The sequence below is a fragment of the Nocardia sp. NBC_01377 genome (assembly GCF_045040005.1).
Classification (GTDB): Bacteria; Actinomycetota; Actinomycetes; order Mycobacteriales; family Mycobacteriaceae; genus Nocardia; species Nocardia noduli.
Genome location: NZ_CP109567.1, coordinates 458,601 through 516,271, shown reverse-complemented (window position 1 = coordinate 516,271; position 57,671 = coordinate 458,601). Strand labels below are relative to the sequence as shown.

Sequence of the window (57,671 nt, the reverse complement as noted above, 5' to 3'; positions counted from 1 at the left end):
GTCGCGCCAGCAGCCAGTGTCCTCGCCCGGCGGCCCAGGTGCCCTCGATTTGGCGGCGCGCCCAGTCGTATTCGCGCGGTCCGTGCGCGCCGGCGCCGACCGAGAGCCGCTGCCAGGTGCGGTCGCCGAACTCGGCGACCAGATCATCGGCGCGCGCGACACGGTCGGCGCGGGTGGTCATCTGGTGGTCGCAGCGGGTGGCCATCACGTAGAACACGTCGTGGTCTTCGCACCAGTCCCGTAGGTAACCGGCCTGCCCGTAGGCCTCATCGGCGGTGAACCACCCGAACGGCACCTTCGCGGCCAACGCGCGTTCGAGCATGGCGATCATCAGCCGGGGTTTGGTGGCGAACTCGACCTCGTCGGGAATCCCAGCGTCGCGGCAACGCTCGCGATCGCTGGTCCACGACTCGGGAATATAGAGTTCCCGATCGATCAGCGCGTGCCCCTGCTTCGACGCGTACGCCAGGAACACCCCGATCTGACAGTTCTCCGTACGCCCGGCTGTGCCCGAGTATTGGCGTTGCACCCCAGCAGATTTGGTGCCCTTCTTCAAGAACCCGGTCTCGTCACCGGCCAGCACAGCGTCAGGGTCGCCGAGGTGTTCGACCACGTATTCCCGCACATCGTCACGCACCCCCTCGACATCCCAATCGGCTTTGCGCAGCAGCCGCTGCATCCCGTCCGGGCACCCCTCACCAGCGCGTTCGGCCAGAGTCCACCCGTTCTTGCGTTCCAAACCGGCCAGCAGGCCCGACACGTACTCCCGCGCCCGCTGCCGCGGCTCGGACCGCGCGAACCGGGAACCTATCCGAGACATCAACGAATCCAACTCGGCCACAACACGATCCAACACCACATGCCAGATCTACCAGCACACACTCAACCGAGTGCCGTTGCAGTACTAAGTCGTATCGACGCGGCCGAGACCCAGTTCTTCGACGCGATCACGGCGATCACGGCAGCCGAGAACGACCTCCAGCAGGTCATTGCCGCTGCCGAACGTCGCATCGCCGATGCCCGCGCCCGCACCGCAGACGCGATCGACGAGCAACGGCGAAGACAAGCCCGGGCCGCGGCCGCGCTCCACGCCGAAGGCTGCAAGATCGACGAGGTCGCCGAAATCTTGCAGCTCACAGCGAAGCAGGTACGCGACCTGCTCACCGCCGCGCGTTCGGACACCGCCGCTGAGCAAACACCACCCCGGCCGCCACAGCCCGAATCGCCAGCAGAGTCGGCCAGAGACACGACGGCGGGCGCTGACGAGTCGGTGGCTGCACCGCCGTCGTCGACGGCTGCCGAGGACAGGCGGGCATGGTCGTCTTCGGTTGGGCGGCGACTCGATAGCGTCGGCGACGATCGGACGTCGACGCTATCGACCTGAAGAGCAGCCACCTGTTGGCCGGTCGCGGTCGCGAGGCGGCTTCACTCGGTTCGTGTAGGTCGATGCCGAGGCGGGGTGCGGTGGTCGGTCCTTCGTCGGCGAATGCGCTGACGCTCCGCCGTTGCAGTATGGCGGCGCACCTTCTGGCGGGCGAAGCCGTCAGTGCCGTTCGGAGTGTCAATGGCGCTCCGGCGATGGCGCTACGACTCGTGAGGTCCGCCGCGCAGCCCCAACGTTGGCTACGGGCTCGGTCAGTCGCCGGATCAAACGGCGGCCAACTCCTGGAGTGCGTCGATCGGGGCGAAGTCCGAGTCGAGGGTCAACGCGGCGAGGGTGTGGCCGTGACAACGCTGCGGTGCGCACCAGCAGCCGAGCACCTTGGCGGCGAGTTCGCCGTTGCGCAACCGTGCGAGCAGGTCGCCGCGGTCAGCGAGAGCTTCGGCGTGGGCGCGGATGACCGCGTCGCGGTTGCCGTCGCGTCCGATGACAAAAGGGTTGCCCCAGTCGCTTGCACGGTCGATGCGTACGAACCGGCCATTCGCCCGCGCCCAGTCGATCAGATGCGCCTGTCCGCTGGCTGGGCGCATCGAGACCACGACCGGAGTACCGGTCAGAAGGACGGCTTGGAGGTCGGCGATGCTCAGATCGGTCGGATCGGCAATCAGGATGTGGCAGGTCATCGGGAACGTCTCCCTTGTCAGGTCGGAGTTGCTCGGCCAGCCTGTCCGCATCGGCAACAGTTGGCGACTGGCTGCTCGAGCGGACGGAGGTCCAGCATCGACGCTGCACCGATACTCGTTGGCCAGCTACTCGCGGGTCACGGCGCCTACCTGGCACTCGCCGCGCAGGTCGATGCCGAGATCGGTCGCGGCAGCGAGCCCCTTCTCGGCGATTGTGCTGGCGTTGTGCGGTGTCAGCCCGGATTTGAGGGCGGCGTGCAGGAGGCTGGCGAGTTTGTTGGCGGGGTCAGCGGTCAGCGCGGCTTGGAGTGTGTGTCCGGCGTGGGTGCCGTCGCCGCGCTGGTAGGCCGCGTAGGCGGCCAGTACCGCGACCGGTGCACGTTCACGTCCGGTGAGTCCGGCCAGCAGCAGGACCCACGTCCGTTGTGCCGCTACAGGGTTGGCACCGTGGGTGGTCGCGAGCAGGCAAGACAGCACAACGGGATCGCTTATCGCGACGGCGGCTTCGGCTATGTGCGTGGGAGTCAGGGGTTCACCGGCGTCGGTGTGCGCGATCGTGCGCAGCACCATCTCGACGTGTTCGCGGTGGTAGTCGGCCAGTTGTCGGGGCGTGGTGGCGCGTCTACGGCGGTGTTCGGCACAGGCATGTGCGTCTGGAAGCAGCCCGTCGACGAGTGGAGTCAACTGTGGATCAGGAGCGAAGTGATCGGTGACCGCCTCGGCTGTGCGGTGCAGTGGCTGTCCGGTGACGGCGCGTTCGAGCGCGACCGGGGTGAGGGCGCAGTCGGTGAGTACACCGTGATCCTCGGGGCCGATCACGCTCCACCATCGGGCACCGTCGATGAATTCGGATACTGCCCAGCCGCGTATGAGCGGGACACCGATGTCGGTGAGGCGTTGGCCCCACTCGGTCAGCAACCGCAGGTCGACATCGTCGGGGGAGTCAGTAGTGGCGCGGTGTCGGTTGTCGACCACGACCGCGAAGGAAACGTTTGCCCCGATCTGTTGGGCGGCGGTCCGTAGGTCTGGCGCCTCGGTGTCGGGTTCGGCGTCGACGGGGTAGCCGCGCAAGGTCCACTCCACGACGGCAATTCGTGGTTCCTGCGCGGATTCGTCGATGTCCGCGTGGATCAGTGCCACCAGCAGACGCTGATCCGGGAAGTAGCCCAGCTGTGCCGGAAGGCTGGACAGCAACCCGCTCGGCTGCGGGAACTGGATGCGAGAGGTATCCATGTAGGTCGTTCTTTCGACGTGGGGATCGGGGACCTGCGACACCCTGCCCTCGCGGCGCTACGCGGTGACCGGCAACGATGCCCGTTGGAGGCGGGGCCGGTGACCTCCCGTCGAAGAGTCGCGTCGGTAACGGTGTCGGCGACCGGCGTTCCGAATCGGGCCGGTTGTCCGAATGTGCCTGTTGCGATCTCGCGGGCTTCGGATGCGGCAGGAGCGCGGAATCGCCGGGGATGCGACATTTGCGGGATTGCTGTCACCACATCCCTGGCGGCGTCCGGAGCGGTTGCGGGACGTACCTGACGGCGTGCTCGCCATCGTCGTGTGAGTCCGAGGCGGGGCCAGGACGGTGATGCCTGACGTGACTGCTCCTCGGCCGCTGCGCTGGCGAGGGAGGTATGCCGATGCTGTAGTGCGCAGGTGGGTACCATGTTCCGGGACGGTGAGCGCGGTAGGTCTGGCGGATTACTTCGGGGTCGACGTGGTGCCCGCCGAGCCTTACGCGGTGTGCCACAGCGGCGATGCACGTCTCGAGTGGAGCGTGGACGTCGACTATGACGCATTCGGATCCGCGGCTGTGGGCCAGGTGCTGCCAGCGCTGCACGTGTCGCGGTCGAAGGTTGGTAGCGTCGATGATCACACGATCGCCTCGGTCGAGATAGGCGATGCACTCAGCCATTTCTCGGTCGCTTACCGCAGCCTCGTCCTCTTCGCTGAGCAGGCCTTGGCAGTGAAAGTACTTCTCGCGGATCAGGTCTCGCGAGACGATAGAGGTTCTGAGGTCGAGCGCGGCAAGTTCGGCGGCGAGCTTGGACTTACCGGCTCCCATCAGGCCCCCGCAGGACGACGATCATCGGCGCTGTCGACGGCTCCGGCGCATTGTTCATCGCAGAGGCCCTTCTTCTCGAATGGTGATGCCCGGATGGCGAAGGACTCGGGAACAATCAGCGTGTTCGGCTTACGCCGCCGAGACCTACGTTTCAGTGCGACTTTTCATGAGTGAATATGGCTCGGTGGCAGCCGATCTCCGCTCTTGCAGGGATCTGGCCGCGTTAGACACGCGATACAGAGTTGCCGCCCGGCTCGTCGAGTATTCCCGGAGCCGGACGGTTCGACCGTTTGCGGGAGGGGCCACTCTGTCGTCACCTGTGCAGTGGCGGCCGTCGTGGACGAACGATCAGGGTTTCGTATCGGGGCCCGACGCGTCGGTGGGCAGGGCGGATTGCAAGGTGGCCAGATCCTGCACGGTGAGTTCGTCGGGCTGGCTGACCTGTCGGCCCAGTTGTTCTGTGGCCCAGAGGAGCACACCTTCCGCGTCGCGGTGAAGGGCGGTGGCTGCGTCGGCGACGAATGCTTGTGCCGTGTCGGGATCGACGGCTGCGGAGGGACGCCTGCGCATGGCGGCGGGGCGTGGGGCCCGCTTCGTTGAGGTGGTGGCCGCCGGGGCGGCACCGGCTTTCTGTTCCGGGGCGGGGTCTCCCGACGCACCGTGCTCAGAGGTGGCCTGCGGTTCGGTGCGTGCGGTGTCGGCTGGCACCGCCCTGTCGGTGGGCGCGTTCGGCTTTCCGAGCATGTGGGTGACGGTTCGGGACGGGGCTTGATGGGCGGCAGGGGCGGAGTCGCTGGTGGTGGTGGTGTGCTCGTTGGTGATGTCGGCGCTGTCGGCGAGGCTCAGCCATCCGAGTTCGTCGGGGAACAACCGTCGCCAAGCGTCAGCTTCGGCGCATTTGGCCAGCATGTGGCGCGGCATCCTGGCCCAGCCCCGGGTGGGAGCACCGTGCAGGGTCAATTTGGCGAACTCGGCGAAGTGGACGATCGCCTCGACAGTTTCGCGGCGACCGTCCAGGTGGATGGCCGTGATCGTGTACTGCGCGGCGACCGGATCGGTGTCGTAAGGCCAGGCGTCGTCCCATTCTCGGGACCGGTCGTCGTAGAACAGTGGTGTGGACTTCTCCAGGATCACACCGCGCTTCTGGGCGGCGCGGGCACCGAGGGTCCGGAATCCGTGGATAGAGGTCTCCACAGACCATCGCTCTTCGAATTTAGTGCCCCCCGTGAGGGTTTCGACCGGTTCGCGGCGTAGCAGCAACCGGATCTGTTCACGGAACGGATCGAGGTTGCAGGTGACCGCGCTGTGGAAGAGCAGGTTCAGCGCGGCCGTGGGCGGGGTAGTGGTCCAGCGCGAGATCAGCGCGAGCGCGGAGATCTGCGTATCGGTGAACCGGCCCTGCTCGGGGACGATAGCCAGCGGCGAGAGCGGCGGGGGGCTCTGGGGTGCGGACATGCGTTGTCGGCTCCTTCCTTGGAGACAGGTTCGAGTCCTGCTCAGCGACTCCGGCGTTCAGTGCCGCCGCGATCCGCTGGCGGTGTCAGCGGCGGAATCGCCGATTCGAAGTGCGGGGCAGGTGAATGCGGTGGATGCCGTCGCCGTGGGCGGGCCAGTCATCGGATCTCAGGCAGCGGTCGTAGAGATCGATCGCGCGCCGGTTCTCCTGGGCGGCGTCGATGAAGTCGTCCCGGTCGCCGGGGTGCAGTTCGGAGACACTGACCACGTGCGGAGGGTGTTTGTCGACGGCGGCGAACAGGAATCGGCGTACCCGTAGCCCCAACGCGGTGATGACGCGGGTGTACCAGTCCCTTTGCAGGTGGTAGCCGTAACGCAGGACCGACCACGCGAATTCGCCGGGGTCGGCGTTGTCGGTGGTTTTCAGGTCCACGACATCGACTTCTTCGTCGTCGTCGGTGGGGTGCAGCCAGTCCGGGCGGGTCCGCAGCATCAGACCGGTGGCCGGATCGGGCGAGTAGAACGACGCCTCAGCCCAGCCGCGGGCCAGCAGCGGCATCAGAGCCGGATGCGCGCGGACCGCTGCGGCCATGGCCTTGGCTTTGGCGAAACTGCCGGGCAACAAAGGGATCTGCCCGGCGAGGCGGTGTTCGAGCCGTTTCTGCTTCGCCAGATTTGTCTTCCAGTCCCGGAAGTCCAGTTCCACCACCAACGGTCCCGACCCCAGGCCGATGCTGTGTACAGCACGTCCGAATTCGAGGGCGTCGGTGTCAGGTGACCCGTACAGCTGCTCGTAGCGGAACTGGCGCGGGGTGATCCCTGACCACCACAGTCGCCGCGCCAACGAGCTCGACAGACCGAAATCGTCGTGGCGGTGATAGACGTGATCGGGAAGGTATAAGTGGATTCCTTTGGTCGGGGTAGCGGTATGCAGGACAGGAATCACGACCTCCGTGGTGTAGCTGGGGGCAAGCACGGTCGGTGGACACCGGGTTTGAGTCCGACGGAGCGAGCGGTAGCCGCGAATTCTGGTTGGCAGCAAAAAGTTTCGGAAACACTCGTGGTGTCACCGGCCTGACTCATCTCGCGATACAGGTCAGGGCGACGTCGCCGCGTCGGTTCCAGCGAGGCAGGTGGTGGCGGTGTCGAGGTGCCATTGACGGTGGAACTCGGGGGCGAAGGCTTCCAACACGGTGGATTCGTGGGTCGGTAGCGCATCGAAGCGGGTATGGAACGCTGCGATCGCGGCCTCGGAAAATGGCTGGCAGCGCGCCAGTTCGCGTTGGGTGCGGTCGTACAGTTCGGCGCGATGCCCAGGTAGCCAGTCTTCGCGTCGTCCGACGCAGTATTCGCACTGCGCGGCAGCCCCGCGCAGTGGAGTCGGCCCGGTTGTCGGTGGTGCGCCGAGATTGCCGCTGTCCACGGGCCGCTCGCTGTGACCGCGCACAGCGATGGCGAGGTTTCTCAGCCGGTCGCCGAACCGTTGTCGTACCCGACGGGGCAGGGTCCGGATCACCAACCGCAAGACCGGTCCCGGGTGGGCGGCGGGTGCGCCTATCTGGTGGGCGACGAGGTCCCTTGCGCCGAAGTCGATCATGTAGGTCTGGCCGTCGGGAGCGGTGACGTGGAAGATTTTGGCCTTCGAGTCGTGCGCCTCGAACATGTCGAGGGCTTTCAACGCCGCGTCGACGGGGTCTGCGCCACCGGCCTGAATGACCCAGTGGATGTCGTACTCTTCCACGACTGACGCCTCCTCAGCGCGATAGTGGGTTGTCGACCCGAGCGGTCGAGTAGTGGATGGGGTCCAGAGGCCGTGACCTGTGGTGATCACTGCGGGTCTGCGTGGGTGGACGGCGCAGTGGCCAGATGGCACGCGTCGGCGGAGGAACCGCTGGTCGAGGGCGGTTCGCTGCGAAATCTGGTGGAACGCCCTGCGCGCTGAACCGTTCGAGACGGTGATGGTCGTGATCGCGCGACCGGCGTGTTCGCTGCGTTGGTGGAGACTGTTGATCGCCCGAGCATCACAGTCTCGGAGAGAGTCCTAGCAGGTCGAGAGGACGTGGCGGCCCGCGAGCAGCGGGGGAAACCGGCATGATCGCGAGGATGTCGCGCGGTTCAGAACCTCATCATGGGCAGAAGTCGGCGAGGGCCATACCGGCCCAGGTCGGGTTGGCGTCCGAGCGCCGGTGTCGTCCTGTCCTGGGTGCGGCGGCACGATCTGCGGTGGTTCGGCCCCGACGGATCCCGGTCACCCACCACGCAGTCTGATCTGGTGGTTCTGTTTGCTGCCGTAATCGAGTCCGCGGGTGATGGTGCGGACGGCCTCGGCCTCGGTGAAGTCTCCGATGCCGATGTGGGTGCTGGCGGCTTCGTAGAGCACGTCATAGGCGGTTCGGTAGCCGAGGATCGGGTGACCGAGTGGGAGTCCGTGCTGGTCGAGGATGTCGGCGCCGACGAGAATTCCGAGGGAGGCGGCGGCTGACACCAGGGTGTCGTTGCGTTGGCCGCGTGGTGCGTGACGGACGCGATCGCCCTGAATCCGCAGTGCGACTTTGACGTATTTGTGGGCCCGGTCGATATCCACGTGCGCAGGCGGCCGGGGCGTAGGTGGTGGCGGTGTGAGGGCGGTGACGAGCCAGGCAGGCAAGGGTTGAGGTGCGCGGGGATTCTGGATGGTGTAGCCGCCGTTGTGAAGTATCGATCCGGCGGCGACGATGTAGCCGCCGGTCCCGCGGGTGTCGATTCGCCATCCGAGCGTGCCGGAGGTATTGGGCAACTGAATTGCCGGTGGGGCCTGGAAATACAGATGCAATCCAGTCGACGGGGTGGCCACGGCGTAGGTGTCGCCCGGGTAGGGGTGCCCGGCCTGTTCGGCGACCGCGGCGAGGACCTCGCGGCCGTGAGACAGGCCGGTCCAGGGCTCGGGGGCGGGTTCGTCGTGGTCGGGATCGAGGTCGATGACATAGAGCCCGCTGGGCTCGCAGGCGATCCCGATGTTGAACGGATGTTGACGCCACATCCAACGGATCCGACGCGGGTCGTCGGTGGCATGGTGAAGCCAATTACCTTTGTATGCAGGGGTTTTCGCGCGTGGCCGCAGCGGGAATACGTGGTGTCCGCGTTCGGCGGCTGTCAGAGCGGCCTGCATCAGTGCGGTGCTGGGGCGGCCGCGTCGCGAGGCGCCCATCTCGCCAGGGTAGCGCGAGGCAGGATGTGTCCGCCCTCGGCCGGACACGGGCCCGGAGCTCGCACGAGTCATGACAGGTAGACCTCCAAGTAGGGCATCAGCGAAGTGAGACGCAGGTGCGTGCAGACGTCGGCGACGGTGCGTCGCCGACGCTCTGGACGGTGGCCGCGGCGAAGTGTGGTCTGCCGTCGGGTGGGACCTGGGTCAGGCGTTGGCGGCGGCCAAGTGCAGGGCGTTGAGGCCCAGACTGGTGAATTCGTTGCCGCGGTCGATGCGGCCGTTGTCGGCCAGGACCTGGGCGTAGCTGGTGACCGCGTGCATGATTCCGCCGGCGGAGCGGTCTCCGCCGATCAGGAAGTGTTCCCAGATGCCTTTGCGTTCGGCTTCGCTGATCCGCAGCTGTTTGGCGACCACGGTGAGGGTCTGCTCCGGTTCGGGGAGGGCGATCTGCGCGGCATCGCTGATCTCGTCGATTCGCTGCTGGACGAATTCGGGGGTGAGGAAGGCCTGTACGGCGTCGCGGATCTTGAGCGAGAACGCACGGTCGTCGGCGGCGTAGGTGTCGGCTTTCCAGCTGATCGTGCCCTGGGGCAGGCGGGTGCCTTTGTGAATCGCGGCGACCGCTTGTTTGGTGAATGTCAGGCCGTTGCCGCAGATCTCGATCGTGATCAGCGGGGAGACCTGGGTCTTGCCGCGGCCGGTTTCGCTGTTGCGGAACTCGACACCGGCAAACACGATCGGGCTGTCGGCTCCTGATCGGCCGTTGAACGGGGATCGGTAGTTGCCCAGCAGTTGGGGTGCTGCGACGGCGATCTGGGGGGCGGCTACCCGCATGTAGAGGTGGTCATCGCTCATGTCCGCGGCGACAACCTGGGTGTTGTCGACTCCGGCTGCGCGTAGCCCATCCAGGAACACGGTGGCCATGTCGAGGTTGTCGCGGAATCCGTAGCTGTCCGACAGCACCGCGCGCACGATGCCTTGGGAGTGGTTGTCGCGGCGGTCGCTGCCCCACAACAGCCGAACCAGGACTTTGCGGTCGGTCTCGTAGCGGGCCCAGTCGTTGATCGAGTTGCAGAACGCGCGCTGGTTGGTCTCGCGGCAGCGGCGCAGGTAGGCGATCGGGATCCCGAAGTCGGTGGCCAGATCACCGACCGCGCCGTCGGTGAGGGAGTAGAGGCCGTTGACGTCGAAGAAGCCTTCCTCGCTCAGCTGGGATTCGACGCCGTCGATGCGCAGGTATCCGCGGTCGATGCGCAGGCTCTGAGCGGGCACGACGACGTCGAGTTTGCGGGCCTGCTGGGTGGTGAGCAGATTCAGAAGCATCCCGGCGTCGGCCTTGCGCAGGCTGCGTGTGGGAAGAGCGGGCAGGGTCGCAGATCCGGAAGAGTTCAAGACGGGGCCTTTCTTCGAGTGGATTGTGCTGATGTGCAGCGGAGTCAGGGCAGTCTGGCGAGCAGCCGAGCGCGCCAGGCGAGGGCGTAGCGCAGGCAGTTGTTGCAGTGGTGGTGGGTGCAGTGCGGCAGCGGCGGCGTGTAGCGGGCCGCGAACGACCACGCCATCGAGTCCGCCGAGGCCAACAGATCACCGAAGCGCTGGAGGCCGGAGGCCTTGACTCCGAACCCGTGCAGGCGAATTCCGGGAACGGTCTGGCAGATCTCGGCGAAGATGTCGGCGGCTTCGGCACTGGCTTGGCGGCGACATACCGACCCGACACCCACGATCGGCTCGGCAGCGAGGTCGATTCCGGCGTCGTGGAACATGGCGATCGCGTCGCGGTATTCGGTGACAGTCCAGCCTTGCAACACCGGCACGATGGGTAGATCCGGTGCCTGACGGCGCATTTCGAGCAGATTAGCCACAAAGTCTGGCGTAGCATCGGATGATGTATTGGAGGGCTTGCACATTAGCGTCGGTGCTGGTGGAACGATGTCGGCAGGCTAGTTGAATCGATTCTCCTACTTGACCTTCTGTGGTGCTGTAACGTGCGCCTTCGCGTGGTGGATTGCATCCAATGATCGAATCAATCACCTGCTTGACGGGCGAGTAGGAGCGTTTGGAGTGGTTTCGGAACGCCAAGGCGAGTTGCGGGCCGTGGCCGGTGCGGCCGAGACGGTGCTCGCATCCGGCGTGGCACTGTTGCAGCCGGAGGAAACGGTGTCGCAGGCCATGTTGTTCCCTGTCAAGTCAGCGTGTTGAGTTCTTGAAGCAAGGTTCCCCTGCGATCGTTTGGTACCCGTTGTGGGGCAGTGACGGTGGTCAGTCGCGGGACCACCGACAGCAGATGAACTACTGAGAGAACATGTTCTAGATCCGCCGCGCGAACTGATCATTGAGATGATGGCGGCTGTCCGATATTGCCGATTACAGTGCGCGTGTCGAGGTGTTGTCGATCCAGTTCAACGACTGCCCGTGCGCGCCCGCGTAGGCAAGTGGTCATCCGTCGAGGCTGACGACGAAACTGCCCCGGTTCGCGGTGGGCGGAGCGGGAAGCGCCGCGACCGATTCGACCACGGCTGCTCCCTCGTTGGCTATCCAATGGCACCGCAGATCACGCACCGTCACCTCGAACGCGTTGCGAGTCTCGGTGGCGAGGTAGGCGAGAACCGCGCTGCCGAACACCACCGCGGTGGAACCCGAGGGCACCGCGTCGACCAGATCAGCGCCGGTATCGAGGAGATCACCGGTGATCAAGCGGGGCGGGTTCCTGCGGGCGAGGTCCACCGCGGGGCGGGGCGGACGACATGTGCGAAGAGCCGCGAGGTCCGTTGCGCACGTCGATGGGCAAATCGATCGAACGAACCGAGTCTGATCCGAATGCAACGGGGACTTGAAGTAGGATCGCCTGCCAGGGGCTGAAGCCCAGAGTTACGCATATCCTCGAAGTTGTTCTGTCCTGTCGGCGGCGCGCCGGGAGAGCACAGGTTCCACGGTTCGGACAGATATCAATCCATGCTTCGACCAGTAGGGAGCGAACTAGTGAGCTATGAGGAACCAGCTGGCGAAACGCCAGCGGCACGATCGTTGTATATCCAGACTCCCAGCGGATACTACGAAATCGATATCGACCGCTTGGAGGACTTCCGTATGGATGACGAGCGAGTCGAGGAATTTATGAAGAACTACGCTCGACTCGCCGCGCAATGGCCGCAATTCGGCTACGCCGCGCCGCCTGGTTCGTTTACCGATGCCATTCCTGGCGCTTTTGTGCGCGCGACACCAGGAGCGTCCGTGCGGGCCGTGCCTGGTTCATTCGTGCGGGCCGTGCCTGGTTCATTCGTGCGGGCCGTGCCTGGTTCATTCGTGCGGGCCGTGCCTGGTTCTTTTGTGCGCGCCGTACCCCCGTCCGCCGTATTGTATGGCTGGAACCGCTGATGACTACAGCCGACGTCTTTCTCGGAATGCCTGAAACGTGCCAGTCGCAACGTCTCTACGCGTGCGAAAAGATGATATACAAGGATGTAGAAGTAGCTGGCCGCCCGGCGACCTTCATTATCGATCCTTGGACTCAGCATTGGATTATCGGCGACAGCTCGGCTGTCGAGATACTGAAGCTGTGCAATGGGCGACGGACCCTGTCATCGATCATTGAGATTCTCGATGATCGCAGCAGCGGTGCGTCTTGGGAGCCGGAACGTTGCATCGACGTCGTAGACGCTCTTCTGGGCGCAGAAATGCTATTTGCAAACAAGATGCAGCATGAGAGGTGCGGTCGACCCGTCTATAATAAGTCTGAGCTCACCGGAATTCACCTCGAAATCACCAACGCATGCAACATGACGTGCACACACTGCTATGTCTCCTCGGGAAGGAAGCTGCCCGGGGAGCTCACGCTGGATCAGATCCACGCGACGATCGACATGCTGCCACCGTTCTCGGGAAAGCGGATCGCCATCTCGGGTGGCGAGCCAGTCGTGCGCAAGGACCTTCTGTCGATCATCGAATACGCGGCACGCGACTGCGGCCACGCGATCGACCTATACACGAATGGCTGGAAGTTTCCATCCAAGGTCGCCGATCGAATCAACGAACTCAACAACGAAACCGGCGGCATGATTCGTCTACAGCTGAGCCTTGAAGGTTCGGATGCCGAGACGAACGACGCCGTGCGCGGAAAAGGATCTTTCGACCAAGCCCTGAAGTCGCTGGAGATGTTTCAACGCAGCGGCCTCAACAGGTCCGTCGTAATATTTGTATGCGTCACCAAGAACAACATCGGGCAGATAGATTCACTCATCGAGCTGGCCGAGAGGTTCGACGTCTCGATGCTCGTGTTCTCCCAGTGGCAGCGCCAGGGCAATGCGGCAGGCACTCCGTGGGCGACGATTGCGCCAAGTATGGACGAGTGGGTCCGGGCGGGCGAACACCTGCTGAAGTACAATAATCCTCGCCTCTCTGTCTTCGGGAATTTTTACGGCGATCTCAACAACAATGAGTTCGGGCGATTTTCCCTCGATCGTCGACTGTTTCCGAAGCATGTTTACATGTACAACAGTTTCCCGAGGATATCTCCAAATGGAGACGTGTGGGCCGACCAACTCTGGGTGGATCCAGACTGGACTCTCGGAAATGTCGCGGATGGCGATCTGAACGACTGCTTCGAGACGGCGAAATTCTACGAGCAGCTCGAGCGGATGCGGTCGCGAAAGGAAAAAATCTCAGAGTGTCGACAATGTGAATGGAGAGATCTGTGCGAGGGCGGATCACCGGGCCATACATTCGCAGAGTACGGTCACATGAATGAGAAGGATTTGTTCTGCGACAGTCGAATCTACTGGTTCAACAGATTTGTCGAGTATAACGTCCGGGTGGCCGAAGATGCGGTTCGAGGAGTAGGCGCACCGATATAGGGCAGTCTCGGGCCGGCGGGTTTCGGCAAAGTAGTGATGTGAGGGTGTGACCTGGGGTTTCGGTGTGTCGTTGGGGCGGGGGCACCGCGACGAGTCGGTGATGATCTCGGTTGCTGAAGCCAGATCGTCCGAAAGTTGTTGCGGTCCCACGTTGTCATCATCTCCTGTCGATGTGGCGGTGGCGGATCGGGGTGGTGATTCGCTCGTGCCGGATACCGGTCCCGTCGCCTGCCCGGTGATTCCTGCGGGTTTGCTCGAAGGGGGCCGGGCCGCCTGCCGGTTAGTCATTCCTCGATGTGGACCGGCCGCCGTGCCCGAATCGGGAGCACCGCCGCGTTGGGGTGGTTCGCCGCCGCTTCCCGCAGTGCCTGGTTCTCCAGCGTGAGTTGGTTCACCGCCCGGACGAGGGCGGGGACGTCGGCCCGGAGTTGGCGAGTTCGGCGTTCTTGTTCGCGATCGTCTTCTTCAGCGCGGCGATAGTGGCCCGGAGTCGCGACTCGACCTCCGAGGGCGCACCGCGCTCGGCCACCCTCGCGTAGAACACGTTCTTCAAGTCCGTATGCCGTTGTGTCAAAGCGTTTCTGGGGACATCAGCTTCCAAGGCGAGGGCGACGATCGTGAGTGCACCGTTGGATCGCTCGGCGATGCCGGACAGGATGCGTTCCATCGCAGCGCGGATTTGGTCACGCTCATCGGTTTTCAACGAGCGTCCTCGGTCAGGGTGATGCGGATGCGGTCATGAGTGTCGGCGTAGCCTCGAATCCTGACCTGGGCCAAACGTCGCCGCCACGTTCCGCGAACACTGTCGATGCCGCCGAAATATCGCGGAACACCCACGACACCAACAGATTCCGAATCGCGCTGGGCCACAGCTAGCCGACTCGTCGATGACAACTCCATCCACCCCGCCGACCGCATCGCCGCCGCGCTCGTCGTGCTCTACGCTCAGCCCTTGGCGCGGGTGACGGCGCTGACCCTCGACCACATCCGCACAGACGGCCAGGCGATCATGCTCAGGCTCGGCGAAGACGAGCTGGAACTCCCCGAACCGTTCGCCTCCCTCATCGTCCAGCTGCCGTGCCCCCTCCGCGACGGGCCATCCATGCAGTTCCCGGTCGATGGCTGTTCCCGGAACACGTCCGGGTCGCCCGATAGGGCCGATTCCGCTCGCGAATCGACTTCTCGCCCTCGACATTCAGCCCCGCCCGATGCGGGCATCAGCCCTGCGTCAACTGGCCACAGAGCTGCCGCCCGCCATCGTCGCCAGCGTGCTCGGACTTCGACCATCGACGGCCGTCAGATGGGCCGGGGAAGCGGGAGGCAACTGGACGAACTACGTCCGCGACCGCCAAACCTGATACCCCCTGGCTACACCGGTAAATCACGCCGTAGTTGATCTGTGAATCCTGACGGCACCCGGGAATATCGGGGAGCCGTTCCGGTGAAATCTGACGTCCTGGTTCGGCTTGACATCGGAGTTTGGCCGATTCGATCAGCGCGCTACGCGGCAGAATAGTGCGTTCGGCCGTCTGCGGCCGAACGGGTTCGCAGCTTCATCAGATTGCGCGCTTGGTCGCCCATTCGGGCAGCGGTTCGCAGCGGCCGAGCCACGCGGGCGGTATGCCATCAGCTATTTCGCGGACACCGAGGATCCCGCCGATGATCGCGCAGGTGGTGTCGATATCACCGCCAGCCGCAACGGCCGTCCAACATGCGTCGGCGAAATCATGCCCGCGGTGGGCGACGACCCAGAGGCTGAACGGGACGGTATCAAGCGCGGAGGTGTCATGGCCAACGCCCAATTCCGCAGCGGCCGTGCTAGAATCGTTGATGGACTCCGCATGCCTGATCATGTCCTGAATAGGCCCGCCCGGTACCTGCGTGGCGACCATATCGAGGAGTTCGGCACCACGCAGTTGCGGTTTCCCTACGGATAAGGCGGCGGCGCTGGCCACCGCGACCGCCCCTGCCACGGCATCGGGGTGGGCATGAGTGACCTCCGCCGAAGCCGCGGCCTCGGAGACAACTCGATCAAGGTCGTCGCCGAACCACGCGCCCAACGGCGCTACCCGCATCGCGGCACCATTGCCCCACGATCCGCGGCCGTCGCGCGCTTGTTGGGCGAGTTCGTGCCAGTGATAGCCCTTTTGGCGGATCAGCCGCAGGATTCGACTCGTTCCGGGGCCGTATCGACGATAGATGTCGTAGTGCTCGGCGAACGATTGGGCCAGCGCGTCCTGATCGATCCGGCCGTGTTCACACAGGACTGCGAAGATCGAACACGCCATCTGGGTGTCGTCGGTCCACAACCACGGACCGGGCAGAACTCTTCGCTCCTGAAGCGCACCGTGGTTGATCGCATCGTCGAAACACGACCCGAACGCGTCTCCTACCGCCACGCCCTGCAACGACATCAGCGCCCGTTCGCGGCCATCAAATCTCATCCAACCAGTCTGGCAGCCGCCACAATCCCCACCAGGACCGATCATGGTGGTGCGTTCGGACGGCCGAAGCAGCGCGGCCCACCGGACGCGCCTGGTAGCTGGCACCGGACCGGCGCCGGGCCCGCGACCTCTGGTACCCAACCACTACTGCAATTCGTTATGCCTCCCTTCGTTGTCGCCGTGGTCGCGTACTCGATATACCTTGCCGCACCTCGGAAAACAGTTCTGGGGTGAGCAATTTCGGTGTCCACCTCGCCTCAACTTCTGGAGGACACTTCAGGAATGATCGACAAGACCACCAACAACGAGCTCAACTTCGACGCCGTCAGGCGTGTGCTGGTCGACGCCGCGCGCGAGGGTGATCTCGCCGCTGTTGAGCAGTGGCTGTGCCATGTGGACAGCGCCCTGCACTACGCGCTGCACATCGCGGCCGAGGGCGGGCACCGCGAGCTGGCGGCTGCTTTGCTTGCGGCACACAGGTTCTCGGAGGAAGCCCTCGAAGAGTGTGAGGGAGTGGCCTGGCAGCACGATCACGATGACGTAGCCGACATCATCGGCTGGGCAAAAATCGAGGTCGACTGACGCGCTGGCGACCCCCTGAATTCGCTGATCCCTAGCTGCTCCGGAGCGCGCACGCATCGGCATCCGGAGGCAGGAGCGCCAGAACTGACGCGGCGGATCCGAGGCCGGCAGGAATTCGAGGAGTTCGAATATTCCGGTGTTGCCGGTTGTGCGCTGCTGATGTTCACGGACCGTGGCACCGGTTCCGGCGAACCGGATCCCGCCGGGTCCGACGCCGCCGAACCGGACTATCGGTTCGGATGGCCAGTCCTGTTGGGCGATCCACGTCAACCGGCCGATCTGTCGGGTGTAGTGGCGCGCGCGGGCGATGTACTCCGCGGGGGTTGGGCCGAGCGCCCAGCTGCCGTGCATCTGCAATTCGGTGAACCCACTGTCGAGCGCCCACGCCGAGGTTGTGGCCGGACGTAACGTGCGGTAGCTGCGCAATTGGCGGTCGGAGACGAACAGCGGCACCGGCGCTCGCCACAGCCATCCGGGCTGGTGGGTCCCCAGGTGGAATCCGGGAAAACGATCTTCGGAGTAGTCCGTGGATGGAGGTGATGAGTCGGCGCCGGGCAGAGATCTCGTGGCGAGTTCTCTGCCCGACGCCTCGCTCATGCCGCGAGCTCGACCGATTCGGACTCGGCGGCGCCGCCATCGTCGGCGTCGATGCCGTCGTGGTCGGCGGGCTCTTGGATGGACTCTTCGTCGGGATCCTCGGCTTCCGGGCCGTCTTCCTCCGTCGCGTCCTCGGTGCGGTCTGCGGTGACGCCGTCGGTGGTGGTGGTGTTGGCGACAGGCCGGCTGATGACCTCGGCCTTGGTGAGCTCGCCGGTGAGCACCCGCTCGACCGAGGCCAGCGGGTAGCCGTGGGAGGCCAGGAAGCGCATGTAGTCGCCCATCAGCGAACTCACGCGCCGGTAGTAATCCGGGCTGTCCGAGGTGGGCTGAAGGAATGCTTCCATCGCCGCGACCACGCGCAGCAGCGTCCGCAGTCCGCCGTGGTTGTCGCGGGCCTTGACGCCGTCGCTGGAGGCGGCGTTGGGCACCTTGGCACCGAGCTGGCTGGCCAAGCCGTGGGCGTGGTGGGCGGTGAGCAGGTGCGCGTTGGCGACGACGCGCCCGATCAATTCCAGGCTGCCGGGCGGAACGGTCTTCTGGCCGCCGAACAGGTTCGTGGTCAGCCACGTCCGCCGCACTTTGGTGGCCGCGCGCGCATGCCTGTTCAGAATGGTGGCTTCGGCGCGTTTGGCCGATGCCTCCTCGGCGCGCTCGCGTTCCCGCTCGGCCGCCGCGACCTCGCGCGCGATCCGGGCCTCGCGGGCGGCTTCGTCCTCGGCCGGTGCCGTCGGCGAAGCATCGGCGCTCGCCTCGAACGGGTCCTCGTCGAGGCCGTTTCGGCTCAGCCCGGCCGCGTCGAGGTCGGTGCAGTAGTAGACCGGCGCGAACTCGTCGAGCACGGTGACCTGGGCGACGTGGTACATGCCCGGGTCCGCGTCGTCCTCGGGGAACAGTTCGGTGCGCTCGTCGATCAGGTCGACACCGATCCGCTCGTCGGTACCGTCGACGCTCGCCTGGCGCACCAACACCACCGCGAGGTAGTCCAAGGGCACGCTCTCCGAAGTCGGGGTGGCGCCCTCGGTGTCGAGGAGATCCTCGAGCGCCACCATGGCTTCGGGCAGCGGCGTCTCGAGCACGGTGATTCCGGCTTCGGTGAGGCCTGCCACGGCCTGGGCGTAGGCGGCGGCGGTGCGTTCCTCGGCCTCGAGTTCGGCGCGTTCTTCCAGCATCTGGGCCAGCACGTGAGCGAACTGGCCGTCCGCGGCCGCGTCGATCAGCTCATCGATCGCGTCGGGGTCGTCGCCGAAGTGCTCGGCCGCGGCGGCGGCCTGCACCAGGTCCAGGTCGCTTTCGTAGAGGGCCTGGGTCGCGGCGTCGGAGCGGGTGAGTTTCTTGACCGCGCGTACTTCGTCGCTGGTGACTCCGACCAGCGCCTTGCGGGTCTCGGTGAGGTTGAAGCCGAGATCGAGCATCTGTGCGACGGCGTCGGCGCGGTCGATCTGATTCTGGGCGTAGCGGTGCGCGCCGCTGTTGAACTGCAACACGATCCGCTCGGCCTCGACCTCGAGCTGCTCGGCGCTGGTATCGACCGGGTAGACCGCGCAGAGGGCCATGTGCGGGGTGTCGCGCAGCAGCTCCACGCGGTGCCAGCCGTCCCAGACCGCGAATCCGCCCCCCGCGGTGCGTACCGTCACCAGCGGCAAGAGATTGCCGTGCTCGATGATCGAGCCTTTGACGTCGGGGTCCATGGGCTTGACCGGCCGGTTTCGTGCGCGCTTGAGCTTTTTCGGATCCAGCCACAGCAGCTCACCGGCGACCTGACCGTGCTCGGGACGATCGGCGGCGGACTGCGCGGTGTCGGCGGTCGGCTCATCGGTGGTGGCGCTGTCCTCGACGAGGTCACCCGGGTCGGCGGGGAGGTCGGCGTTGGGGTCGGTCGTGGTGGGGTTGTCGACGAAGGTCGTCATCGTTTCCTTGGTCCTTCCATATGGAAATATTTGGGCGGGTTTGCGACGAGAATCCGTCGCGAAGCGGGCGGGCACTGAGCGAGCCCGCCCGACGAGCGAGGAGACCGCTGGGGCCTCGGTTCAGGACGAGGTGCTCAGCGGACGGGTGGCATCGGTCGAGATCGGATGACTTCCGCGGTGCGGTCGATGAGATCGGAGAGCGCGGCGACGGGCAGGGCGACGCTGTGGCTGTTGGTTCCGGAAACACGGCAGCGGCGGGGCCGGACCACGGTCACTGAGTGAACTGCATGGCGATGAGAGCGCTCGGAGGGTTCACCGGACGTGCCCGGTACAGGCCAATGTGTCGACGCGCCGTTGGCATGGCGACACGGTCGGTAGCTATGCGATAGGCGAAAGGAAGGCAGCGTTTGCGAAAGCCGCTGGCCGCTGGTCTTGTCTCAGCTGCCCGCTTCGGTTTCGCGGACCGCTTCGACCGGGCTGGCCCCATCGTCGTACAGTTCGCGCCAATCGATGTCGGACAGATCGAATATCGATACATGATGGTTGAGCTCGCAGTGCTCGTCGCTGGCCAGCAACCAACATGCGAAATCCGTATCGTCTCCGGCGTAGACGCGGACCCGCGACGCATTCGGGTGGGCGAGCGATTGCCGCAGCCTCTCGGCGGCGGCAGCGGTCTGAGAATCGAGCCATGACATAGGAATTGGGCTCCTGAATAGGCGAGGTGAGACGCCTCTGCCGCGATCACCAGCGGGCATTGTCAGATCAGCGGTGACCGCGTGGGATCGCCGTCGACTGGATCGGGCTCCCCCAGGCAGTCGCAGTGGCGATAGCGCGCTGCGCTTTCCGGGTGCGCGCCGGTGAGGGATCGGGCAGAGCTTCGGCATACGGGGCGCGCCGCCGTGGACGGTTGTGTTGCCGGTCTGATCCCGTCGCTTGGCAAGCAACGGTCCGAGATTGTCTGGAACCGAACGCTGATCCTGGGTCGAGCGCGTCAGTCGCGGGCGGCGTGGACTTGGGTGGCGCTGTCGTTGACAGTGACAAGGGCGGTCGTCGATCTTGCGGCGTCGACGACGATCTCGATGTCGTCGGTGTTCTCCTCGATGCAGATCTCGCTGGCGCCGCCGCCGCTGTCGTGGACGGTGACGACGATCTTGGTCCCGTTCTCGACGTTGATGTTGATCATTCGCCGTGGCCTCTCTGGAAGGGCGTGTGCTGTCGAATCAGGGGCGAAGTTCGAGGTCGAGGTGGTTGTTGCCCCTTCGAGGTTCACGACCTCGAGGAAGTGCAGATGTCGGCTGCGTGTGTCGGAGACCAGCACGCCGTCGCTGTGGAGCAACAGCCGGGCTCCGTTGCTGAACACGAATTCGGTGTCGTATTCGCTGCCTCCTCCCGGCGTGACGGACTCGACCCGGACTGCGGGGCATCCCGCGTCCCGCCAGGCGCTGTTGATCTTGTCGACCTCGGGAATAAAGCTGTCGCGTTGACATGTGAGCGCGTGCTCGCGCGCCGCGATGAGCTCCGCCGCGCTGGGCCGCGGGGTGGTGGTCCACAATCTCGGTGCTGAGGTGTCCTGCCAGGCTTGGCCACCGCTGAACGCGGCTTCTCTGCGTATCTGGGCGGCGATGTCTTCGACGGTGGGCGCACGGTCGGCAGGCAGCGGCTGCGGCACTGGAGTGGTGCCTGCGGTCCGGCGTTGGTGGTCGCTCAACGCACGTGTGAACCGCATGGCCTGGGCGAGGGCGGCGTCGAGTCGGACGGTGACGGCTTCGAGCAGAGCCAATACCCGTTCCGGGCCATCCTGGGTGGCGGTGAAGTCGACCAGGTCGTGAAGGTCTTCGACGCCGAGGTCGGCGACTTCGAAACTGCCGTCGATCATCATCGACAGGGTCAGGTCGCCGTTGTAGACCGAAGTGTTGGCGTTGTCGCAGCTGAAGTGCGCCAGGACTTCGATCGCGACAGACTCGAGATCGACACGCCACGTACAGGATCGGCCGCCGGAGACGCTATCGATCAGGTCGTAGAGCAGCGCGAGCCCGCTGATGTCGCCGTCGGGTTGCCATTCCCGCAGGGCCGCGGCGATCTGGGCGGTTTTGCCGCCCTCGCGCAGTTTGGCGCGTACGTGCTCGTGGTCAAAGTGAAGAAACGGCATCAAATAGCTCCTCGGGACGACATAGCCGGACCTGGTCCTGGGGCGATGGGTGAGCATGGCGCTTCGCTCTGGTCGCTATGTAGGGCCAGGTCAGGCCGCAGTGATGGTGGATGTATGCGCTGTGCGCGGCCTTGCCCGCCGATACAAGTAGTCGGCGGCTTGCACGTCGCGTTCGCGCAATGCGTCGGACGCGTGTGCGACCCAATGGTTTTCGAACGTATCGCGCTGTTTATCGGCCACATTTGCGGGCGCGGCGACGAAGAAGCATTCGACTTGGGGATAGGTCTTCGAATCAGGTGGGCGTTGGGCCAGCCACAAGCGGGTGTGTGCCCGGGTATCGGTCACGGGCGTGACTTTGACCTTGCGGGCCAGCCATCGTAGGACTCGCCCGGTTTCGTCGGGTGTGCCGCGATGGACGGTGTGGACCGAACGCCACGCTACGGCGGGCGCGAAGTAGACCCTCCGTACCCGGTACAGCGCCCACGGGCTGTGGAGGATCGTACGAGTGGCCAGATCCAGGATCTCCCGTGCGCCCGCGGCCCGCAGGCGCTCATCGAGTGTTTCGTCGGGACCGAAAAGCCCGGACTTCGAATTGAGGGCAACCGCACAGTATTCGTCCACGAGATGCCGAGCGGCCTGTTCGGGCGCGGCCAACATCCGCGAAAGATGTTCGGACCATTCGCGTTTGGACACGTAACAGCATTCCGCACACAGAGACTTGGGCCACCAGACGCCGAAGATCTCATAGAGATACTCGCGGCAGTCCTGTCGCGTCCAACCTGACTCGTGGACCGGATAGGCCATCGTCCGGTGACCGCCCAGTGCGAGAACGGGTTCGTTCTCGATTCGTTTCGATTCGTCGGCGTTGTAGCCGATTACGTGAAAATATGGCCGGGTGCCGAGTTCGCGGTCACGCCACGTATCCATCGGCCAGCCTTTGAATTTCAAGGTGCATTTTCGTGTTCCGCTGCGCTGCGGCATAGTTCCGGTGACACGGTTTTCCTTGCTGAGTGCGTAGAAGCCGTGTTCCTCGGCGTCGCAATGCATGCGGTAGGGCTGACGGGTGTCTTGTAGGACGACGATTCCGTCTTCGTTCTCCGGGCCCGCGCGAGCTACCTCGACAAGTCGGACATTGTGGGCGCGCACCAGCGGAAGTACGTGGCACTCGACCAGGTCGATCAACGATTCGAATTCGTCACTTCTCTAGCGAGAAGCCTGTTGTTGTAGTGCTGTGTTGCACTTGGTGATGGATCGGGTTGCTCGGCGAATCTTTCGTGGCCGAGTCGGGGCGGTCTGGTGTCTCACTACCATTCGCTGTGGAAGTGGGCATCGTCCCGGAAGACCTCGACCGCAAGAGTGACATGTGTTGCGCTGCTGCAGTGTTGGCTCTGGTGGCTTGGGCGGTTCTCGGATCATTTGCGACCAGTCGACTCGGCGCGCTATTTGCCTTCGTTCGGCCCGCTGGTGACGCAACCGGGTTGCCTCTTGGTGGCCAGGCTGGTCCTCAAGAGGCTTGCGTCCTCGCGATCGGTGTGCCGCGCTCGATCCTTGCTCCCGTATGTTACGGATATTCGGATCGAAGGGTTCGAAGTCGTCGAAGTGCTTCTGTTTCGCTGGCGACATGACCGGCTCGACGCGCGATTGTTACTGCCTCGCACAACATTTCGTTTGCGGTTACGGTTTCCCCGGTCAGGTAATTGATCCAACCGAGATTGCTCAGTGCTTCGGTTTGGCCGATGTGATCGCCGATGGTGCGGTGGATGTTGAGTGCGCGGCGAACAATGGCCTCTCCTGTGGTGGTGTCACCGTCGAGGGCGTAGATGAGCCCGAGGGTGTTGAGTATTCCGGCTTCGCCCGCAGGGTTTGCGATGCGGCTGTAGATCGTTGCGGACTCTCGTAAAGCGATGACTGCTGACGGTGTGTCGCCTGTGAGGTGTTGTAGACAGCCGAGGTTGCTCAGGGCGAATGCCTCGCCCGCGAGATTGCCTAGGTCGCGGTAGATCTGGAGGGCACGGGTGAGTTCGATCGCGGTTTGCTGATGTTCACCGGTGCGGAATCGCAGCCAGCCCAGTGTGCATGTGACGAATGCCTCAGCTACCTGATTTCCTGCCTGTCGATAGATGTCTCGGCTTCGGTTGAGCAGTTCGGCGGCGATGGTGTGCTTGCGGGTCAGGAGATTGATCCAGCCTAGGGAGTTGAGGGCGGCGGCGACGCCGGAGCTCTGCCCGTGTTCGCGGCTGATTGCCAACGCCGTCTCGATGAGGGTTGTCGCCTTCGGATAGTCGCCGGTGAGGTGCACAACCCAGCCGAGAGTGTTGAGTAGCGATGCTTCCATGTGTTGTTGACCGCCGTTGCGGCACAGCGCCAATGCGTGTTCCAGTGCCTCGATCGCGGCGGGGCGGTCACCGGCGGCGGAATGTACCCGAGCCAGGGCACGTAAGGCCGAGCCGCGAGTGCGGAGGTCCAGTTCGGTGTGCGTAGCCAGAGATTTCTGTAGCGCGTCAACGATTTCAGTGTATTCGCGGGATAAGAACCGCATGGCTCCGACGCCTTGAGCGGTGATCATCGTCTGGATCGGATGCTCGTCGGAGGAAGTAGCCCCGATCATCAAAGGCTGTGCGCCGACCACTTCCAACTGCCAGTTGGAGTACAGACGCACTTCGCCGATGACGGCGTTGGCAAGTTGGATGGCCCGGTGTAACTCGTTTCTGGACGCGGCGGCCAAGAGGCAGGCCAATAGGTTCGGTCGTTCCCTGCGCATCCACACGGTCGCGGAGACGTAGTCGGTGACCACAGGGTCAGGCGCCCGTGGTGAACGGTGCCCGCGATCGGGCGCGGGATGGGCGTGGCTGATCGCGGTGAACGCAGTGCGCTGGTAGTAGTCGGCGAGCCGATCGAAGGCACGGGTTCGGTCGTCGGAGAGGTCTCGGTCGGCCAGGGTTCGGGCGTATTCACGCAGCAGGTCATGCTGTCGATAGCGTCCAGGAGCGATCTCGTCGACCAGATGGTGGGTGTAGAGCACGTCGAGTTCTTTACGGGCCCGGCTAGGGGACGTGTCGGTCAATGCCGCAACAGCCGCGTGATCGAAGTCGGGGCCAGGATGCAGTCCTATCTGTCGGAACAGAAGTTGCTGACTGGGAGGTAGGTCCTCGTAGGAGGTGGTGAATGCCAACCGCACTGCGCGTTGGCCGGTGTCGAGCTCGTCGAGCCGATCGTCGGCCGCGCGGAGATCGGCGGCCACGGTCGCGACGCTCCAGGTGGGGTGATGGGCCATACGTCCGCCGAGGAGCGCCACCGCCAACGGCAGATTTCCGCACATGTGCACGATTTCGGCCACCAAGTCACGGTCCGTGTCGACGTCGCGACCAGCCAACGCGTAGAACATAGCCGCCGCGTCCTCGGGAGCAGGGGTGTCCAGTGACACCGGCGTTGCGCCGTCGAGCGCGACGAGTCGACTGCGGCTGGTGATCATTGTCAGGCATCCAGGCCCACTCGGCAGCAGCGGTTCGAGTTGGCCGTGGTCGCGGGCGTCGTCGAGTACCAGCAACACACGCTTGTCGGCCAGACGCCCTCGCCAGAGGTCACGACGGGTTTCGAGGGTGTCGGGCAGGTACTGCGGCGCGATGCCGAGATCGGTGAGCAAAGTCGCCAATACGTCGAACGGCTCGGCGGGAGCCAAACCAGGCGAATGGGTGTGCAGGTCGACGAAGAAGCCGCCATCGGGAAACTGCGACGTGAGCAAATGTGCGGCCCGCGTGACCAGGGCCGTCTTCCCGACCCCCGGCATTCCATCGATAGCCAATATCGGAGCCGCGGTCGACGGATGGAGAGCTGCCTGCAGGATTCTGTCCAGTTCTGCGCCGCGCCCCACGAAGGTTGGGATATCTCGGCGTAGCGCTGTGATGCCTACGTGCTGCTCGGAACCGACCTCAGGAGGTGTCACACAGTCCCCGTCGGGATGTAGTACACGAGGCGATTCCTGTGTGCGAGCGTGCGGTTCGGTCGTCGCTACAGGGCGCGCTTCTGCGTAAGCGGCCGAGCGCAACCGCTTCCAACGGGTCAGTGCGGTACCGGACAGCGGCAATGCCGCTGCGGAGTACAAACATTCCAGCACCAGCACGAACTTTTCGTCCCGGCGGGGGATCCGCGGGTCCGGTTTGAACCAGTCGCTGATCGTGGCCGCCGGTACAGACCGATTGCGCCGCTGGCGAATCCAGGCTGACACCTCGTGGGCACCGAGCCCCGCGCCCTGTCGCAACGCCGCCAGTTCCGTGGCGAATCGACCCCGCGCCGACTCGCCACCAACTACACCACTTCCCACCCCGACATCCCCTGACTCGTGACCGACTCGACCCGACTCGACAAATCGAGAAAAGCCCTCCGAACTGCAATTTCGAACCACCCTAGTAGATGCCGAGTTGTCCGACGCCGCCCCCGCGATGCTTTCCTGCTGTGGCAAATCACCTCGACCAGGAAGCGAGACCTCTCCGATGTCCGAGAGCACGACGAACAACCCCTTTCCCCCCCAACCCCAAGACCCGTCGAGTCGGTCCGCACCCTGGTGGCAGCAACCCCGAAAGCCGCTACTGGCTACCGCATTCAGTGCAGGCATCTGGATCATCAGCGGAGCCCTGCATGAGGTCGGTAAGCGCGTCATCGAATGGCTCTGGTGAGCAATGTAAACCAGCCCATCGCTTCCCGGCTGTGTGACATGCCCTACGAGCTCCGTCGGCCAGGTTGTGCTCTGCCGCCTATCGATTCGCGGTGGCGCTGATGAGGCCGACTATCATTCTGGGTCAGCGTATTTGCGCATCCGAGCGGGACCGCGAACGTGTGAGCTGAGATCCCGCAATTCGGCGGAGGCCGCGATGTGGCATCACACAACACCAAGAGCCTGGAAGCGATCATCCAATCGCGATTTGGATGCCTTGGAAGGTCTGTCCTGTGATCGATGAGAAGCTGTTCAGCGTGAACGACGCCTCGAACGGACGGCCACCGGGAGTTTGGTCCAGCATGAGAAGGCCGGTCACGCGAACAACCACAGAGGCATCGGCGTCGGGCTCGACATCAATCGTGTTGACGTCGTACTCAGCTACGGGGAGTCGGATGAGTTGTTCGCAGATCATCCTCGTGCCCATGTATGGAGTGTCCCCGAGGGTGAGTTGAGCATCTTCGGCATACCAGAGTTCCAGTGCGCTCTGTCGGGCGGTGAGCTGCGCGAAGTAGAGGGTGGTGAAAGCCTCGGCGTTTTCTCGGGTGAAGTATTGCTTGACGGTGTCGTCGACCATGACAGTCCTTCTGATCAATTCCAGGAAGTGGTCCGTGGTGATGTCGGGCCGGTTCCGCGCTGTCGTCGCCAGCGCCGCTACCAGGGCGTGCAGGTCCTGCATCGCGATCACCTGAGCAGCCAGACGATCGCGATGCGCGGCCAACACCCGCGCCATTGCGGCGGTGCCCGCGAGCACGTCGGCGATCTGGTCCAATCCCAGCCCCAGCTGACGCAATGCCAGAACCTGATACAGGCGCGCGACATCGGCTTGGGTGTAGAGCCGGTGACCGGTACTGGTGCGCCCGGCCGGGGGCACCAAACCGATGCGGTCGCAATGATGCAACGTCCGAACCGTCAATCCGGCCTCGCTCGCGAGCTCACCGACCTTCCACACCTGCTCGATTCCCCTCTGGTCCATCCGCTTCCACTCACTCCCACCGGCGCACCTTGCGCCAGCATCACCGACGCTAAGACCTGACGTTAGGTCAGGGGCAAGCCGAACCACGTTGCTGATCTGCCCTCGTCCCATCACGGGTGGGTTGGTCGGGCAGATCAGTTCCACATGGTCGAGGATCGAGTCCGGAGATCTTCAGCGGTCCGCGGTGTCGGCGAGTTCGGTGGGCCGCGCCAGGGCGTTATACAGCCAGTCGTGAGTCGGCCCGACGGTGATGCGAGTTCCTAGCAGTTGGGCGGTCAGTGCCCAGTATCTGTGGATCCGGTGGTGGTTGTCGGTGGCGTCGATCAGCATGTGCTCGCGGAATTGCGGGGTATCGCGTTCCCCACGCGCGTCGGCGTGGGCATTGACGAATCGGTCCAGTTCGCTGCCGCCGTGCGGCCGCACACCCTGCGATACGAGTGTGACCACATCGGCCACGACCTCGCCCACCTCGATGTAGAGTCCGTGCCGGTCGCGGATCGACTCCGGGTGATTGCGCCAGTATTGCTGTCGCACAGCATGATGCATTTCGGGATCGGTGGCGAGAGCGGTGAGTTCGGCATAGGCGACGACGTCGTCGATCGACGGATCAGCGGGCGGCTGCGGGACATTCCAACCCACGTAGCGGTCGACCTCGCCTCGCGGGACGGGTGCGAGGATGCGCCGCCAGAACTGTATGAGGCATTCGTGTGCTGCCGAACCGTCCTGTGCGGCGGCCAGCAACGCCAACCGCTGGGCCCGTTGTGGCGGGCAGCGGTCTCGACCGCCCGCAGCGACGCGCGTCGCCATGCCAGTGACCTGAATTCGATATCCAGTCGGGCGCTTTCGACGGCAAGGGCCTCCTCGATCGATCGCTGTTCGCGTAGCACGGCGGTGATCGAGTCCAGTCCGAGACCGAGCGCGCGCAAACGCTTGACCAGCAGCAGTCGCTCGGTGGCACGGTCGGCGTCGAACATGCGATGACCGCCCGGACTGCGGCGGGATTCCAGAATGCCCTCGTCGCAGTAGAACCGGATCGTTCGCACCGCGAGCCCGGTGCTACGCGCCAACTCCCCGATACTCACGAAACGACCCTGTTGTGTGTCGTGTGTCACAACTGCTTGCACCTCCACCTCGGTGGAGGTTTTAGCGTACTGGCACCGCCACTCGCCGTGGCGCCGGGAACCCGGGGCAATCGCGAACGAGGCGATCGGCACACCCCCGCACCCGATCACAACGAGAGGACAGAGGTATGGCAACCACTGGAGAAGAGATCGTCGCCGGCATCGCGGAGATCGTCGAGGAAGTGACCGGTATCGAAGCCTCGGAGGTGCTGATGGAGAAGTCCTTCGTCGACGACCTGGACATCGACTCGCTGTCGCTGGTCGAGATCGCCGTGCAGCTCGAGGACAAGTACCAAGTGAAGATCCCCGACGAGGACCTGGCGAGCCTGAGAACTGTCGGGGACGCGGTCGTCTACGTCCAGAAAATGGAGGCCGAGCAGCCGCAGCTCGCCGCGGAGATGGAAGCGAAATTCAAGGAAGGGCACACGAATTGAACACTCGAGGACCGAGGATCTTCAGTCCTTGCCGCGGATTCCATGATTGCTGACTGCCGACTGGATCCCGCCGCGGTCGAGCTCGGCTGCTTCCTGGCGCACCCACCGGACACCGTGTGGCGTGCCTTGACCGACCCCGATCTGCTCGAGCGATGGCTCCTGCGACCGACCGGGTTCGCCGCCTCGGCCGGAACTCGCTTCCGATTCACCGTCCCGGCCCCATCGACCGAGGAGATCGCCTGCGAAGTACTCGCCGCCCGCCCGTATGAGCAGTTGACCTACAGCTGGACGTATTCGCACGGTGAGCATCCCGTTCGCTGGAACATCGATTGGACGCTACGGCCGCAGGGCCGCGGCACACGACTTCTGCTCACACAGACAGGCTTCGACATTGAAGACCGTCGACAGAAGATGGTGCGAAACGCTACCGAGCGAAGCTGGAAGCGTCTGGTCCTGCCGCGGCTCGGGCAAGTGATTCACCACTGATACCGGAAAACGTTCAGGCGTCCACAGACGTGCTCGGGCATCACTGGTGACGGTACCGAGCAATTCCACCCGCGCCACTGGTTGCCGGTTCGCTGTCGTCGCCATCAGTTTCTCCGCTTCTGACGAATCCAGATACCTCTCCGGAGCCATAACTCCCGTCGCTGGCGGCCTGGGCAATGGGCCCACTGGCTCCGTCGCTGCGGTTCAGTTGAGTGTCCTACACACCAACAGGCGGTGCTGTGCAGTCTCTACGGGCGGTCATCGATCTCACGGTCGGGAAGTGATCCGATCGCAAGCCGATGACCGCCCGTACATTCCCCGCTTGCGCGCAGCGCGCTACCAGCGTCGTCTCGATCAGTCCGACGAGCCTGTAATTACCCCTTCAGACGTCCCGGTTCGCCTGTTAGAGGGCGTCTGGGATCTCATGTGGCTGGTGTGCTGGCGTGAGCCAGTCGTCGGGTGAGGGTGTGGATGGCAGCGATGTAGACCATGGCTTCGTGGTGGTCGGGGCGGGTTTCGTAGTCGCGGACGCATCGGCGGTGTTTGACGAGCCAGCCGAATGTGCGTTCGACTACCCAGCGGCGTGGCAGGACTTCGAACCCGGTGGCGGTGTCGCTGCGTTTGACGATCTGAATAGTTTGGGCGAGAACAGATTTCGTCCAGATGACCAGTCGCCCGGCGTAGCCGCCGTCGGCGAATACGTGCGTGATGGTGGCGAAGCGGGCCGCGACAGCGGCCAGCAGCCGGTGCGCGGCGTCGCGGTCCTGGATCGAGGCGGCGGTGACCACGACGGCCAGCAGTAGCCCGCTGGTATCGGTGGCGATGTGGCGTTTGCGGCCTTTGATCTTCTTGCCCGCGTCGTATCCGGCCGTACCCGCTGCGACGGTGTCGGCGCCGCGCACGGTCTGCGAGTCGATCACCGCCGCGGTCGGCTGCGGCGCCCGACCGGCGGCGACTCGGGCACGATCACGCAGTGCATCGTGGATACGTTGCCATGCACCGGCTTTCGTCCATCGCCGGTAGATGTCGTACACGGTTTTCGCAGGTGGGAAATCGTGCGGCAGCTGCGCCCACGCGATCCCGCCGCGCGACAGGTAGAAGATCGCGTCGCACACCAGCCGCCGCGACCACTTTTCGTGTCGGCCGCCCTTACCGGCGGTGTTGCCTGGTGGCGGAAGCAGCGGCTCCAGGATCGCCCACTGCGGGTCGGTCAGCGACGAAGACGGATAGAACGGGCACTTCGGCGACTCGCCGTGGGCTGGGCACGACAAGCACAAGCAGGTAAGCGACACTGGCACAGGGACTCTCGGTGTGACGTCTTGGTGTGGAAACCTCAGTCGTACCGGGAGTCCCTCTACATATCCGGCGTCACACGCCAGCCGGTGACCGAGATCTCAGACGCGCTCTTAGAGCCCCAGGTCGGCGTCGAACGCGGCTTCCTCGAGCCGTTGCTTGATGGTGGTGATGAAGCGGCCCGCGTCAGTGGCCTCGAGCAGCTGGCGGTCGTAGGTCAGCGGCAGGTAGGTCATGGAGCGGATGCCGATGTTCTCGTTGCCGTTGTCGGTGATCACCACAGGCTGTTTGACGATCGCGCCGGTGCCGAGCATCGCCGCCTGCGGTGCCTGCAGGATAGGGGTGTCGAACAATGCGCCTTGGCTGCCGATGTTGGTAATCGTGAACGTACTGCCGGTCATCTCGTCGGGTTTGAGGCCGCCGGTGCGGGCCCGGTGGGCGAGGTCGGCGATGGCCCGGGCCAACCCCGCCAGTGACAGGTCGTCGGCATGGTGGATGACTGGCGACAGGAGGCCCTGCTCGGAATCCACCGCGATGCCGAGATGCACGGCCGAGTGGTAGGTGATCTCCTCGGTGTCGGGGTGGTAGGAGGCGTTGATGTTCGGGTGCACGCTCAGCGCCTCGATCGCGGCTTTGGCGAAGAACGGCAGGAAGGTCAGGTTGACTCCCTCGCGCGCGGTGAACGCCGCTTTGGCCCGTGCTCGCAGGGCCACGATCTTGGTGAGGTCGGCCTCGTGTACCTGGGTCGACTGCGCTGTGCTCTGCAGCGATCCCAGCGTCTTGGTTGCGATGATCTGACGGATGCGGCTGGCCTTCTGCGTGCTGCCAGGCAAGCGCCGCTGTTCTGGTCGCCTGCCCGTGGATGCGATGGGGGTCTTCGGTGCTGCGGTGGGTGCGGCCGCGATGGTTGGCGTTGGCGGGATAGCGGGTGTGGTCGGGGCCTGCTGGGCCTCGGCGGCGGCGAGCACGTCCTGTTTGCGGATGCGGCCGCCGACTCCCGATCCGGTGAGGGTGGACAGGTCGAGGTTGTTCTCGGCCGCCAGTTTGCGGACCAGCGGGACCACGAAGGGGAATTCGCCGTCGCCGCAAGGTGCCGGGGCCGGGGTAGCAGCCGGAACCGGTGTAGGAGCCGAGTATGCCAGGGCCGCGGGCCGCGCGGCTGGCGCAGGAGCAGGCGCTTGAGTGGGAGCGGGTGGCTGGGCTGGAGCGGGGGCCGGGGGCGCGGGAACCGGGGCGGTCTCGCTGGACTGGCCAATCACACCCAGTTCGCCGCCGACCTCGACGACATCGTCTTCCAATGCCACGATACTGGTGAGTACACCTGCTGCAGGGGAGGGGATTTCGGTGTCGACCTTGTCGGTGGAGATTTCGAGCAGGGGCTCGTCGAGCTCGACCGTGTCTCCTTCCTGCTTGAGCCATTTGGTTACCGTTCCCTCGGTGACGCTCTCACCAAGGGCTGGCATCTGGACGGAGAAGGCCATGTCCGTTGACTCCTCTGACTGCTCGACGGGGTGTATGACAGTCCGATCTCTCCCGGGGGTGCGCACCGCCCGCAGCACCCACCCGCACGCCACCGAACACTCTGTGTGGCACCGGAGATCGGTGTGGTTCATGTTCCGACTCCCGATCCTTGCACTCGTCACTGTCACGGGCGGCACAGGGCAGGCTGTATGAATCCTTATGAGCCGCAACGCCTAGCTGAATGTGAGCCAACCTCAGCTGTGAACGCCCGCTATGGCTGAAGCCGATTCGTGGCATCGCGTGACACGACGCCACCCCTGACGACAGAATCGGCTGGGCCTGTCTGTTGCGCCAACAAGGAAATGGTGTTGTCGAATCGTGGTCAATCCCGGCCTTCCGAGGACCCGCTGCTCCGCGACCTGCGCCCCCTGTCCGGCCGAGGTCACCCCGACGTGAAAGCTGCGGCCACTCCCAATCGATGAGGCCGACCACTGCGCTGACGGCGAAGCGCGCCGTCAGGTCGGGGCGGGCAGCGCTGTTAATCCGGTAGCGGGTCCTGCGACATCAGGGGGAAGATCGACCGATGCCGAATACGTCTGACGGTCACAGTTGTTTCCCGTCACTGATCCTGTTGCCCAAGAAACTGTTCCAGGTCTCGGTAGGTCGCAGCGAGCGCGTCGGCATCGTGGGTCGGGTCGCGACTGAGTTCCAGCCGTATGGCCACGGTGTGGCGGGCGTGGTAGATCTGTCGGCGCCACCGGGCGTCGGGGCTGTCGTCGAGGCGGCCGTAGCCATCCCAGAACGCGTCGCGTGCGGTACCCGGTTTACGCAGAGCCTTGTAGATCGGCCAGTCGGCTTCGGGGTCGCCCCACCAGGTGCGGTCGTTGTCGACGATCCCGGTGATCGTCGGCGCGTCGGCGCTCTCGGCCAGGATCAGATTCACGATCCACAGGTCACCGTGCAGCAGCCGTGGCGTGCGTATTTGGTCGAGGACCTCGCGATGGCGATCGACCACACCGACCAACTGTGCGGCGTCGGCGCTATCGAGACCGGCGTCATCGAGGTCGGCGACCGCGCACTCGAACCACGCACTCAGCGCTTCGCTCCAACTCGGATAGAGCGGGCCGGCGACTCGCCCGAACCCGGGTCCGCTTACCTCGTGGATTTTTTGGGTCCACCCGCCGATCTGGCGGAAAAAACCTGGCATTCGGGAAGGCTGATAGTTCTTCATCGCCGCGGGAGCGGGGACACCGTCGAGCAAGGTCTGGAACATGTAGTCACGCCCGAGGACGGTATGGGTGAAGTCGATGCCCAGGATCTGTGGCATCAGAGGCGCGATCGGCGCGAGATACGGCACCGTGGCATGTTCGTTGCGCATCAACTCCGGCTCGATCCGGTGCTGGCGTGCTGGAGTGGGAGCCACACGCAGAATCACCGGGCGCTCGGCACCGAGATCGACACGGAAGGTGTTGTTGTACATGCCGTCCGCGATCTCGACCGCCGCGTCGATCCTCGTGCCGACCCCGAAGATCCTGGCGGCCATCGCCTGTAGTTCACGCTCGGTCGGTGGCTGCTGGAACGCCTCAGGACGTCGTTCGATCGGTCGGTAGTCCATCGAGTCCCACTCTAAGCCGCGGCCACCTCGCAGCCGGAAACCTCACCCCACGAAGAGTCCTCGACGTAATTCGTCGGCCGTCTACCGCGACGCCGAGATGATCGGTCGAGCGGTAGACGATCCCCGTGGTCTGGGGGTTGCAGGAGGCGTTGCAGCCTGACTATTCGCGGGTTGCGGGGCCTTCGATCAATCCGTATTCGACAGCGTCGGCCGTGGTGAGTATTCGTTGCTGTGTGAAGTCGTCGCGGATCTGGTCGGCGTCGCGGCCGGTGACTCGGGCCAGTCGGGCGAGTAGTTGGTCCAACATGGCCCGTGCGTGGGCCAGTCGTGGTTCGACACGGCTGATGCTGCCGTCCAGGCGCACCGAGGGTTCTTGCAACACGAACTGGGCACTGCTGTAGCCATAACGGTGCTCGCACGATGCGAGCACTCCCAACGCCGCACCGCCCAGTGATCCGCTCACATAGGCGCTGACCGGTGCTCGAAGCACATCGAGCACGTCGGTGACGGTGCTGGCGTCGGGTAGATCCGCTTCGAGCCCGTACATTTCGAGCCGGATCGGTTCGGCGTTTTCGGCGTCCAGCGTCAGCAATCGAGCGCACAAATCGGTCGCGGTACCAGCGTCGAGGAGTCCGTGCGCGATCACCGTCCGCTGCACCGGTGGGATTTTCGCCGGTTCGATCGGGTGATGGTCGATCCATACATGGGTCGAGGGCGCCGCCGCGGGCTGTGGTTCTGTTCGTCGAGCCGGGTAGAAGTTCGGAAACTCCGACGGCCAAGGTTCCCACCGGGACGTGGGGGTGCTCGTCTGGATTCTCACTGCTGGTCTCCGATCCGATTCGATTCAGTGCTCGTGTTCGTCACTTGCAAGGTGAGGCGGCTGTCGACCGCGGCGGCGTAGCGCTGCAGTGTCGAGGTCCGGACGTCGACGTTGTCGGCCTCCAACCGTGCTACCGCCGACTGTGAGGTGCCCATACGTGCGGCCACTTCGGTCTGCGACAAGCCCGCGTCCCTCCGTCGTTGCGCCAGTTCGGCGATCAGCCGCGCACGATCTTGCGTGATCCTGCGCAACGCCATCTCCCGGAACCCGGGCAGCACAGGCAGAGATTCCTCGTCCGTCGACGGGTCCATCTCCTCGTTCATACCTGAAACGATATCTCATATTAGATATAAACGCATGAGGCTATCGGCGATTTCCATCGGGGCCGATCCGTGTGAGGGGTGTGGTCCGTTCCTTTGGTCCCGCTGTGTGACAAGGCAGAGGTGCAAAGCCGTGTTCGCGGTATGGGTCGATCGGCGTGGTGGCGTTGTGGATTCCGGGCAGGAGTCGGGCTCCGTAGGTGGCGGTTGTCGATCGGGCGGCGGCGGTTGAACCCTGGGAGCAGAATGGTGGAATATTGGGCCGGGGAGGGCCGAACTGTTGTCGCGCGTGGACGCTGGGCCAGCCGGATGGTGCCCATCGGCGAGATGAGGAATGCGTGCTCAGCCAGCCACGGGTAGTGGTGCCAGTGCGGTCGCTCGGTGGTCTTGCTGGGCCGAATCGAGTGCGTGAGCGCCAATTCGCCCGGCGCGGTATTCCGCCGGGCGCTGTAGCTACAGGCAAATTAGGCAGCCCGTTCAACGGAATCAGGACTCCCGGAGGCCGGCTACCGGCTTCTGTCACAGAGGGAACAGGCTGTCGAGCCCGCCGATCCGGCGAATCGCGTCCAGGGGATACGGGGTCTGCCTGCTCTCGAAACGGAACTCGCGGTAGTAGTCGGTCATGACCTCAGCGACCGGTGCGTGGCGGGTGAGGATCGCCGCGATCTGCGACGGAATGCCGGTTGGGGGTTCGCCTCGGGCGCAGGCGCGCACGAACTCGATACGTTTCTCCTGCTTGTGCCCGCAGACGGCGACTACGAGCCATTGCACCAGGTGGGGGATGGAGTAGCAGCGGTCGTAACTCTGGTGGTCTGCGAAGAATTCGGCCTCGTCCTCGGACAGGTCGAACCGGGAGGAGATCGCGAGGCCGTAGTCGGTGAAGAACAACCGCTCCCTGTCGGTGAGGATGTTGTGGAAGTGGCCGTCCATGTGCAGGAGCCCGCGGGCGTTCATGAACGAGATTCCGGCTTCGAGTTCCTTGGCCACCATGGTGCATGCCCGCACGGCGGTCTGATCGTCGGCTTTGACCTGGATGTCGAGCCAGTCGTGCAGGTTGTGCGGGATGTACTCCAGGAACAGTGCGACGCACGCCGAGGCGCCCCGCAGCGCCTCGATCCGGTGGCGTACCTGTGCTCCGCCTCCCCAGTAGGCAACGACTTTCTCCACGTCGGCCAGTTCCTCGGGCAGCGCCTGCCTGGTGAGCGGCAGCACCCGCCAGTGGTACATCAGCGGAAACCCGTCATGGTCCTGTGCGAGCACCCAGTTCGTTGTCATGGTGTGCACGGCCAACTCCCGCCAGGCTCCCCAGCCCGGGCTTCCGGGGACCCCGAGGCCGGGATGGCAGAAGACTGGGAGATCGAAGAGGTTCCCCGTGGATCGGGCGTTGCCCGGTTGCCTTTCCAGATCGGTCAGCGGCAGCCGTTTGACGAAGACCGGGGTCCTGTCGACCTCCAGCAATGCCGAGGTCCCGCCTATGCCGGAACCCAGCGGCGCAGTTGCGTCCACGAGATCGTGTAGTTCGCGATCGCTACGCAGCGCCAACGACGTGGAAACGGCACTGTAGGTAGCCAGACGCGCTCCACGCGACGTATCGATCTTCTCGGCGTTTATCTTCACCAGCCACCGACCTCTCCGCAATACCTGAGTTCGTCCAAAAGGCTCGCGCACCTGCGACGGATAGCGCGGCTGGCCGTCCCTGGTCGAGGGGGCGGCATCCGGGACCTGTCTATGCAGCCCGGTCCGAATACCCTCGGGCATTGGTCGCGGGTGATCAGGGCGCAGACCGCCCCGTTGATCAGCAGGGGCCGTAACTTGCCCCCGCGTGGCACGCGCACCTGTTCGGCCGCCGTCGGCGATTCGGACGGCTTACTCCGGCCGAGCAGGTGGCGTTCGCACTCGAGTCCGAGTAATGCCGTATGCGGCTGCGTCACCGAATGTCTCGTTGCCGTAGGCCTCGCGCCGCCTGTGTCCTGAGTATGTCGACTTCGCAGCCTGGCGCGGTCGGGTCGAAGCCGTGCTCGAGCAGCCAACGGACCCCCAGCAGGCTGCGCAACGACCACCACGCGCAGATCACGTCGAGGTCGACATCGGTGCCGTATCCGGCGATGACTTCTGTGAGGTGCTGCGGGTGTCCGAGGGTCAAGGTGGCGAGGTCGTAGAGGGCATCGCCCTGGGCGGCTTCGGACCAGTCGATGACTCCGGTGACCTGGTCACCGTCGATGAAGACGTGACTGACCTGTAGGTCGCCGTGGGTGAATACCGGCGTCCACGGCCGGAGTGCGACCTCGGCGATCCGGCGGTTGCGTGTGATGACATCGGTGGGAAGGACGCCGTTGTCGACGATCCATACGCATTCGTCGTCGAGCTGGGATGCGAGCTCGTCGAGACTGTGGCCGGGCCATCGAGGTAGCGGCGCCTCATGCAGTGTCCGTGCGGCTGCGTCCGCGGCGGCCCACGCCTGTGCGGACGCTGTCGACGGCTCGCCCAGGTGGCCGAGCGCCGTGCCGGGGAGGCCAGCGAGCGCAAGTACGGGCGGTTTGTGCCAGAGGACCTGTGGAGTCGGGATCGGCGCCAGCGCCATCGCCTCGACCTCGACATCGGTGCGTGTTTGATCGGCGTCGATCTTCAAGAAGATGTCACCGACGCGCACGGTCGCGCGCTCCTGATGGGTAACCACGACCTCGACCTGTTCCACGTCGGCATTATCGCGGGAATGATCGTGCTGGTTCTACCGGAACCGCGTTACCGGCGAGGCTGCAGTGGTGCTGGGCAGTCGAGTGACGCCACGGTCGGCGCGCAGGGCGTCGCGTTCGGCGGTCACATCCGCGAGGTCGTCGGCGAGTTGGGCGATCATGATCGCGTAGGTGCGGCTGAGCTGCTCGAAGTGTTGTCGTTCCTTGCGTGCGGTTCGTAGTCGCGCCTGGAGTTGTTCGAGGTCGTGTTCGGCGATCTGCAGAGGCCGCGATTTGTGTCCTGCGGCTTTGAATTCGGCCTGGTATTTGTCCTTGAGGTGGTGCGGGTATTTGTGGGTGAGTATCCAGCGCTTGATCCCGGCTTCGCGCGCCAGGCTGAGAATGGTCAGTTTGCCGTCGGAGCGCAGCGGTGTTCCGGCGAGCAGTCGATCGGCGGCGGCACACAACTGGTCGCACAACTCTGCCGGAGGTACGGGCTCCGCGGTCGGTCCGGTCATGGTCGGTCGCCGCTCTCGTCGCGAGGATCGCCGTGGTCGGCGAGGATCTTGTCGAGGTGGTCGAGCCGTTGTCGATGGCGAGCGAGCCGGATCGGTGGGCTGGCGGGATCGGCGACCACGAATCGGAGTTCGGTGGCTTCGGCGCGGACGGCGGCGATGTCGATGTCGGTGTGGGCGATGTTGCGGCAGTTCGGGCGGCAGTCGGTGGTGTCGGGGGTGTGGCGGGCGTCGTCGGTGCTCGGCGCGAGTTCGCACAAGGCTGTGGCGGCGTTGAATACGCAGGTCATGCCTTGTCCGGGGTAGATCTGTAGTGAGGGGTTGGCCAGGATCTGTCGGGCTTGGCGGCCTCCGCGGATGACACGTCCGGCGAAGCGGGCACTGCCACCGTCGACTCGTGATCGGTAGCCGTCGGCGGCGGGACCACTGATGTGTTCTCCGGCGCTGAGGCGGCGTTCGGCTTCGTCGAGTTCGTCGAGGCGGGCCAGCCATCGTTCGAACGCCAGGTCGTCGGGGAAGCCGGACGCGTAGTTGCCGCCATAGCCTTGGGTGATCTGAACGTGGAGGTGCCCGTACTGGATCGCTGCGGCGACGAGCCCGCGGGGGCGGCGACAGATGAACCAGGCCAGGGTCCGCCGCAACTGTGATGGCGCGAGTGCCCGAGGCGGTGCCGCGATGGTGTCGGTGCGGTCGTGGTCTCGGCAGTAGGCGTTGACCCAGGAGATGAAACGCGCCAAGTCCCTGGTGATCTCGGCACCGGTGCGGGCACCGTCACGGTCGTGGGGTTGGCGCGTCCATACCAGCCGCGACGGAAACAATATCGCGGTGTCGGTCAGGCGCTCCAGGGCAGTGATCGCGCGGGCGACAGGTTCGATGACAACCCACGGATCCTCACGATACTGCCCTTCGGGGATTTTCGTGCCGTCGGCGTCGGTGGCGTTCTTCCACTTGCGGCCCCGTAGAAGCCACATACGGGTCACTGAATCCTTTGTGACGCAGCCACGTTCGAGGCTGAGCACCTCACCGGGGCGCATTCCCGACAGGTAGGCGATGACGATGAAGCACGCGGCATACAGCGCGTGGACCATGTCCTGGACCTGTTCGTAGTCGATCCGGGACAGCCAGGTACGACCGTCGAGCAGCCCGCTCGGTCGATAGAACAGATAAGGGGCGTCGGCGCCGGGCAGTCCCGCGGCCAGTATCGCCGTATGGTGCGGGCCGGCGCGTTCGAGGTTCTGATAGTTGATGCCGGTCAATCGCCCCAGATGTGGCCAATGCGGCTCGTAGCTGCCATCGGTGGATCGTCTGCCGGGCAATGGTTCTCCGCTGATCCGGTAGTCGCGCAACAGAGTCTCGATGCGTTCGACGGATTCGTCGAAGTTCGTCTTGCGCATCGACATGGGTGTGGTCGGGAACGTCGGACGCGAGCGACCGACCAAGGTGCGGTACTCGGACAGTGCGGCGGTGATGTCGACGCTGAAGTCTTCGACGAATCGCAGTGCCCAGCAGAGCAACTGACTCATCGTGGTCTCGGGGATTCGAGGTGTTCGGTTCTCGGCCGGGCGCTGGGGTGTGCCGATCAGATAGCGGGTCTCCTTCCCGTGCCAGGGCGGTTGCGGTGGCAGTCGCGCTTCGGCCGGGAGCGCCTCGCGCATCGCCCACAATCGACGAACCGCTTGGAGTGCGTCGGAGCGTTGCCCCTTGCTCATCGGCGCCTCACGAATCGCGTCGAGGAAGCGGTCGAGATCGGTCGTGGTGACCGCTTCCAACGATGCGATCTGGTGCTGGTCGAGCCAATCGAACAACAGCCGCAGCATCCGCAGCTGGCTGCGCATCGTCGCCACGGAGAGCCGGCCTTTGAAGCTCGCGCGACGCAAGACCGTCACGTCGTGATCGCCGTTGAGCTCGAGCCACACATAGATCTTCGCGATCTGTCGATACGAGGACGGGACGAGCGTGAAGTTCAAACTCAGTGAACCGTAGTGCTTCTCGTGGATGCCGGGATCGAGCTTCCAGCGGTCGTCAGCGAAGCATGACAGGTCGTTGGGGTGGGTGTCGGCGCGAAGTGCGCGGTTGAGCAGCACCGGTGTGTCGGGATCGAGAATGTAGCCGCCTGCGCGCAACACCGCGGGTCGGATTGGTCGGGTCATCGATGATCCAATTCCTTGTCGAACAGTCGCGCCACCAGCTCGCGTTGGGTGGGGCCGATCTCGGTGCGGGCGCGGTCGACCGCGGCGGTTCCGGCGGTGGTGAGCAGGTTGTCGAGCTGGCTGAAGGGGTAGGCGAAGCGCTGTGCCCATCGCAGCGCCGTCATCTGGGTCCGACGCTGGTCGAGCAGATCGTGGGCGGCGATCTGAACAGGCAGGTGATGGGGCAGGGCACGCGCGCACGGGCAGTCCAAGCATTTGAGAAACGACGCTGTGCAGGGTCGACCGGATACGGTGTGGGGGCTGTTGAGGTTGTCGGTGCAGCCGGCCAATACCGTGTCCGCGTCGCGCGCCACCAATAGTCGTAGCACGGCCTCGCTGACACCGAAGCGTGCCGCGACCACCCCTGGCTCCCGCGCAGCCTGCTCGAGATCCTCGACGCTCAATTGCGCGATCGCGCCCAGCGAACGTGCCTTGCCCGCCTCGCTGGTCAGGACGTCTGCGACCAGTTGCTGGTAGTCGGAGATGGCGGTTGCGATCTCGACGCAGGTAGGTGTCGGCCAGGGTGGTCGTGGTGTGCGCGATCGGCCGCTGTTCGCGCTCGGCGTGGGTGGCCCGCAGCCGGGCCAGTGACACTCCGAGCACATCGGTTCGACCGTCTGTGTCAGGGTCGGCCTCGAGCGCTATGTCTATGCCCCAGTTCGAAACCAGTGTCGCGTGTCCGGGTGTTCGAAACCCTCTGGCGCTGGTCCTGTTCCAATAGACGAACAGCCGATCAGTGCCCAGAATTCGGCGGGCTGAGCCTGTCAGCTCATGCAGGAGCATGTACACGCCGAAGGGTGTATGTAGTTCATCGAACGCCGACAGCGTCTCGTCGGCGCGGGCGCCGACGCCGGCCCATACCGGCAGATCGGCCAAGGCCGCGGTCATATGACTGCGGCGGCCTCGTCGAGGCTTGACCAGGTCGACCTGGACGGTCGCGACCGGGCCCGCGTACCCGTCGGGACGATGGTGCGTCGCAGGCGCGTTGTAGATGGTCGAGCCATTCTGTCCCGTCAAACGAACCAGCAGAACCGCGAACGCGGCAACCTCACGCCAGTCCAGATGCACCGCTGTATAGACCGCACGCACGCCGCCGTGGCGGGCCATGCACTGCATGATCGCCTCGGACTTCAACGCGTCCACCTCGTCGCCACGATCGATGCGATCGATCAGTGCGCAGTACTCGGCACGAACCGGATCACCGAGAAGTTCCGCGTCACCAGCACGCCAACGCCGCAGCACATCGAGATTGGAATGAATCCGAACCCCAGCACGACGCACCACGTCACGAGCAGCGCCGACGATACGAGCCTCCTCCGACCGGCTGTAGCTGGAACGAGCATCGAAGCCCCCGCGATGCACCGGAACCCGCTGCGCACATTTGGCCATGAACGCCGGGGGCAACCCGTCAACATTGGCCAACAGAGACCGCAGAACCCCGACATTCATCCCGGACGAGGCCAGCGAAGCCCGCCGTATCAGAAACTCATCCAGGTGCGACGGGCGTAGATCCGCCGTCGACTTCGGCGGAAACTCGCGCGCGGCAAGAACCTCGCAGAACCTCCGCAGACACGCGAAGGTGTTGCTCGCCGAGCCTACTGCCTTCACCCGCCCCTCCGGCCCGGTATGCACCTCGAAAGCGCGAGCGAACGCCACTCGAAGTTCCCAACAAACCGGCAATGTCGTGAAGTCGAAATCGACTGTCGTGCCATCGGTCTCGGCGATGAACCGAACCAAGCACAGTCCATCGTCGAGAAGCAGTCGCTGTGGCGGTCGATAGCCTGGATCCGGCATCGCCGCACGGCGTCCCCCGCTCATTCGACAGCGCCCACGGGATCGGTGAGAACCCGTGCCTCGTTACGGAACAGACTGTGCATGAGCTTCGGAATCGACTCCTCGGCCGCGTGCATCAGCAGCAACTCGATGCTCAGCGAGCGAAAAGGCTCCAAATAGGTTTGCCGGGTCGAGCGTTGATCGGCGTGGCCGAGCATCATCTGCACCAGATCCCAGGTATCACCGAACTGTTCACGAAAGTCGCTGGTCTCCCGCTCGGACAGATGCGCCACCCGCGACTGATAGACCAACCGGCCCACCGAGAACCACCGCAGAGCGAAACTGTGCCGCAACATGTGCGGCGCACCGGCAAACCCTGCCAGCCCCTGACCGCCCAAGCGTCGATTCGCCTGGGCGAAGCTGTGCTCCCAGCCATGCGGATCACGGGGGAGCCCGTCCTCGTTCAACCACACCGCCGCCGGTTCGATACCGTCAGGGCTCTGTATCAACAGCCGCCGCCGCACCGCAGGGTCCAGTGCGTCGAGAGAGACCTCCGAGTGCATGCCGTCGGGGCGGCGCAAACGTAGCCGACGCGCGGCCGACACCGAGACGATCACGCTCGCGTTGCCCAGACGCAGATACCGATCCGCGCGCCGTGCTCGACGTACCGCTCTGGCTCGCTCGCCCTCGACGTAGCCGAGCACCTCCACCAGCGTCCGACGCGACATCCAGTAGTCGCGAGGCCGCCCACCTTTCGCGCATTCGGCAGCCAACCGGCACGTGGCGTAAACGCGTCGCGGATCATCGGCGGGCAACTCCAGCATCAGCAGCGAACCCATCTCCGTCAACCGCAGCCCCGTCCCGTACAGGGCATCGGCAAACGCGCCATCACGTTGAGAATTACGGCCCCGGAAGCTCGGATCCTCGCCACCGTCGACACCGAAGCCCATCAAACCGACATCGCGGTAGCGCCGGTAGCCGTCCGGATCGAACCACTTGACGTTACGATCCCTGATGCCCGTCGGTGATGTCACCGGTTCCACGCCGCGCCCACCGCGGCGCGGACGGATTTTGATCGGATTGCCTACCCCGAACTCCCCATCGGCCCATTTGTAGAACAGTCGCAGCGCGATCAGATCATGTTCATAGGTCCCCGGCGCGACCCGACTGGGGTTGCGTTCATCGGTCAACCGCCACACCTTGAACGCCGACTGGGTGTGACGATCGGCTCGGTCCCACGAAACACCGTAAACAGCACAGAAATTCAGCCAGACCAGAAGGCTGTAGGCGTACTTGCGCCATGTCGTGCGGCTCGCCCCGCCCAGTTCGTCACTGACGAACCACCGATTGATCCGCACATCCGGCACGTTCCGAGGACCGACGAACACCGGTTGTCCGGCCCTCAAGCGATGCGTCGCCCGTGCCAGAACGACGCTGTAGCGCGCCACCACCGGATCCAGCCGCACCGTAGGCGAAACCGCGACAGCGCGGTGAAAATACAGACTCCAACCACTCGCGTGGCCCGCCTCAGGCGTCGTGTCCACTTGAACCCCAATCCTCGACCACTGACTCCCGTTGCCCAGCGCGTGGCCGAGCCTCAGGGTGAAAAGTCAGTACAGAGAACGCATTACAACACGATAGGACTCGCTAGAGAACGTCGCCGGTTTGGGCGGTAACGAGAATGAGGTTCGAGAGATCGGGCAACAGTGCGGGGTGTCGAGATGCTGGATCGAGGATCGTTCGCACGACCCAAGCTGTCGAATCGGCGCCCATTCATCTCCCGCGTGTGTCGAGATGTGGCGGTTGACAGCCTGATTCTCGGTTCGGCGTCCGCGTCCACGAAGAGAAATGCTCACATCTAACGTCGGTCGCTGCATCCAGACGGAGCCTCAGAAGCGTTGCAACAGCGTCGAATCGGGGAGGGCTGCGGGTGTGGAAGGAGCACGGGCGTGTGACTTGGCGCTACGCGGCGACCATCGAGATTCGTCGATACCACAGCCCGGGCACAGACAGATCGTAAAGAATTGGTCGTATGCCGGACCCGACGCCTTCACCCCCCTCGTCAACGCCTTCACCTCCGTCCTCGCCGCCGGCTTCTACACCTTGGTGGAAGAACAGCACCGTCCTGGGGGTCGCTGGATTGATCGGAGTAGTAGCTGCTGTTCTCGCCCTATTCCGCGACACCATTGATTTTAAGATCGGCCCGGCGGCGGATACACCAAACGCCGCGTCAATATCTACCGCGAATCCAGCACCCAGTGCGGGCGACAACTCTGATAACTATGGCTGGGGTCCAATGAGGGAAATGTACACCCGCAAGGAGGCATCTCCTACTGCGGTGTTCAATAGCATAGTTGACAATCCTGTTTGGGGTGACGAGCGGAATTATGTGCGTTGCCGCATCATGAACGATCCGAATAGAGATTTCGTCGACGAGGTGGCAATCCGGGATGACACCGAACTCTCTGTCGTTGTTTTTATAGACGATTCCAGTGTGCGTGCAGACCAGGCGATAAGAGGGGCGCGCATGGATCTTCTAATCGATCCTAATCCTTCCATTAATCCCGCATTGAATGTGTTTCTGACAGGAGATAACGTCATTCGAGAATGGAATGGATGCAAGATACTTTCAGCCAGTCCGACCACGCTATCGTATATTCCAGGAACCGCTTTTCTGAATATTTATGGAACACCGCCTATCGCGGTTATGGATTCCGTCATTCGTGGTGATACATTACTGCCGGGAGTGCGGGGTAATGCGGAAGGCGTTATCGGAGGAGATCCTCAAATCTACGGCTATATCGAATTTCGCGTGCAGGCATTCGTGGATTAGGTTCGATTCTCTCGGACTTCAGTCATCCGATGACCGGACTAAGGCCGTCCCGTAACTGATCAGGAATCGGCGCGTGTAGTCGCTTCCCATTGTCGCGGCCCTTGCCTCGACATAGTGCCCCTCTTCACGGATTCCCGTGTTCCTCACGAGCAACGCGGTGAGATCCAGCCCATCGATTAGGTCCGCCTGACTAGAACGTCGAATCGGTTGGTGGCGAGGTTGCGCCGATGCAGCCGCCAAATATTAGGCAGCACGGAAAAGTAGTGGTCACGTCGCACGAGAGGAGATGGTTACGCCACAGTTCCCGTCCCAGTGGCAATCGGTAACCATCGGCCCAGCAACAAGCGGGAATCAGGCAAAGACCTAACCCGTAGGACGCCACCACTGGCACCGTGCCGTCGAGGGAAGGCGTGGTGGGGTCGACGGGAAAGGCGATTTCGAACAGTCCGTCGAAGTTGGTCATTGCTCATCCCGGATGTATCGGTAATTCCCTAGGACGCAACCCTTTCGGATGCGGCGCGGGTCGGCAGATATGCGGTGGGTCGACGGGCGCGGAGGAACACGCTGTCGACCTGTGTGCCGGAGGCGGCGAATGAGTTGGACGACAGTTCCTCGTAATCGCCGTGTGCGGTGATGAGTTCACGCATCGCGCGGTATTTGCGGTCGGTTCGGAAGGTGTAGTTTCCGGGGGCGATGGCCAGGAGTTGTCCGCCGTCGATCAGTAGGTCCCATGCGGCGTACAGGTGATCCATCCACGCTGTCGGCCGTCCTGGAAGCGCGAAGGGAGGGTTCATCACCACGACCGCGAACTGCCGAGACGCGGTTGCGGCGAACTGTTCGAAACTCGAAACCACGACCGTTACCCGAGGGTCGCGCCCGATCGCGGCGGCGCGTTCGTGATCGGGTTCCACGGCGGTGACGTGCACGTCCGGGTTTGCTTCGAGGATCGCCCGTACGAGCGCACCATCGCCTGCGGAGGGCTCGAGGACATGCGCGCCGGCTTCGAGAGCGGCGAGGCCGGAGTGCGCACCCGCGGTGACGTGCCTGGCCAGTCCCTCGGGCGTGGCGAAGAACGCCTCCAGAACTTTTCTGTCGGTGTTGGGTGTCTTGCCGGTCGCCATAGTGGCCGCGATGATCTCGGCGGGGTCGTCGTTGGGGAAAACGTGGGCCTGTTCTCGGCGGCTCCAACGTCCGCCCATGGTCTCGATGACGCTGTTGACCTTCTTGTAATCTGCGGGGCTCAACTGCTTCGGAAGAAACAGTCTGTTTTCCTCGATTCGTGACTGGGCCAGGATGTTGAGCGCGAACTCGGGCACTGTCACGGATGTTCTGACAGCCATTGGGGATCGCCTTTCGGGCAGATTTGACAGCGACAAGGAGAGGGTTCAGTGGTTCGCGTACTGGGCGCGTGAGATTCGGATTTGACCAAGTTCGAATGGCGGCGATCAGGGTCCGGTTTCGATGATGATTTCCAGGTCGTCGACGGGTATCGCGATGTCGGTGTCGCCGCCGCCGTGCTTGTGATGCACGTCGACGTAGCAGGCCCGGCACACGATGCCGGACAGCGAATCGATGCTGCCTTTGCCGCTGGCGTGGCAGCAGGGCGTCAGGACCATGCTGCTGTCGGTGCCGAACTTGATGATGATGCAGCCTTGGGCATCGAGGCCGAGGATTTCATCGACGCTATCGAAGGTCGCGGGCAGTTTCAGTATCGTCTTCTTTCGCACCTTCAATTTCTTTCTGGGAGTGTGAGATTGAGCCCGGATGAACGGGCAGGGGGCCGAGGTCGGGCGGGTGGGGAGTGAGGCGATCGCGTTGGAGTAGGCGATGTCGAAACGGCGGTCCACGTGGTTGGCGACGGCGTGGCCGGTGCCGAGTTCGTAGACCCCGACCGACCAGTTGCTGTCGATCTGTTCGGTGTGGCTGCCGATGAGGCAGTCCTGGCCGTTGGTGGCGAAGATCTCGTGTTTGTCGTCGAGGGGGCGCCACCAGTCCGGTGCTGTCGTGACCGTCGTCGGTCCAGCAGATGTGTGGTGTGCGCGTGGGCGCGCAGGAACTCGAGTTCGCGCGTGTACGGCTGGCCCAGTTCGCGCAATTAGTCCGCGGGGGTGGGTCGATTCAGCGCGCGGGTCTGGAAGTAGTCGAGCAACGCGTGCAGGGCGTTTCGGGCACCGTCGGGGTATCGGTGCGGGTCAGCCTGTGCGCGGACGATGCTCGCCGCGTCGAGCAGCCACTGGGTGTCTTGGACCAGCCGAACGGAATCGGCGACATCGATCCCGCCGCCCCAGTTCTCGAGCGGGGTGTCGATTTGCGCGAACGCCGCAGCGAGGACGCGGGATTCGGGTTCGGTGAGGGCGTGGTCTTCGTCTCGGCAGGCCGCGAGGACGCGGGCGAGATCGGTGTCGAGATCGTCGAGAGAATCATGCATCGTCAGGGGCCTCTGCAGTGTCGGTGGCCGGGATGGACCGGTGTGGACGACGACGCACACCCCGGGAGGTCGCGCCTGGATCGTGTGGATCGACGTGTCGGTCAAAACGACAGGGACTTGACGATGTCCAGGCGGTAGCCGATGGCGGTCATCTGGATGTGCAGCGGAGTCGATTGTTCGGCTGTGGCGGGTGGCTGTTGCTCGATCCACAGGCGATGCACGGCACGCTCGCGTCCGCTGGCGGTGCGGATCTTGTAGCCGGGTTGGGTGTCGGTGCCGTCGGGCAGGACCGCGCAGACTTCGTTGTGGGCGGAGTCCCACACGAAGTACGCGGGAGTCGAGGGTGGAGGTGGTTGGTTGGGGGCGACGACGGAGTACGGCATCTGCGCCCGGCCGCGGTCTTCGGAGGCGTTGTTCCAGCCCCGCCCGTAGAAGGTCGCGAGCTTGTGTACATCGTCGGGGTCGGCGGCGAGGATGCGCTGTGCCACAGCGGGGTTGGACAGGGGAGAGGGATGCAGGACACCGGAGTCGAATGCTTTCCGGCCCAGTGCCTCCCATTCCAGTTCCTCGGCCGCGGAGGCGGCGGCGGGGTCTGTTGCGGCGGGTTCGGCCGCGGGCGGGCTTGGCGGGTCGGATGGGCGGTCGGTGGCGAGCAGTTCGGCGAATTCGGCGGCCTGCGCGGCGGGAACGGCGAACTCGAACTGGAAGGGGTCGCGGCGGACATCGACGAGAACGGTGATATCGCCCAGTTGGACCGTGATCGTTTGGTCGCCCGGGGTGTAGGACGCGCCAAGTAGTGCTGCCACGTCGGCGGCGTGCCCGGCGGAGCCAGCGGTGGACCGGTGGCGTGATGTCGGTGGATCGATGGTTTCCATACGGTGTTCCTGACCGCGGTCGTTCGGAGTATCGCCGAGGACTCGTGTGTGTTCGAGGGACAGGGGGAAGTGCGCAGGGCGCAACGAAGCGGCGCGGCGGTATCCACCGACGATCGGGCGACGGCACAGACGCCCACCGACTCCCGGTGGGCCCGGAAGTGTCGACGGTGCGCGGGCCGCATCACGCGGGGCAGCGGTCAGGTGTCGATGGTGGTGTGGCTCGCGAGGGCCTGTCGCGGTAGCCCAGGTCGAAGAACTACCCGGACACAGGTTCGACCCGGTTCGGGCAGTCGGTGGACGGGCGCTCCGTGGATGCGGTGCAATGCGCGGCGATCGGTGCTGGTGACCGTCATCTAGTCGAATCTTCGAAATCCGCTATGCGCGAGAGATGCTCAGGAATTGCGACGGCAGACAACCGAATCGACGCACGGCCGTCTCGTGTCACGTGGGCTCAGTCGCCGATCTCGGGTACGTGTTCGGTTCGGGCGGCGGTTTCGGTGGCAGCGGGGGTGTGGTCGAGCTGGTGGGCAGGTGTCGGTGATGTCAGGCCGGCGGCGTCGATCGCCTCGCCGATCTGCTGTCCCGCAGTGTTCTCCCGGCTGCTTCCCACGGTGACCGCGATATCGCCGCTACCGAGGTGGTTCATCTCGATTCCTATATCGGCGCGTGGGACGGTCATGGCGGCGATCACGGAGGCTAGCGGGCTGTAGTCCACAGGCAGCAGGTCAGGTTCCGGGTGTGCGTCGTAGTGGGCCAGCCGCCACGCCGTGGGGTCGACGAGGTTGTAGTCGAGCTCGAATCGGGCCTGCGAGATCAGCCGATCGAGGAAGAGCCTGGTACTGCGACCATTGCCCTCGCGAAACGGGTGAGCCCAGTTCAGCGCCATCGACGTCTTCGCGACGTTGTCGACGAATTCGGATTCGTCGAGTTGTGCCCAGTCGATCGACCGAGCACTCGAGGTGATCCCGTCGACGAATTCGGCTACATGTTCGGGCATGAGGAAGTTCTGGCCGTGGCGGCTCATGTCCACGTCCCGCAGTCGGCCCGCCCACGGATAGACCTTGGCGAACAGGTGAGCGTGAATTTCCTGTAGCTCGGTGCGATCGCCGGTGTGTGCGATGTCGACCAGCCCGCAGGCGATTTCGAGCGAACGTCGCGCGGTCTCGTGGTATTCGCGTCGTCGGAGTTCGGCGGGGTCGCGGGTGCGGTAGAGGTTGGCCAGGATCGGTGTGCCGTCGACCGATTCCCACAGCAGCGAGTCCCAGCGTTGGGCGGCGCTCATCCGTGTACGGTCGAGCACGTCCTCGGGCGGGGCAGTGTGCGGGCCTACGACCCGGATGCTCTGTTCTGGCTCGTCGACCATGTGGACCCGAATCTGTTGTGGCCGGGCATAACCCATCGAGTGTGCCCAAACTTCGGCAGCGCGGCCACCACCCGCCAAGTGCGGGAAGGTCTGGATGGTTTCACCCTGTGAGTCTCCATTCTAGATTTCACTACCCAGCATCTTGACCTGCGCAGTGAAATCTATGCTTCGCGACCGCGAGCCGGAGACGCGTCACTGTAGATTTCACTGGCACCAACCCTGCGGTCGCCTTGTTGGAAGGTCGCCGACCACGTGCTGTCAGTCCCAGCCAACGAAGCCAAGTCGCGCAATGTGGACCAACCTGGCCGCACGATGCCGACAGAGTCTCCTGCGCCAGCGGTGACTGCTAGGCGCTAAGTGGCGAGTAGGGCCACTCTTCACGGTTAACGATGGGGGCCCATATCGGCTCGTCGAACGGTCCCGGGTCGTAGTTCAGGCCATGCGCGCTGAACGCCGTCCCGAGGCGATGACGACCGGGCTCTGGACGAGTTAGTGCTTCGGTCGCTTTCCTCAGTTGTGCACCGGCAGCGTCGCAGATCCATCGAATCTGCTCATCGAGATCGGGTGCGAATACGATCGAGCACGCAATCCGCATCAACGCACTCAGCAGCAGTCGCTCCTCGCCGTCGGGCACGCCTGTCCCGTGAGCCCGCAGATCCCATGCCCCGGCGACGGTATCCCGATGCCGACAGAACTTCTCGAACACCTCGCGTACCGCCAAGTCGGCGTTGTGCACCATCGAGGGGCGGCCGACCTCGGCCATCAAGTCGACCATCCAACGCACCTCGCGAAATCGCCGGTACGCCGTACCGGCGGCCTCGGGGCGGTCCTCACCGAGAAGATCGAGGACACGGGACTGACATGCGGCAAGGAACCCATCCTCAAATTCCGCAGCGTCCAACGCGGTGACAGTCTGCATGCACGGCGCCTCACCAGCGGATGCAGAACTTCCACACCGCCACCGTGTGGCGCTGGCTCGAGCTGTTGGGTGCAGTCCTGCGCCGCACGGACATCTGGGGACCAAGTACCTTTTATGTTTCCGACATCCAACGGTCAGGGTGAACTTCCAGGCGAGCTGCCAGCGTCCACCGGTCTCGGCGACGCATTGCGCGCAAGCAGCACTTTCGTGGAACTGAAAGGCTGGCACCCCCATAAATCGCGTCCGACGAACGCTGGATACGTGCTCCGTACGCAGGATGCTCGCAATCGTCATCGCCCGGATAACCTTCTCTTCGAGGCCCGTCCGTACGGCGACGTGCCCTTCTGTCGGTGAGTCAACGATCGCGCGGTGAAGTCCAACCGTTGCCGGCCTGGTTAGGCCCAACGATTCAGCCGCAGCGAGCCTACTGAGATCGAGTGCCGCCGCTACCTCGTCGACCCAGCTCAGCATGGATTCGCCAGGCAACGGGATCGGGCAGTAGGCAAGCTGAGCTGACTCCCGAGGCTTCGACCGGAGCCGACTGGACGATGGGGCATAGTCAGCGATACTGCACCGAAACTTTGGTTGACCTCCACGGGACCGATGCAACAAAAGTTCCCTAGTCTCAATCGTACTGGCCGCTCAGGAGGTCAGGGCGTTGCGGACGCTTGAATCGAGTTCCGTTTCTGCTCTACCGATTTCGCGGACCGCTGCGCGCGTCGACGCTTGGCGGTGTCGATGGTGTATTCGGTTGCGCGTTGGTCTATGGCGATGGTCTCCATGAGGTCGACGGTGATGGCTTCTCGGCCCGAGCGGACCGCTTCCGAGGCTGACTCGCGGATCAGGTGGGACAGTGAGGCGATGCTGCCGCGGGTGCGGTCGTGCAGGTACCGCCAGTGCTTGAGCACAAGGCTTTGGGGTTCGTGTTTATACAGCAGCAGCGCATCTTCCATCGCGGCAATGATCTCCGCCCACACCACGATCTGTTCCTTGGTGCCGATCTTGTGAAGGCCTATGGTGCACAGGTCGTTGCGGGCCGCCATCTGAGTGGCCCGGTCGCGCGCGCGGCCGTCCAGGAACAGAGCCGAGGTCTCAAGGTCGGTGCCGAGGTAGACGAAGGTGGCCGGGGTGTGATTGGCGAGGTGCTTGAGGTGATCGTTGGCGGCCTTACCTTCTTTCTGGGAGACCTCAAGGTGGTGGAATTCGTCGATGATGACGAGCTCGGTGCCGCAGATCTGCATCGCCTTGATGACCTGATGGGTGACCTTGGTCTTCGTCGCGCCGTCACGAACGGGCAGTATTAAGAAGTTCGCGATCGCGATCGACAGGTCCTTCGGGGTGTTCTCCGAGCCGATGCTGACATAGACGACAGGCACGTAGTCGCGGACGTATTCCTGTCCTTCGTGGACGACGAATCGTTCCGGCTCATCCTCGAGCAACGCGAGTTCGTAGTCGCATGCGAACCATTTGATGAGCGTCGACTTGCCGGTGGTGGGTGGTCCGTCGAGGACTTTGCCTCGGCGCGCACCGGGCGGCTGGCTTTGATTGACCTCGAGTCGACGGTCGAGTTCGTAGTGGAGTCGGGTGACATCGGGAGTTTCCACCAGCACCAATGCGCTGTGGTAGGCCGCGCGGCGCCGGTTGAGCTTCCTCCGAGCGATGTCAGACATCTCCAAATATTCGGCGTAGGAGGGCATCACCGGCGGGGCAGGTGGTTCGGCGTCGCGATACATGCGCCACTGTTCCTTGTCGTGAGGTTCGGCGAGTCTGGGATGCATCAGCGCTCCTGAGGTTTGTGCCGCCATACCTTGGCGGCACTGACTTGGGACAAGTCGATGTCGTCGAGATCGATGGTGTTGTCGGCGAGAGATCCCTCTGGCAGGGCGGGGACCGCATGCAGGGGTGCGCTGCGATCGTGGGTGGGCACTGTCGTGGTGGCCACGGCCCGTTGGCGGTCCCGTGCCGCCGCACGGGCACGTTCGGCATCACGCACCGCCCGTCGCCTGTCGGTGGCCGTCCATGTTTCGGGCGCGTCGGTGCGGTTTTGCAGATCCGCCAGCGCGGCGGCGACTTCGATCTCGAGGGCCCTGCGATCGTGACGGGGACCGATGAATTTGATCATCTCGCGCAGGGTGTTGTCGGTAAAAGGTTGGTGCTCATCAAGGGCGTGAGTCCACCTCAGTTGCACCCACTCGTCGCGCAGTGGGTTGTGGATGTAGGCGTGCAGCAGGTTTCGGGGGTCATAGCGGATCGGCCACGCGTCGCTGCTGGCACGGCCGGACAGATTCGGGTACGGCGGTTTGACCATGGCCAGCTCGGCGAGTGCACCGTTGGCGTCGTCGTAGTGGAGGTTGCCGAGCTGCACGCCATGGGAGGTGATCTGACGCCACTCGACTGGCAACAAACGGAAGTACATCGTCGGATCCGTTGGGCAGGTGACGAAACCGGCTTGCTGAATGCCGAACGCGTAAGCCTCGTTGGGTGAGAGAACATGACCGGGATGACCGGGAACGGTCAATCCCTTGTGCCAACGCCGCTGATACACCGCGACCACGTACTCGGCGAAGAACTCCTCGAGTTCGGTGATCGTCCACCGCGATTGGGCCTGTGGATCCCTGCCACGACTGGCGACATCGGAGCCTTTGTACCCTGCGACGTGCTGGCTGAATTGAGAGCGGATGGTGTTGAACACCGCCTCCACCTCGGGTTTGTCGGTGGGTTTGCCTTTGCGTGCCAGCGGATAGCTGATGCCGAGGGAGTTGCAGGCCCGACGCATGACCTCGGATTTGTAAGGCTTGCCCTGGTCGACCAGGATGGTCTCGGGGTAGATCACCGGCCGCGCCGCGGCGGCGGCGAAGCGTTCATCGATGCTCAGTTGCCGCTTCAACGGCATTCGCAGGTAGGCGAAGCGCAGAGCGTCTTTCCATCCCGGCCGCATCGGTTCTGGTGTCATGGCGTCGGAGACGAGCAACCCGATGTCGATGCCCTTGGTGCCCAGCGGGGTGATCCGCCACGCCAGCAGCGATCGCGTATACAGATCGATGGCGACGGTGATCTCGCACGAATATGTTTCGTCGAGGACCGGGTCGTAGGCGATTACATCCAACCGACTGGTGTCGATCATGACGATCTCGCCCGGCCGGTATGCGGTGACGTGAGCCAACGGCGTGCCGGGTCGGGTGGTGTTGGTTTGTCTGGTCTTGGCTGAGCTGAAGGTGTATCGACCGGACAACAACGGTTCCAGAGCCCTACGGAACGTCGACTGCGATGGCAGCGTAACCGCTCCTGGGCCGTGGGTGGCGTCGACCCTGTTCTGCACTCGTCGCCGGAACCGGGTCATGGTGCCGGTGGATTCGGATTCCTCCATCGCTGCCTGGTCCAAGACGGCGGCGACGATCCGCGGATCCAGGCGCGACAAAGGGTTGCGCCCTTTGAGTTTTCGGCCGTCTATGAGTTCGGTGACACCGTGTTCGCGGTAGGCAGCCAGTAGCTGCCACAGTCGACGGCGGGTGTATCCCAGTTCGGTGGCCTTGGTTTGCATCCGCTGGTGCACGGGCAGCGACGGCAGGTACTGAGGCCGCGGCTCGTCGGGTTGCGCTAGGTCACATGTGCCGCTGCGGAACCCGGTGGTGGCTTCCAGCAGGTGCGCTTCCATCTCTTGGGCGGCGGCGCGGTCGGCGTGAGCGATGTCGTCCCATAGCGCCCCGTCATCCCATCCACCGAACACAATCTGGTCTTCGTCTTCGCCGCAGCCGGTGCCCGCCGCGTCGGTGGCGATACCGCCGTGGACGGGAGTGGCGGGTTCCTGCCCAGATTCGGGGGTGAGGATGCACTCGGCCAGCAGCACCGAGGTCATGACGAGCTCGGAGTTGCGGCCGGTGCGGGCACGGATCCGTGTGCAGGTGTCGGTGAAACCGACCACCTGATATTGCTGGTCGCAGAATTGGATCCACTGTCCGGTGGCCAAGCGGTGGGGTTTGGACATCGGCACCTTCTTGTAGGTGAGGACGGAACGTGCTCTGTGGGTGTCCGGCGAGGGCGGGGTCACAGACGCGACGACGTGGTAGGCGGGCCGGTCGTCGCGCACGCGCACGATGGTCGAATCACACAGCGGCACGGTCAGGTCGAACACGATGTCTTGGCACCAGCACAGGTGCAGCAGCACCGGCCGCGCCAGCTCGGTGACATCGATGAATGTGCAGATATCGGCGAACGGTGCGGGACGCTCTGCCAGACTGAGAATCTGGGGCAGGTATTCGATCCCGGCCAGCGGCGGTCGCCGAAATCCGGCGAGCCAGGAGACGTTCTTCCACAACTGCGGGTCCGGTTCGGCGAACAGGCCGTAATCCCATCCGAGTCGTTCACACACCCAGCGCGTGCGCTCGGCTTGGACGATCACATCGGGGTCGGCGGTTTTGGTCGGGTTCTTCACGTCGAGAACCAACACGCTGTCGTCGGCACGGCGGACGAACATATCGGGAGTGTGCTCCCAGCTACCGTCGGTATCGATGCCGTACAGGGTCATCGGCTGCGCACTGAACGCAACGACATCGGGATCGAAATCAAGCAGCGTCATCCACTTGGACTCGAGCCAGCTCTCGTAGCCGACCAGCCGCCCAGTCGTGGCCGACCAGTAGTCACCTGGAGTGTGGCGCTGGCCTTGCCGGTGCGGGATCACTCGCGAGGGCAAGCACGATTCGAATCGGATTTCGCGTGCCTCCTCCAGCGCAATCAGATGCTCGGCGCCGCCAGCGTCGCGAAAGGACACCACCGCGCGCCGACCGGTGCCGAAGGTGTGCCAGCGCGGCAGTGCCGGTCGCCTTTTCACGCGCTCCCCGATGCAAGGAGCTGACCGCAGGCCCACCTGATCAACGCGGTCGCGACCTGGTCTGGCAGCTGGCGGGCGAACGTCGCGCCGTCTCGCGCATCGACTCCTCGGTCGCGTCCCACCCTTGCTGGTAAGCCGGGGCATCCCGGACATCACCGCCGGTCAACTGCGCCCAGATCCATGCTGCGGCGTGTCGACATCGCTGCGGGGTGACCGGGAATCGGCGACCTTCGCTCGCCGCCCGCAGTACCGGGTAGGGAACCTGCCGCAAGTTCGCCAGAGCGCGGCGGCGGTCGGCGTAGTCGACGGGTTCACGGCCGTCGAGGCCGTCGGTGGCCTGGTCGATCGCGGCCCAGAATCCGGGAACATCGGTGATGCGCCGCACGACGGTGTCGGACGTTCGCGCAGCTATGCAGGGATCGATCTCGAGCATCTGCGCCGCGTGTGGCCAACTGCGTGCTCCCAGCCTGCGCGCCACCGCCAGCGCAGCCAAACGGCGCCCAGTCAGCTCAGCAGTTCCCGGCAAATGGTGCGCGATCAGGGTGCGATAGTCCTGAGCATCGAGCAGCTGTGGGACGTGTCGCACCATCACCACCCGCGTTCGCCGTTGTGGAGGTGTGGCGCCAGCGACGCGTGAGCTGGGTCGCGCCAGGCCCGCCAGTACGGCCGCCAGCGGAGCGGGAACGCCCATGGCGCGCATCGGATAATGGCGCAACTGGCGACTACGACGTGCTACCGCTGCCGCCAGCTCGCTGGTCTGCTGAGCGCATTCGCCGGCATCGGGGGCGACTAGGATCGGGTGGATCGCGGTCAGGAGACCGGCTGTCAAGGCGGGGGTATGTGGCATCGCCCGCAGGTCGCCGGGGTTGATGGCGCCGCGAACCCGGCGTTGTTGGTACTGCTCGGCCAGCTGCTGTCGGTATTCACGGTCGACGGTGTCAGCGGCGGTGTCCACACGGGGCATGTAGCAGGAGAATCGGATCATTGCGGCAAGAACCTTTACCGCGGTGAACCATTCGGCGGCGGTGACCGACGTCCCGGCGATCGTGGTGGGCAGACCGGCGGCGGCGGACAAGGCGGTGTTCTGCGCGTGTTCGAGGTGGGGCGAGATCGTCGTGACGGGCAGATCCTCGATCGGCTGCTCGCACAGCTCACCCCCGACGTAGTTTTCACACAGGCGTGGCCGCGGAACCCGCACCCTGGACAGCCCTCTGGGGCGGGTGCGGTAGCCCAGTCGCAGACCGATTCCGCATCTCGTGCAGCAGTCCACCAGCAGCACGCGGTGGCGCGGGCACGCCGCCGCGATTCCCAGCCGCCACCAGGTCGGCCATACTGGCGACTGAGCCAAACACGGTGGACATGCCCGACTTCCACGCAGCAGCAACCACTCGCGTCGACCGATCGTGCGGGCGCTAGTCTCGGCCTCGAGGTTTAGCCCTGTCAGGTCGAGCGCGGTGCCGTGGTAGCGCGACAGCTGCATATCCTCCGCCACCGCGGCATCGAGCCCGGTGGCGGTAACGAATGCTGCCAGGCTCGAGGGCAACAGCACCAACCCGTGAAACAGCGGGCGCACATCGCCTGGCACCGGACGTACCGCGATCCCCAATTCGACAGCCAGAAGTCCTGGCGCCACGTCCAAATCGGCCGACGCCCGATCAAGCCACGACCCCCAGGCCTCCCCTGGTGCAGGGACGAGCAGATGCGATATTCGCCGCGGAGGGAGGGCTCGCATCTCGATGACACGTGCCGACTGTGCTCGGTGCGCCGGGAGTGGTACGGGATTATGAAAGACTACGGCCGAACGCGACATACGTGTCCCCACACGTCGTTCACTATCGAGCTGAACAGTTATAGAATCTACCAGAATGAGGGCGGTATGGAGTCCGAAAGTCCACCCGCCGACCCAGTGCAGGAGCTCAGCGCAGCACTATTCGGCCGCGCCCTGCGGCTTCCGTTGGGCATCTGGGTGCGCGCACAAACCGAACCGTTCTTCCAACGCCAGGCCTCCGACGGAGTCGGGATGCCGCAAACCTATGTCCGCAAAGAACTCGCGGTACTGGTCAGCCTCGGCATGCTCCGAGAGTTACCGCGCGCCGAAGGCGACAAGCGCCTGTTCTACGACCAGCTCACCGACCACCCCTGGTGGCTCATCATCGATGCGGCCGCCCACGCGGCCGAACTCTACGGCCGCGCACCCTAGTTCAGCAGCAACCCGTGGACCGCTCTGCAGATCTGCTTCCTGGCCGCGCGCCGCTTCGCCCACTCACGCCGACTCTCGACCTTTCGAGCCCTGTCTTAGCGTCGGAGGGTGAAGCATGGAGGACACCCAGCGGACACCCACATCGCCGAGAGGAACCACCCGGTGTCCGGACACGTCCAATCCGGGCATGGGTAGAGATTCGATCGACCGTCAGGCACTCATCGACGCCGGCCTCGACGCCGATGATCCAGCCGTGTGGGAAACCCAAAATCGGGTCAGCGACCTGCTGGTATGTCTCGGCATCGCCCAGCGAAGCACACGACGCCCCGAAGCAGTAGTCGAAACCATGCTCGAATGAATATAAGGCCGCCGGACGAACGTCAACGACCACCGCTCGGCGTTGTGGCCATACTGGTTCTCTCGTCAGTCGTCGCCGTGCCAAAGTCCGCGACGCCGGCATCGTCAACTGCCGTGCCGGGCAGGTCGGGCACTCGTCCTGCCAGATCGCGCCCGATCGACTGGACCTACCTCACGCCATAGCACCC

General features: G+C 64.3%; 50 protein-coding genes and 3 pseudogenes (1 of these 53 only partly in view). 10 read left to right on the top strand and 43 right to left on the bottom strand.

Annotated features, from left to right (window positions below):
- The 11 genes and pseudogenes from OG225_RS42800 to OG225_RS42750 all read right to left on the bottom strand — a co-directional run.
- Nucleotides 1–859, bottom strand: a pseudogene (locus OG225_RS42800) (IS701 family transposase) (its annotated part extends 260 nt beyond the left edge of the window); the annotation flags it as partial.
- Nucleotides 860–904: 45 nt separating this feature from the next.
- Complete coding sequence (locus tag OG225_RS42795) at nt 905–1,195, bottom strand: hypothetical protein (RefSeq protein ID WP_405183620.1); 291 nt, start codon at nt 1,193–1,195, stop codon at nt 905–907.
- Between the two features lie 452 nt (nt 1,196–1,647).
- Nucleotides 1,648–2,064 (bottom strand): DUF4326 domain-containing protein, encoded by a 417-nt coding sequence (locus tag OG225_RS42790; RefSeq protein WP_331758246.1) that lies wholly within the window; start codon nt 2,062–2,064, stop codon nt 1,648–1,650.
- Between the two features lie 126 nt (nt 2,065–2,190).
- Nucleotides 2,191–3,297 (bottom strand): DUF4192 domain-containing protein, encoded by a 1,107-nt coding sequence (locus tag OG225_RS42785; protein ID WP_331758244.1) that lies wholly within the window; start codon nt 3,295–3,297, stop codon nt 2,191–2,193.
- A gap of 253 nt (nt 3,298–3,550) precedes the next feature.
- Nucleotides 3,551–4,123 carry an AAA family ATPase gene (locus OG225_RS42780; RefSeq protein WP_405183619.1) on the bottom strand — a complete coding sequence of 191 codons (573 nt, stop codon included), beginning with the start codon at nt 4,121–4,123 and terminating at the stop codon, nt 3,551–3,553.
- A 348-nt stretch (nt 4,124–4,471) separates the two neighbouring features.
- Nucleotides 4,472–5,578 (bottom strand): recombinase RecT, encoded by a 1,107-nt coding sequence (locus OG225_RS42775; protein ID WP_331758238.1) that lies wholly within the window; start codon nt 5,576–5,578, stop codon nt 4,472–4,474.
- 85 nt (nt 5,579–5,663) lie between these two features.
- Nucleotides 5,664–6,524, bottom strand: a complete 861-nt coding sequence (locus OG225_RS42770) for a PD-(D/E)XK nuclease-like domain-containing protein (RefSeq protein ID WP_405183618.1) — start codon at nt 6,522–6,524, stop codon at nt 5,664–5,666.
- A 150-nt stretch (nt 6,525–6,674) separates the two neighbouring features.
- Nucleotides 6,675–7,319: a hypothetical protein gene (locus tag OG225_RS42765; protein WP_331758232.1), complete on the bottom strand. Its 645-nt coding sequence runs from the start codon at nt 7,317–7,319 to the stop codon at nt 6,675–6,677.
- 507 nt (nt 7,320–7,826) lie between these two features.
- Complete coding sequence (locus tag OG225_RS42760; protein WP_331758229.1) at nt 7,827–8,765, bottom strand: bifunctional DNA primase/polymerase; 939 nt, start codon at nt 8,763–8,765, stop codon at nt 7,827–7,829.
- A gap of 204 nt (nt 8,766–8,969) precedes the next feature.
- The gene (locus tag OG225_RS42755; RefSeq protein ID WP_331758226.1) at nt 8,970–10,157 is read right to left on the bottom strand and encodes a hypothetical protein; all 1,188 of its coding nucleotides are present in this window, start codon (nt 10,155–10,157) and stop codon (nt 8,970–8,972) included.
- Between the two features lie 44 nt (nt 10,158–10,201).
- Nucleotides 10,202–10,606, bottom strand: a complete 405-nt coding sequence (locus OG225_RS42750; RefSeq protein ID WP_405183617.1) for a hypothetical protein — start codon at nt 10,604–10,606, stop codon at nt 10,202–10,204.
- Nucleotides 10,607–10,823: 217 nt separating this feature from the next.
- Between OG225_RS42750 and OG225_RS42745 the strand changes: the two genes are divergently transcribed.
- Nucleotides 10,824–10,961 carry a hypothetical protein gene (locus tag OG225_RS42745; RefSeq protein WP_405183616.1) on the top strand — a complete coding sequence of 46 codons (138 nt, stop codon included), beginning with the start codon at nt 10,824–10,826 and terminating at the stop codon, nt 10,959–10,961.
- Nucleotides 10,962–11,198: 237 nt separating this feature from the next.
- On the opposite strand, the gene OG225_RS42740 is transcribed toward OG225_RS42745, so the two are convergent.
- Nucleotides 11,199–11,486 (bottom strand): DUF2332 family protein, encoded by a 288-nt coding sequence (locus tag OG225_RS42740; protein WP_331758220.1) that lies wholly within the window; start codon nt 11,484–11,486, stop codon nt 11,199–11,201.
- Nucleotides 11,487–11,741: 255 nt separating this feature from the next.
- Here OG225_RS42740 and OG225_RS42735 point away from each other — a divergent pair, with 255 nt between their 5' ends.
- Nucleotides 11,742–12,137, top strand: coding sequence for a hypothetical protein (locus OG225_RS42735; protein ID WP_405183615.1), 396 nt, complete (start codon nt 11,742–11,744; stop codon nt 12,135–12,137).
- The gene (locus OG225_RS42730; protein WP_405183614.1) at nt 12,137–13,612 is read left to right on the top strand and encodes a radical SAM protein; all 1,476 of its coding nucleotides are present in this window, start codon (nt 12,137–12,139) and stop codon (nt 13,610–13,612) included. The genes OG225_RS42735 and OG225_RS42730 overlap by 1 nt, the downstream gene beginning before the upstream one ends.
- 391 nt (nt 13,613–14,003) lie before the next feature.
- Here the strand turns inward: OG225_RS42730 and OG225_RS42725 are convergent, their stop codons facing one another.
- Together OG225_RS42725 and OG225_RS42720 are read right to left on the bottom strand one after the other, a co-directional pair.
- Entirely contained in the window at nt 14,004–14,315 is a 312-nt protein-coding gene (locus OG225_RS42725; RefSeq protein ID WP_331758212.1) for a hypothetical protein, read from the bottom strand.
- Between the two features lie 853 nt (nt 14,316–15,168).
- The gene (locus OG225_RS42720; RefSeq protein ID WP_405183613.1) at nt 15,169–16,026 is read right to left on the bottom strand and encodes an ADP-ribosylglycohydrolase family protein; all 858 of its coding nucleotides are present in this window, start codon (nt 16,024–16,026) and stop codon (nt 15,169–15,171) included.
- 312 nt (nt 16,027–16,338) lie between these two features.
- Here OG225_RS42720 and OG225_RS42715 point away from each other — a divergent pair, with 312 nt between their 5' ends.
- Nucleotides 16,339–16,638, top strand: coding sequence for a hypothetical protein (locus OG225_RS42715; protein WP_405183612.1), 300 nt, complete (start codon nt 16,339–16,341; stop codon nt 16,636–16,638).
- A 593-nt stretch (nt 16,639–17,231) separates the two neighbouring features.
- On the opposite strand, the gene OG225_RS42710 is transcribed toward OG225_RS42715, so the two are convergent.
- From OG225_RS42710 to OG225_RS42675, 8 genes and pseudogenes are all read right to left on the bottom strand, one after another.
- Entirely contained in the window at nt 17,232–19,145 is a 1,914-nt protein-coding gene (locus OG225_RS42710) for a hypothetical protein (protein WP_331758197.1), read from the bottom strand.
- A 437-nt stretch (nt 19,146–19,582) separates the two neighbouring features.
- Complete coding sequence (locus OG225_RS42705) at nt 19,583–19,840, bottom strand: hypothetical protein (protein ID WP_331758191.1); 258 nt, start codon at nt 19,838–19,840, stop codon at nt 19,583–19,585.
- Nucleotides 19,841–20,136: 296 nt separating this feature from the next.
- Nucleotides 20,137–21,294 carry a hypothetical protein gene (locus OG225_RS42700; RefSeq protein ID WP_331758188.1) on the bottom strand — a complete coding sequence of 386 codons (1,158 nt, stop codon included), beginning with the start codon at nt 21,292–21,294 and terminating at the stop codon, nt 20,137–20,139.
- Between the two features lie 90 nt (nt 21,295–21,384).
- The gene (locus OG225_RS42695; protein WP_331758185.1) at nt 21,385–22,476 is read right to left on the bottom strand and encodes a hypothetical protein; all 1,092 of its coding nucleotides are present in this window, start codon (nt 22,474–22,476) and stop codon (nt 21,385–21,387) included.
- 379 nt (nt 22,477–22,855) lie between these two features.
- Nucleotides 22,856–25,519: an ATP-binding protein gene (locus tag OG225_RS42690; protein WP_405183611.1), complete on the bottom strand. Its 2,664-nt coding sequence runs from the start codon at nt 25,517–25,519 to the stop codon at nt 22,856–22,858.
- A gap of 679 nt (nt 25,520–26,198) precedes the next feature.
- The gene (locus OG225_RS42685) at nt 26,199–27,125 is read right to left on the bottom strand and encodes a MerR family transcriptional regulator (protein WP_405183610.1); all 927 of its coding nucleotides are present in this window, start codon (nt 27,123–27,125) and stop codon (nt 26,199–26,201) included.
- A gap of 27 nt (nt 27,126–27,152) precedes the next feature.
- Nucleotides 27,153–27,788, bottom strand: a complete 636-nt coding sequence (locus tag OG225_RS42680; protein ID WP_331758176.1) for a hypothetical protein — start codon at nt 27,786–27,788, stop codon at nt 27,153–27,155.
- 128 nt (nt 27,789–27,916) lie between these two features.
- Nucleotides 27,917–28,024 (bottom strand): annotated as a pseudogene (locus OG225_RS42675) (MerR family transcriptional regulator); the annotation flags it as partial.
- Nucleotides 28,025–28,230: 206 nt separating this feature from the next.
- On the opposite strand from OG225_RS42675, the gene acpM reads away from it, so the two are divergent.
- A complete protein-coding gene (acpM, locus tag OG225_RS42670; protein WP_331758173.1) occupies nt 28,231–28,536 on the top strand; it encodes a meromycolate extension acyl carrier protein AcpM in 306 nt (101 codons plus the stop codon).
- 42 nt (nt 28,537–28,578) lie between these two features.
- A complete protein-coding gene (locus OG225_RS42665) occupies nt 28,579–29,022 on the top strand; it encodes an SRPBCC domain-containing protein (RefSeq protein ID WP_331758171.1) in 444 nt (147 codons plus the stop codon).
- 422 nt (nt 29,023–29,444) lie between these two features.
- On the opposite strand, the gene OG225_RS42660 is transcribed toward OG225_RS42665, so the two are convergent.
- The 10 genes from OG225_RS42660 to OG225_RS42615 all read right to left on the bottom strand — a co-directional run bounded on the left by OG225_RS42660 (nt 29,445) and on the right by OG225_RS42615 (nt 40,512).
- On the bottom strand, nt 29,445–30,293 hold the full coding sequence (locus OG225_RS42660; RefSeq protein WP_331758169.1) for an IS5 family transposase: 849 nt from the start codon (nt 30,291–30,293) through the stop codon (nt 29,445–29,447).
- A gap of 135 nt (nt 30,294–30,428) precedes the next feature.
- A complete protein-coding gene (sucB, locus tag OG225_RS42655; protein WP_331758163.1) occupies nt 30,429–31,796 on the bottom strand; it encodes a 2-oxoglutarate dehydrogenase, E2 component, dihydrolipoamide succinyltransferase in 1,368 nt (455 codons plus the stop codon).
- A 599-nt stretch (nt 31,797–32,395) separates the two neighbouring features.
- Nucleotides 32,396–33,391, bottom strand: a complete 996-nt coding sequence (locus tag OG225_RS42650) for an aminoglycoside phosphotransferase family protein (protein WP_331758160.1) — start codon at nt 33,389–33,391, stop codon at nt 32,396–32,398.
- 160 nt (nt 33,392–33,551) lie between these two features.
- Nucleotides 33,552–34,049, bottom strand: coding sequence for an ATP-dependent Clp protease proteolytic subunit (locus tag OG225_RS42645; RefSeq protein ID WP_405183609.1), 498 nt, complete (start codon nt 34,047–34,049; stop codon nt 33,552–33,554).
- A gap of 158 nt (nt 34,050–34,207) precedes the next feature.
- On the bottom strand, nt 34,208–34,534 hold the full coding sequence (locus OG225_RS42640) for a helix-turn-helix domain-containing protein (RefSeq protein ID WP_405183608.1): 327 nt from the start codon (nt 34,532–34,534) through the stop codon (nt 34,208–34,210).
- A gap of 516 nt (nt 34,535–35,050) precedes the next feature.
- A complete protein-coding gene (locus OG225_RS42635) occupies nt 35,051–36,148 on the bottom strand; it encodes a protein kinase family protein (protein WP_405183607.1) in 1,098 nt (365 codons plus the stop codon).
- A gap of 310 nt (nt 36,149–36,458) precedes the next feature.
- Entirely contained in the window at nt 36,459–37,226 is a 768-nt protein-coding gene (locus tag OG225_RS42630) for a phosphotransferase (RefSeq protein WP_331758152.1), read from the bottom strand.
- 33 nt (nt 37,227–37,259) lie between these two features.
- Nucleotides 37,260–37,721, bottom strand: a complete 462-nt coding sequence (locus tag OG225_RS42625) for a hypothetical protein (protein WP_331758149.1) — start codon at nt 37,719–37,721, stop codon at nt 37,260–37,262.
- Complete coding sequence (locus OG225_RS42620) at nt 37,718–39,868, bottom strand: site-specific integrase (protein WP_331758146.1); 2,151 nt, start codon at nt 39,866–39,868, stop codon at nt 37,718–37,720. Before OG225_RS42620 ends, OG225_RS42625 begins: the two co-directional genes overlap by 4 nt.
- The gene (locus OG225_RS42615; RefSeq protein ID WP_331758143.1) at nt 39,865–40,512 is read right to left on the bottom strand and encodes a hypothetical protein; all 648 of its coding nucleotides are present in this window, start codon (nt 40,510–40,512) and stop codon (nt 39,865–39,867) included. The genes OG225_RS42620 and OG225_RS42615 overlap by 4 nt, the downstream gene beginning before the upstream one ends.
- 283 nt (nt 40,513–40,795) lie before the next feature.
- Between OG225_RS42615 and OG225_RS42610 the strand changes: the two genes are divergently transcribed.
- Nucleotides 40,796–41,416, top strand: a complete 621-nt coding sequence (locus OG225_RS42610; RefSeq protein ID WP_331758141.1) for a hypothetical protein — start codon at nt 40,796–40,798, stop codon at nt 41,414–41,416.
- A 305-nt stretch (nt 41,417–41,721) separates the two neighbouring features.
- On the opposite strand, the gene OG225_RS42605 is transcribed toward OG225_RS42610, so the two are convergent.
- Nucleotides 41,722–43,224: a hypothetical protein gene (locus OG225_RS42605; protein ID WP_405183606.1), complete on the bottom strand. Its 1,503-nt coding sequence runs from the start codon at nt 43,222–43,224 to the stop codon at nt 41,722–41,724.
- 596 nt (nt 43,225–43,820) lie between these two features.
- Between OG225_RS42605 and OG225_RS42600 the strand changes: the two genes are divergently transcribed.
- Nucleotides 43,821–44,513, top strand: coding sequence for a hypothetical protein (locus OG225_RS42600; protein ID WP_331758136.1), 693 nt, complete (start codon nt 43,821–43,823; stop codon nt 44,511–44,513).
- Between the two features lie 491 nt (nt 44,514–45,004).
- On the opposite strand, the gene OG225_RS42595 is transcribed toward OG225_RS42600, so the two are convergent.
- From OG225_RS42595 to OG225_RS42550, 10 genes and pseudogenes are all read right to left on the bottom strand, one after another.
- Nucleotides 45,005–45,853, bottom strand: a complete 849-nt coding sequence (locus OG225_RS42595; RefSeq protein ID WP_405183605.1) for a class I SAM-dependent methyltransferase — start codon at nt 45,851–45,853, stop codon at nt 45,005–45,007.
- Between the two features lie 105 nt (nt 45,854–45,958).
- The gene (locus OG225_RS42590) at nt 45,959–46,240 is read right to left on the bottom strand and encodes a hypothetical protein (protein WP_405183604.1); all 282 of its coding nucleotides are present in this window, start codon (nt 46,238–46,240) and stop codon (nt 45,959–45,961) included.
- Nucleotides 46,241–46,608: 368 nt separating this feature from the next.
- Nucleotides 46,609–46,941 (bottom strand): hypothetical protein, encoded by a 333-nt coding sequence (locus OG225_RS42585; RefSeq protein ID WP_331758128.1) that lies wholly within the window; start codon nt 46,939–46,941, stop codon nt 46,609–46,611.
- A 101-nt stretch (nt 46,942–47,042) separates the two neighbouring features.
- On the bottom strand, nt 47,043–47,816 hold the full coding sequence (locus tag OG225_RS42580; RefSeq protein WP_331758125.1) for a hypothetical protein: 774 nt from the start codon (nt 47,814–47,816) through the stop codon (nt 47,043–47,045).
- Nucleotides 47,817–48,267: 451 nt separating this feature from the next.
- Nucleotides 48,268–49,098, bottom strand: a complete 831-nt coding sequence (locus OG225_RS42575) for a Fic/DOC family protein (RefSeq protein WP_405183603.1) — start codon at nt 49,096–49,098, stop codon at nt 48,268–48,270.
- Between the two features lie 427 nt (nt 49,099–49,525).
- Nucleotides 49,526–50,098, bottom strand: a complete 573-nt coding sequence (locus OG225_RS42570) for a hypothetical protein (RefSeq protein WP_331758120.1) — start codon at nt 50,096–50,098, stop codon at nt 49,526–49,528.
- A 114-nt stretch (nt 50,099–50,212) separates the two neighbouring features.
- Nucleotides 50,213–50,584, bottom strand: a pseudogene (locus tag OG225_RS42565) (TniQ family protein); the annotation flags it as partial.
- Nucleotides 50,585–50,748: 164 nt separating this feature from the next.
- Complete coding sequence (locus OG225_RS42560; protein WP_405183602.1) at nt 50,749–51,876, bottom strand: TniB family NTP-binding protein; 1,128 nt, start codon at nt 51,874–51,876, stop codon at nt 50,749–50,751.
- Nucleotides 51,876–54,926, bottom strand: a complete 3,051-nt coding sequence (locus OG225_RS42555; protein ID WP_331758116.1) for a TnsA-like heteromeric transposase endonuclease subunit — start codon at nt 54,924–54,926, stop codon at nt 51,876–51,878. Before OG225_RS42555 ends, OG225_RS42560 begins: the two co-directional genes overlap by 1 nt.
- 40 nt (nt 54,927–54,966) lie before the next feature.
- Entirely contained in the window at nt 54,967–56,658 is a 1,692-nt protein-coding gene (locus tag OG225_RS42550; RefSeq protein WP_331758114.1) for a TniQ family protein, read from the bottom strand.
- 144 nt (nt 56,659–56,802) lie between these two features.
- On the opposite strand from OG225_RS42550, the gene OG225_RS42545 reads away from it, so the two are divergent.
- Nucleotides 56,803–57,126: a hypothetical protein gene (locus OG225_RS42545; protein WP_331758112.1), complete on the top strand. Its 324-nt coding sequence runs from the start codon at nt 56,803–56,805 to the stop codon at nt 57,124–57,126.
- A gap of 187 nt (nt 57,127–57,313) precedes the next feature.
- Nucleotides 57,314–57,484, top strand: a complete 171-nt coding sequence (locus OG225_RS42540) for a hypothetical protein (RefSeq protein WP_331758109.1) — start codon at nt 57,314–57,316, stop codon at nt 57,482–57,484.
- Nucleotides 57,485–57,671: the final 187 nt, after the last annotated feature.

Excerpts from the sequence above, each read along its gene's own strand:
- OG225_RS42790 (WP_331758246.1), bottom strand. The coding sequence starts at position 2,064 with ATGACCTGCCACATCCTGATTGCCGATCCGACCGATCTGAGCATCGCC.
- OG225_RS42785 (WP_331758244.1), bottom strand. The coding sequence starts at position 3,297 with ATGGATACCTCTCGCATCCAGTTCCCGCAGCCGAGCGGGTTGCTGTCC.
- OG225_RS42780 (WP_405183619.1), bottom strand. The coding sequence starts at position 4,123 with ATGGGAGCCGGTAAGTCCAAGCTCGCCGCCGAACTTGCCGCGCTCGAC.
- OG225_RS42775 (WP_331758238.1), bottom strand. The coding sequence starts at position 5,578 with ATGTCCGCACCCCAGAGCCCCCCGCCGCTCTCGCCGCTGGCTATCGTC.
- OG225_RS42760 (WP_331758229.1), bottom strand. The coding sequence starts at position 8,765 with ATGGGCGCCTCGCGACGCGGCCGCCCCAGCACCGCACTGATGCAGGCC.
- OG225_RS42750 (WP_405183617.1), bottom strand. The coding sequence starts at position 10,606 with ATGCGCCGTCAGGCACCGGATCTACCCATCGTGCCGGTGTTGCAAGGC.
- OG225_RS42730 (WP_405183614.1), top strand. The coding sequence starts at position 12,137 with ATGACTACAGCCGACGTCTTTCTCGGAATGCCTGAAACGTGCCAGTCG.
- OG225_RS42720 (WP_405183613.1), bottom strand. The coding sequence starts at position 16,026 with ATGTCGTTGCAGGGCGTGGCGGTAGGAGACGCGTTCGGGTCGTGTTTC.
- OG225_RS42715 (WP_405183612.1), top strand. The coding sequence starts at position 16,339 with ATGATCGACAAGACCACCAACAACGAGCTCAACTTCGACGCCGTCAGG.
- OG225_RS42710 (WP_331758197.1), bottom strand. The coding sequence starts at position 19,145 with ATGACGACCTTCGTCGACAACCCCACCACGACCGACCCCAACGCCGAC.
- OG225_RS42705 (WP_331758191.1), bottom strand. The coding sequence starts at position 19,840 with ATGTCATGGCTCGATTCTCAGACCGCTGCCGCCGCCGAGAGGCTGCGG.
- OG225_RS42700 (WP_331758188.1), bottom strand. The coding sequence starts at position 21,294 with ATGCCGTTTCTTCACTTTGACCACGAGCACGTACGCGCCAAACTGCGC.
- OG225_RS42680 (WP_331758176.1), bottom strand. The coding sequence starts at position 27,788 with ATGGCGACGCGCGTCGCTGCGGGCGGTCGAGACCGCTGCCCGCCACAA.
- acpM (WP_331758173.1), top strand. The coding sequence starts at position 28,231 with ATGGCAACCACTGGAGAAGAGATCGTCGCCGGCATCGCGGAGATCGTC.
- OG225_RS42665 (WP_331758171.1), top strand. The coding sequence starts at position 28,579 with ATGATTGCTGACTGCCGACTGGATCCCGCCGCGGTCGAGCTCGGCTGC.
- sucB (WP_331758163.1), bottom strand. The coding sequence starts at position 31,796 with ATGGCCTTCTCCGTCCAGATGCCAGCCCTTGGTGAGAGCGTCACCGAG.
- OG225_RS42650 (WP_331758160.1), bottom strand. The coding sequence starts at position 33,391 with ATGGACTACCGACCGATCGAACGACGTCCTGAGGCGTTCCAGCAGCCA.
- OG225_RS42640 (WP_405183608.1), bottom strand. The coding sequence starts at position 34,534 with ATGAACGAGGAGATGGACCCGTCGACGGACGAGGAATCTCTGCCTGTG.
- OG225_RS42625 (WP_331758149.1), bottom strand. The coding sequence starts at position 37,721 with ATGACCGGACCGACCGCGGAGCCCGTACCTCCGGCAGAGTTGTGCGAC.
- OG225_RS42620 (WP_331758146.1), bottom strand. The coding sequence starts at position 39,868 with ATGACCCGACCAATCCGACCCGCGGTGTTGCGCGCAGGCGGCTACATT.
- OG225_RS42615 (WP_331758143.1), bottom strand. The coding sequence starts at position 40,512 with ATGTGCTCGGAGTGTCACTGGCCCGGCTGCGGGCCACCCACGCCGAGC.
- OG225_RS42610 (WP_331758141.1), top strand. The coding sequence starts at position 40,796 with ATGACTGCGGCGGCCTCGTCGAGGCTTGACCAGGTCGACCTGGACGGT.
- OG225_RS42595 (WP_405183605.1), bottom strand. The coding sequence starts at position 45,853 with ATGGCTGTCAGAACATCCGTGACAGTGCCCGAGTTCGCGCTCAACATC.
- OG225_RS42585 (WP_331758128.1), bottom strand. The coding sequence starts at position 46,941 with ATGCATGATTCTCTCGACGATCTCGACACCGATCTCGCCCGCGTCCTC.
- OG225_RS42580 (WP_331758125.1), bottom strand. The coding sequence starts at position 47,816 with ATGGAAACCATCGATCCACCGACATCACGCCACCGGTCCACCGCTGGC.
- OG225_RS42575 (WP_405183603.1), bottom strand. The coding sequence starts at position 49,098 with ATGAGCGCCGCCCAACGCTGGGACTCGCTGCTGTGGGAATCGGTCGAC.
- OG225_RS42570 (WP_331758120.1), bottom strand. The coding sequence starts at position 50,098 with ATGCAGACTGTCACCGCGTTGGACGCTGCGGAATTTGAGGATGGGTTC.
- OG225_RS42560 (WP_405183602.1), bottom strand. The coding sequence starts at position 51,876 with ATGCATCCCAGACTCGCCGAACCTCACGACAAGGAACAGTGGCGCATG.
- OG225_RS42550 (WP_331758114.1), bottom strand. The coding sequence starts at position 56,658 with ATGCGAGCCCTCCCTCCGCGGCGAATATCGCATCTGCTCGTCCCTGCA.
- OG225_RS42545 (WP_331758112.1), top strand. The coding sequence starts at position 56,803 with ATGGAGTCCGAAAGTCCACCCGCCGACCCAGTGCAGGAGCTCAGCGCA.
- OG225_RS42540 (WP_331758109.1), top strand. The coding sequence starts at position 57,314 with ATGGGTAGAGATTCGATCGACCGTCAGGCACTCATCGACGCCGGCCTC.